General features: G+C 69.4%; 48 protein-coding genes and 1 pseudogene (1 of these 49 only partly in view). 19 read left to right on the forward strand and 30 right to left on the reverse strand.

The window, feature by feature from the left end:
* On the forward strand, nt 1-791 hold the 3' portion of the coding sequence (locus F8566_RS47400; protein ID WP_151570669.1) for a hypothetical protein. Its footprint begins 109 nt before the window's first position; 791 of the gene's 900 nt are visible here — the last part of the coding sequence; its start codon lies off the left edge, out of view; it ends in the stop codon at nt 789-791.
* Here F8566_RS47400 and F8566_RS47405 read toward each other — a convergent pair.
* From F8566_RS47405 to F8566_RS47420, 4 genes are all read right to left on the reverse strand, one after another.
* The gene (locus tag F8566_RS47405; RefSeq protein ID WP_151570671.1) at nt 772-1,341 is read right to left on the reverse strand and encodes a DUF305 domain-containing protein; all 570 of its coding nucleotides are present in this window, start codon (nt 1,339-1,341) and stop codon (nt 772-774) included. The two genes, F8566_RS47400 and F8566_RS47405, sit on opposite strands and share 20 nt — an antisense overlap.
* 75 nt (nt 1,342-1,416) lie before the next feature.
* Nucleotides 1,417-2,268: a lytic polysaccharide monooxygenase auxiliary activity family 9 protein gene (locus F8566_RS47410; RefSeq protein ID WP_151570673.1), complete on the reverse strand. Its 852-nt coding sequence runs from the start codon at nt 2,266-2,268 to the stop codon at nt 1,417-1,419.
* Nucleotides 2,269-2,336: 68 nt separating this feature from the next.
* Complete coding sequence (locus tag F8566_RS47415) at nt 2,337-3,926, reverse strand: chitinase (RefSeq protein ID WP_225994188.1); 1,590 nt, start codon at nt 3,924-3,926, stop codon at nt 2,337-2,339.
* 266 nt (nt 3,927-4,192) lie between these two features.
* The gene (locus F8566_RS47420; protein ID WP_151570675.1) at nt 4,193-5,059 is read right to left on the reverse strand and encodes an intradiol ring-cleavage dioxygenase; all 867 of its coding nucleotides are present in this window, start codon (nt 5,057-5,059) and stop codon (nt 4,193-4,195) included.
* 383 nt (nt 5,060-5,442) lie between these two features.
* On the opposite strand from F8566_RS47420, the gene qcrB reads away from it, so the two are divergent.
* Nucleotides 5,443-6,870 (forward strand): cytochrome bc1 complex cytochrome b subunit, encoded by a 1,428-nt coding sequence (qcrB, locus tag F8566_RS47425; RefSeq protein ID WP_151570677.1) that lies wholly within the window; start codon nt 5,443-5,445, stop codon nt 6,868-6,870.
* A 52-nt stretch (nt 6,871-6,922) separates the two neighbouring features.
* Here the strand turns inward: qcrB and F8566_RS47430 are convergent, their stop codons facing one another.
* Nucleotides 6,923-7,369 carry a PaaI family thioesterase gene (locus tag F8566_RS47430; RefSeq protein WP_192810261.1) on the reverse strand — a complete coding sequence of 149 codons (447 nt, stop codon included), beginning with the start codon at nt 7,367-7,369 and terminating at the stop codon, nt 6,923-6,925.
* A gap of 123 nt (nt 7,370-7,492) precedes the next feature.
* Here F8566_RS47430 and F8566_RS47435 point away from each other — a divergent pair, with 123 nt between their 5' ends.
* A complete protein-coding gene (locus F8566_RS47435) occupies nt 7,493-9,979 on the forward strand; it encodes an ATP-binding protein (protein ID WP_192810262.1) in 2,487 nt (828 codons plus the stop codon).
* Nucleotides 9,980-10,146: 167 nt separating this feature from the next.
* A complete protein-coding gene (locus F8566_RS47440; protein ID WP_225994189.1) occupies nt 10,147-11,346 on the forward strand; it encodes an RNA polymerase sigma factor in 1,200 nt (399 codons plus the stop codon).
* Nucleotides 11,347-11,367: 21 nt separating this feature from the next.
* Here the strand turns inward: F8566_RS47440 and F8566_RS47445 are convergent, their stop codons facing one another.
* Nucleotides 11,368-11,727, reverse strand: a complete 360-nt coding sequence (locus F8566_RS47445) for a YciI family protein (RefSeq protein ID WP_151570685.1) — start codon at nt 11,725-11,727, stop codon at nt 11,368-11,370.
* A 148-nt stretch (nt 11,728-11,875) separates the two neighbouring features.
* Nucleotides 11,876-12,567: pseudogene (locus F8566_RS47450) on the reverse strand (metal-dependent transcriptional regulator).
* A gap of 278 nt (nt 12,568-12,845) precedes the next feature.
* Here F8566_RS47450 and F8566_RS47460 point away from each other — a divergent pair.
* Nucleotides 12,846-13,640, forward strand: coding sequence for an NAD(P)-binding domain-containing protein (locus F8566_RS47460; RefSeq protein ID WP_151570687.1), 795 nt, complete (start codon nt 12,846-12,848; stop codon nt 13,638-13,640).
* 82 nt (nt 13,641-13,722) lie between these two features.
* Here the strand turns inward: F8566_RS47460 and F8566_RS47465 are convergent, their stop codons facing one another.
* Both F8566_RS47465 and F8566_RS47470 read right to left on the reverse strand, forming a co-directional pair.
* Complete coding sequence (locus F8566_RS47465) at nt 13,723-14,958, reverse strand: RNA polymerase sigma factor (protein ID WP_151570689.1); 1,236 nt, start codon at nt 14,956-14,958, stop codon at nt 13,723-13,725.
* On the reverse strand, nt 14,955-15,326 hold the full coding sequence (locus F8566_RS47470) for a YciI family protein (RefSeq protein WP_151570691.1): 372 nt from the start codon (nt 15,324-15,326) through the stop codon (nt 14,955-14,957). Before F8566_RS47470 ends, F8566_RS47465 begins: the two co-directional genes overlap by 4 nt.
* A gap of 183 nt (nt 15,327-15,509) precedes the next feature.
* Between F8566_RS47470 and F8566_RS47475 the strand changes: the two genes are divergently transcribed.
* The 4 genes from F8566_RS47475 to F8566_RS47490 all read left to right on the forward strand — a co-directional run bounded on the left by F8566_RS47475 (nt 15,510) and on the right by F8566_RS47490 (nt 20,528).
* A complete protein-coding gene (locus F8566_RS47475) occupies nt 15,510-17,003 on the forward strand; it encodes an MFS transporter (RefSeq protein ID WP_151570693.1) in 1,494 nt (497 codons plus the stop codon).
* A 390-nt stretch (nt 17,004-17,393) separates the two neighbouring features.
* On the forward strand, nt 17,394-18,128 hold the full coding sequence (locus F8566_RS47480) for a class I SAM-dependent methyltransferase (RefSeq protein ID WP_151570695.1): 735 nt from the start codon (nt 17,394-17,396) through the stop codon (nt 18,126-18,128).
* A gap of 841 nt (nt 18,129-18,969) precedes the next feature.
* Nucleotides 18,970-19,452 carry a GNAT family N-acetyltransferase gene (locus tag F8566_RS47485; RefSeq protein WP_151570697.1) on the forward strand — a complete coding sequence of 161 codons (483 nt, stop codon included), beginning with the start codon at nt 18,970-18,972 and terminating at the stop codon, nt 19,450-19,452.
* A gap of 113 nt (nt 19,453-19,565) precedes the next feature.
* Nucleotides 19,566-20,528: a hypothetical protein gene (locus F8566_RS47490; protein ID WP_151570699.1), complete on the forward strand. Its 963-nt coding sequence runs from the start codon at nt 19,566-19,568 to the stop codon at nt 20,526-20,528.
* A 65-nt stretch (nt 20,529-20,593) separates the two neighbouring features.
* Here F8566_RS47490 and F8566_RS47495 read toward each other — a convergent pair whose 3' ends face one another.
* Entirely contained in the window at nt 20,594-21,322 is a 729-nt protein-coding gene (locus F8566_RS47495; RefSeq protein WP_151570701.1) for a DUF4386 domain-containing protein, read from the reverse strand.
* A gap of 174 nt (nt 21,323-21,496) precedes the next feature.
* Between F8566_RS47495 and F8566_RS47500 the strand changes: the two genes are divergently transcribed.
* Genes F8566_RS47500 through F8566_RS47515 form a run of 4 tightly spaced genes read left to right on the forward strand, consistent with a single transcriptional unit; the run spans nt 21,497 to nt 26,509 of the window.
* Complete coding sequence (locus F8566_RS47500; RefSeq protein ID WP_151570704.1) at nt 21,497-22,186, forward strand: TetR/AcrR family transcriptional regulator; 690 nt, start codon at nt 21,497-21,499, stop codon at nt 22,184-22,186.
* Between the two features lie 2 nt (nt 22,187-22,188).
* The gene (locus F8566_RS47505) at nt 22,189-22,371 is read left to right on the forward strand and encodes a hypothetical protein (protein ID WP_151570706.1); all 183 of its coding nucleotides are present in this window, start codon (nt 22,189-22,191) and stop codon (nt 22,369-22,371) included.
* Between the two features lie 8 nt (nt 22,372-22,379).
* A complete protein-coding gene (locus tag F8566_RS47510) occupies nt 22,380-22,772 on the forward strand; it encodes a hypothetical protein (RefSeq protein WP_151570708.1) in 393 nt (130 codons plus the stop codon).
* A complete protein-coding gene (locus F8566_RS47515) occupies nt 22,772-26,509 on the forward strand; it encodes a caspase, EACC1-associated type (protein ID WP_151570710.1) in 3,738 nt (1,245 codons plus the stop codon). The genes F8566_RS47510 and F8566_RS47515 overlap by 1 nt, the downstream gene beginning before the upstream one ends.
* A gap of 117 nt (nt 26,510-26,626) precedes the next feature.
* On the opposite strand, the gene F8566_RS47520 is transcribed toward F8566_RS47515, so the two are convergent.
* The 8 genes from F8566_RS47520 to F8566_RS47555 form a co-directional block, all read right to left on the reverse strand.
* Nucleotides 26,627-27,901, reverse strand: a complete 1,275-nt coding sequence (locus F8566_RS47520) for an ABC transporter substrate-binding protein (RefSeq protein WP_151570712.1) — start codon at nt 27,899-27,901, stop codon at nt 26,627-26,629.
* Nucleotides 27,882-28,256: a DUF742 domain-containing protein gene (locus F8566_RS47525; protein ID WP_151570714.1), complete on the reverse strand. Its 375-nt coding sequence runs from the start codon at nt 28,254-28,256 to the stop codon at nt 27,882-27,884. Before F8566_RS47525 ends, F8566_RS47520 begins: the two co-directional genes overlap by 20 nt.
* A gap of 34 nt (nt 28,257-28,290) precedes the next feature.
* Nucleotides 28,291-30,504 (reverse strand): sensor histidine kinase, encoded by a 2,214-nt coding sequence (locus F8566_RS47530; RefSeq protein WP_151570717.1) that lies wholly within the window; start codon nt 30,502-30,504, stop codon nt 28,291-28,293.
* A 198-nt stretch (nt 30,505-30,702) separates the two neighbouring features.
* Nucleotides 30,703-31,920: an acyl-CoA dehydrogenase family protein gene (locus tag F8566_RS47535; protein WP_151570719.1), complete on the reverse strand. Its 1,218-nt coding sequence runs from the start codon at nt 31,918-31,920 to the stop codon at nt 30,703-30,705.
* Nucleotides 31,920-34,142 carry an iron-containing redox enzyme family protein gene (locus tag F8566_RS47540; protein WP_225994190.1) on the reverse strand — a complete coding sequence of 741 codons (2,223 nt, stop codon included), beginning with the start codon at nt 34,140-34,142 and terminating at the stop codon, nt 31,920-31,922. The genes F8566_RS47535 and F8566_RS47540 overlap by 1 nt, the downstream gene beginning before the upstream one ends.
* Before the next feature lie 47 nt (nt 34,143-34,189).
* A complete protein-coding gene (locus F8566_RS47545; RefSeq protein WP_151570721.1) occupies nt 34,190-35,137 on the reverse strand; it encodes a beta-ketoacyl-[acyl-carrier-protein] synthase family protein in 948 nt (315 codons plus the stop codon).
* A 19-nt stretch (nt 35,138-35,156) separates the two neighbouring features.
* Nucleotides 35,157-35,933: a thioesterase II family protein gene (locus tag F8566_RS47550; RefSeq protein WP_151570723.1), complete on the reverse strand. Its 777-nt coding sequence runs from the start codon at nt 35,931-35,933 to the stop codon at nt 35,157-35,159.
* 8 nt (nt 35,934-35,941) lie between these two features.
* Nucleotides 35,942-36,919 (reverse strand): DMT family transporter, encoded by a 978-nt coding sequence (locus F8566_RS47555; RefSeq protein WP_192810263.1) that lies wholly within the window; start codon nt 36,917-36,919, stop codon nt 35,942-35,944.
* Between the two features lie 159 nt (nt 36,920-37,078).
* On the opposite strand from F8566_RS47555, the gene F8566_RS47560 reads away from it, so the two are divergent.
* From F8566_RS47560 to fabG, 4 genes are read left to right on the forward strand one after another with little or no spacing between them, the layout of a single operon-like run.
* Nucleotides 37,079-37,354, forward strand: a complete 276-nt coding sequence (locus F8566_RS47560) for an acyl carrier protein (RefSeq protein WP_151570725.1) — start codon at nt 37,079-37,081, stop codon at nt 37,352-37,354.
* Nucleotides 37,324-38,550 (forward strand): beta-ketoacyl-[acyl-carrier-protein] synthase family protein, encoded by a 1,227-nt coding sequence (locus F8566_RS47565; RefSeq protein WP_151570727.1) that lies wholly within the window; start codon nt 37,324-37,326, stop codon nt 38,548-38,550. The genes F8566_RS47560 and F8566_RS47565 overlap by 31 nt, the downstream gene beginning before the upstream one ends.
* 5 nt (nt 38,551-38,555) lie before the next feature.
* Nucleotides 38,556-39,509, forward strand: coding sequence for a beta-ketoacyl synthase N-terminal-like domain-containing protein (locus F8566_RS47570; RefSeq protein ID WP_151570774.1), 954 nt, complete (start codon nt 38,556-38,558; stop codon nt 39,507-39,509).
* A complete protein-coding gene (fabG, locus tag F8566_RS47575; RefSeq protein WP_151570729.1) occupies nt 39,506-40,240 on the forward strand; it encodes a 3-oxoacyl-[acyl-carrier-protein] reductase in 735 nt (244 codons plus the stop codon). The genes F8566_RS47570 and fabG overlap by 4 nt, the downstream gene beginning before the upstream one ends.
* Here the strand turns inward: fabG and F8566_RS47580 are convergent.
* From F8566_RS47580 to F8566_RS47625, 10 genes are read right to left on the reverse strand one after another with little or no spacing between them, the layout of a single operon-like run.
* Nucleotides 40,192-41,049: a helix-turn-helix transcriptional regulator gene (locus tag F8566_RS47580; protein WP_151570731.1), complete on the reverse strand. Its 858-nt coding sequence runs from the start codon at nt 41,047-41,049 to the stop codon at nt 40,192-40,194. The two genes, fabG and F8566_RS47580, sit on opposite strands and share 49 nt — an antisense overlap.
* Before the next feature lie 16 nt (nt 41,050-41,065).
* Nucleotides 41,066-42,097 (reverse strand): C45 family autoproteolytic acyltransferase/hydolase, encoded by a 1,032-nt coding sequence (locus tag F8566_RS47585; RefSeq protein WP_225994191.1) that lies wholly within the window; start codon nt 42,095-42,097, stop codon nt 41,066-41,068.
* On the reverse strand, nt 42,094-42,705 hold the full coding sequence (locus F8566_RS47590; RefSeq protein ID WP_151570734.1) for a GNAT family N-acetyltransferase: 612 nt from the start codon (nt 42,703-42,705) through the stop codon (nt 42,094-42,096). Before F8566_RS47590 ends, F8566_RS47585 begins: the two co-directional genes overlap by 4 nt.
* Nucleotides 42,702-43,037, reverse strand: a complete 336-nt coding sequence (locus F8566_RS47595; RefSeq protein WP_151570736.1) for a phosphopantetheine-binding protein — start codon at nt 43,035-43,037, stop codon at nt 42,702-42,704. The genes F8566_RS47590 and F8566_RS47595 overlap by 4 nt, the downstream gene beginning before the upstream one ends.
* Nucleotides 43,030-44,526 (reverse strand): AMP-binding protein, encoded by a 1,497-nt coding sequence (locus F8566_RS47600; RefSeq protein WP_151570738.1) that lies wholly within the window; start codon nt 44,524-44,526, stop codon nt 43,030-43,032. Before F8566_RS47600 ends, F8566_RS47595 begins: the two co-directional genes overlap by 8 nt.
* Nucleotides 44,526-47,870 (reverse strand): non-ribosomal peptide synthetase, encoded by a 3,345-nt coding sequence (locus F8566_RS47605; RefSeq protein WP_151570740.1) that lies wholly within the window; start codon nt 47,868-47,870, stop codon nt 44,526-44,528. Before F8566_RS47605 ends, F8566_RS47600 begins: the two co-directional genes overlap by 1 nt.
* Nucleotides 47,867-49,774, reverse strand: a complete 1,908-nt coding sequence (locus tag F8566_RS47610; RefSeq protein ID WP_151570742.1) for a class I tRNA ligase family protein — start codon at nt 49,772-49,774, stop codon at nt 47,867-47,869. Before F8566_RS47610 ends, F8566_RS47605 begins: the two co-directional genes overlap by 4 nt.
* A gap of 38 nt (nt 49,775-49,812) precedes the next feature.
* The gene (locus F8566_RS47615) at nt 49,813-50,907 is read right to left on the reverse strand and encodes an NAD(P)/FAD-dependent oxidoreductase (protein ID WP_151570744.1); all 1,095 of its coding nucleotides are present in this window, start codon (nt 50,905-50,907) and stop codon (nt 49,813-49,815) included.
* On the reverse strand, nt 50,904-51,227 hold the full coding sequence (locus F8566_RS47620; protein ID WP_151570746.1) for a cupin domain-containing protein: 324 nt from the start codon (nt 51,225-51,227) through the stop codon (nt 50,904-50,906). Before F8566_RS47620 ends, F8566_RS47615 begins: the two co-directional genes overlap by 4 nt.
* Nucleotides 51,224-52,654, reverse strand: a complete 1,431-nt coding sequence (locus F8566_RS47625; RefSeq protein ID WP_151570748.1) for a lysine N(6)-hydroxylase/L-ornithine N(5)-oxygenase family protein — start codon at nt 52,652-52,654, stop codon at nt 51,224-51,226. The genes F8566_RS47620 and F8566_RS47625 overlap by 4 nt, the downstream gene beginning before the upstream one ends.
* Nucleotides 52,655-53,253: 599 nt before the next feature.
* Here F8566_RS47625 and bla point away from each other — a divergent pair.
* A complete protein-coding gene (gene bla, locus F8566_RS47630; protein WP_151570750.1) occupies nt 53,254-54,204 on the forward strand; it encodes a class A beta-lactamase in 951 nt (316 codons plus the stop codon).
* 131 nt (nt 54,205-54,335) lie between these two features.
* On the opposite strand, the gene F8566_RS47635 is transcribed toward bla, so the two are convergent.
* Together F8566_RS47635 and F8566_RS47640 are read right to left on the reverse strand one after the other, a co-directional pair.
* On the reverse strand, nt 54,336-55,139 hold the full coding sequence (locus F8566_RS47635; protein ID WP_151570752.1) for an SDR family NAD(P)-dependent oxidoreductase: 804 nt from the start codon (nt 55,137-55,139) through the stop codon (nt 54,336-54,338).
* 12 nt (nt 55,140-55,151) lie between these two features.
* Nucleotides 55,152-56,174 (reverse strand): RNA polymerase subunit sigma-70, encoded by a 1,023-nt coding sequence (locus F8566_RS47640; protein WP_151570754.1) that lies wholly within the window; start codon nt 56,172-56,174, stop codon nt 55,152-55,154.
* Nucleotides 56,175-56,488: 314 nt separating this feature from the next.
* On the opposite strand from F8566_RS47640, the gene F8566_RS47645 reads away from it, so the two are divergent.
* The coding region (locus F8566_RS47645; RefSeq protein ID WP_192810264.1) for a serine/threonine-protein kinase at nt 56,489-57,383 on the forward strand (895 nt) is incomplete at its 3' end.

The following is a 57,383-nucleotide window of genomic DNA, read 5'->3' on the forward strand; positions in this document are numbered from 1 at the left end:
AGTCCCGCGCCGTCCACTGGCCGGACACGTTCGACTTCAAGGTCCCCGCGATGGGCGACGGCTACGAGTTCTCCATCAGTGTGCCCTTCACCTGGTGCGTCACCGGCCGGGCGTACCCCGAGGTGCTCGTCGGCCGCGCCCTCGACAACCGGACCGCGCTGCTCGAACGGCTCGTCGCCCGCGTCCGCGGCGTGTCCCGGCTCTTCCCGCCGTTCGAGGCGGGCGACGCCGAGGCCCGCGTCCACCTGGCGATCGGCGAGGTGTTCAACGGCACCCGGCTGGCGTTCGTCTCGGCGGCCGGGGCCGATGGCGACGCCCGCCCGATCGAGCACCGGACCGTGCTCCGGCTCGACAAGCCGGTGCGCAAGGCCCAGCGCGAGGCCTGGAGCAGGCGGCAGGAGGAGACGAACCGGCACGAGCTCGCCAGGCTGCTGGCGTTGCAGTTCGGCGAACGCCGGGAACTGTGGCACGAGTTCCTGCAGAGCGGCCGGAACGACTGGCTCACGCCGTACGCCGTCGCCCTGGCCGACAATCCCGAGTCCGTCGACGAGATCGTCCGGAAGATGACCCAGGATCGCCGGACCCAGGCCAAGGAACTCGCCGACCATGTGGTCAGCACGGCCAGGGCGTACGACAAGATGGACGCCTTCGACCTGATGCTGCACAACGACCGGGTGCTGCGGCATCTGATGGAGCTCATGGGCGTGCCCGGTCTCCCTCCGCCCAACCCGTCGCCCTTCGAGACCGGCAACGAGGCCGGAATGGACGAGGCTAGCGGCGGAGGAGGGTGAGCATCTGGTCGATCTGGGCCGCGCGGGAGCGGGCCACGCGGTCAGCGAGGCCCTTGGCCTCCGGGTTGGTGCCCGCGGCGACCTCGCGACGGGCCATCTGGAGGGCGTCGTCCTGGTGGGCGATCAGCATGTTGAGGAAGTCTCGTTCGAACGCGGCACCGGTGGTCTTGCCGAGGTGTTCGATGGCGGCCTCGCTGGTCATCGGCATGCCGCCGTGCGCGCTGTGGGACCCCGCCGGGGCGGTGGGCGGCCGCCGCCACGAGCGCAGCCAGCCGGCCATCGACCTGATCTCGCTGATCTGGGTCGTTTCGATCGCGGCGGCGAGCGTGCGGACGTCCGGACGGACGTCGGGGCGGGCGGCGCGGTCACGGGCGAGCCGAGCGATGCGGACGCCTTGGCCGTGGTGCGGCACCATCATCTGCAGGAACATCACGTCAGCCGAGTTGAACGTGCCCGGCGGGGTGTGGTCGCCGCAGCTGTTGAGCAGAAGGGCGCCCGGGGGCAGGGCCAGGGCGACGCAGATCGCGATTCTCTTGAGGCCTCGTTTCATCTGAGTCCTTGGTGAGTCGCCCCGGCGCCGGGCCCGCAGGGGGGCGGTCGGCGGGCCCGGCACCGGAGCGGGTTTTCAGGCTGCCTGCCAGAGGGCGGGGGTGTTCGGCGGCTCCCAGCCGGAGATCGCCGTGTGCGGTTGCAGGCAGCGGTAGGTGGTGCCCTGGTAGGTGACCTGGTCGCCGGCCCTGTAGGCGGTGCTGGCGGTCCAGGTGCCGGTGCCGCTCGGCGGCGGTGTGGCGGGTGGCGGGGTGTTCGGCGGTGGCGTGCTGGGCGGTGGGGCGGGCTCGTTGCCGCCGCCGAAGTCGACGTCGGAGCAGGTGTAGAACGCCTCGTTGCTGCCCACCACGCGCTGCCAGATCGAGTAGATCAGGTGGCGGCCGGTCCGGCTCGGGATGTTGATCGTCCAGTTGGTGAACGTGGTGGGGTTCTGGTTGTTGAACGTCTGGATGTGCACCAGGTCCGACCAGCGGAGCGGCTGCGACGGGCTCCAGCCGGCGCGGGTGATGTAGAACTCGAAGTTGCTGTTCGCGTGCGGGGCGCTCGCGTGGTAGGTCAGCCTGAGCGGCCCCGCGGAGATGCGCTTGGCGGGCCAGTCGGTGCGGACGAGGTCGAGGCCACGGTATTTCTCCCGGCCCGCGCTGCACAGCTTGCCGTCGGGGATGAGCTGCCGATGGCGGCCGCCCGCTTCGAGGAGGGAGACCTCGTTCCAGTCGTAGAACGCCTGGGTGCCGCCGGCGGCGACGGCCGCCTTGCACGCGTTGGACTTGGGGTTCTCGGGGCCTTCCTGCTTGCAGACGTACACCCGGCTCGGCGGGTCGGACATGGTGCCGTGGGCGCTGGCCGGGGCTGCGGGGAGCACGACGGCGACGATGGCGGAGACGGGCAGGGTGGCGGTCACCAGAGCGACCTTGGATCTGGTTCGCATGAGGCCTCCTGTCTGGAGCGGGGAGCGATTTCAGGGGAGGGCATTGCGGATTTCAGGGTGTTCCTCGCCTAGGGAAGGGTGTCGAGGAACGGGCCGACGGTGCGGGCGAAGCCGCCGCCGTTGGCGACATCCCAGTTGACGGACCACGTCATCGCGCCGCGGATGTCCGGATACGTCCGTGGCGGCTTGAACGATCCGCAGTTGGTCCCGCGGGCGAGGCAGTTGAGGGCGTTCGTGACGACCGACGGCGCGACGACACCGCCTCCCGCGGCGCCAGCGCCGGCCGGGAGCCCCAGGGAGACCTGGTCGGGCCGCAGCCCGTTCTCCAACTGGATGCACGCCAGCGCCGTGAGGAAGTTGATCGTGCCCTGGCCGTACACCTGCTGGTCGCAGCCGAGCATCGAGCCCGAGTTGTAGTACTGCATGTGGACGACGGTGAGGATGTCCTTGATGTTCAGCGCGAGCTGGAAGTACGAGCCGCTCGTGGACTGCATGTCGATCGTCTGCGGCGCCATCGTGATGATCAGGCCCGCGCCCGCCCTGGCGCGCAGTTCGCGCAGGGCCTGGGCCATGTAGGTCGGGTTGAGGCCGTTCTCCAGGTCGATGTCGACACCGTCGAAGCCGTAGCCCTGCATCAGCCCGTACACGCTGTTCGCGAACGCCGTCGCGGCCGCCGGGCTGCTCACTTGGATCGCCCCGCGCTCGCCGCCGACCGAGAGGATGACCTTCTTGCCGCGGCTGTGGAGCGTCTGGACGTCGGCTTTGAACTGCGCGTCCGTGTAACCGCCGAGCGCGCTCGACAGACCGGGATCGACGCCGAAGACGACCTGGCCCGGCGTCGTGGTCGCCTCGCCGAACGCGATCGCGACAAGGTCGTACTCGGCGTTGGCGTCCGCGAGCCGCAGCTCGGTCGCCGCGTTGACGAAGTTGTGCCAGTAGCCGGTCAGGAAGTGCTTGGGCAGCGGACCGGTCGCGCAGCCGCTGGTGGTGCCGGTGGCCGGCGCGCTCGCGGCCGACTCGCCGGCGGTGTTGTAGGCCTTGACCGTGTAGGTGTGCGTCGAGCAGGACGCCAGTCCGGACACGGTCGCGGTCGTGCCCGTGACGGTCGAACGCAGGCTCGTGCCCTCATAGACGCGATAGCCGGTGACGGTGCCGCTCGCCGCCGACCATGAGAGCGTCAGCGAGGAGTTGGTCCGCGCCGTCACGGCGGGCGTCCCCGGCGCGCCGGGCGCACCTGGCGTGCCGGGGTCCTCACCGGTGCAGGACGCGCCACTGAGAGTGCAGTTCTGCGGCGTTCCGGAGCCGCCGGCGACGAAGCCGAACGAGACGGACGCGCCAGGCGCGATCGTGCCGTTGTACTCGCGGTTGCGGAACGCGGCGTGCTGCCCGGAGGTGGTGAGCAGCGCGTCCCAGTAGGTGCCGAGGCTGGTCCCGGCTGGGAGGTCGAACTCCACCCGCCAGGAGGAGCTCGCGCTTCCGGAGCCGTTGGTGATCGTGTACTTGCCCTCGTACCCGGAGCCCCATTCGGAGGTCTTCGTGAAGGTCGCGGTCGGCGCCGCGGCCGCGGCGCCCCCTGCGGTCACGGCTCCGTAGGAGCCGGGGACCGCCAGGGAGAACAGGAGGAGGGGGACGGCGAGGAGGGTGAGGAGGCGGTGCAAGATCGCTCCAAGGGCCAGGTGGACGGAACGCGGAACTCCCCCGAACCCCGAGACGACTGATCCAATAGGAAGGTTTCCTATGAATTTGATTGAAGGTAACCGCCCCGTCACACCGGGGCAAGGCCTCTCGAAAAGTCCGGAAAACGGCCCGCGCCAACCACCCCAGGTGGCGGACCAAACCACTTCGGGCGACCGGATAATCAGCACAAATTGCCAGCAGGACTCAGCCCTGCTGGCAATTGATGCCACTCCTTACAGGGGAATCGCTAGAGACGCACGGCCAGCTTGGCGTTGAGGCCACCGCTGACATTGCCGGTCATGGTCGCCATCTGGGAGTCATGGCCGTCACCGAAGACCATGTCGTCCTCCAGCGACGTGCGGGCCATCGTGCTCACGCTCTCCGAATATCCGGAGGTCGCGTACACCGCCTTGCAGGTGTCCTCGGGAAAGGCGAGCTGCGATGTCTTGACGCTCTTCGACCCGCGTGTGGCCTCGGCAAGGCTGCTGAAGACCTCGAAATGGATATGCGGCCAGCGGCCCGAGTATGCGGCGGGGAAGATGCTGACGAAGCGCACCACGCCGCTCGCGTCGGCCGCCTGAACGCCGCGCAGGTAGTTCTCCTTGGTAACGGCCTCGGAGTACATCGAGTAGTTGCCGTCGCGGTCGCAGTGCCACACATAAACCGCCGCCCCCTTGGAGGCGGTGCCATTGTCGGTGACGGTGAGCTCGATCGTCAGTGGCACGCCCTGAGCGACCGTCCGGCTCGCGCTGGATCCGAAACTCGACCGGATGTCGCGGCGCACGATGCCGCTCTCCGTGAGGGCGTTCGGCCCGTTCGTGCCGTCCCCGGGGAACGGCCCTGCGGTCTCGTCGGGAATCTCCCCGCCCCCGGTGGCGGCGGTGGTCGTGGTGCCGGCCGTGGCACTCGTTCTCGATCCGCTGCCACCACCGCTCCCGCCATCATCAGCGCAGCCCACGGCGCCGATCAGCACCGCGCCGCCGAGCATGCCGAGCGCCGCCCGCCGGTCCAGCTGCCGCAGCCGGTCTGGCTGCCGGAACCGGTCGAGTTGCCGCAGCCGCGCCAGGTCGAACGCGAGCCCGCGGTCGTGAAGATCATCATGCCGTTCGTTCATGTCGGCCCCCTCGTTCAGTGCGCCATCGGACGCCAGCGTGCCCCAGCGACATGAAAGGCCGATGAAAGAAGTCTTGTGCCAACTTTACTGAGATTCTCAGCGCCCAATGAATGGCCTGGACCGTGGAAACCGATCCGATGATGGGGTCTTGCAGCGCAGCGCGCGGGGGTGCTCCAGGGCTCACCGGCAAGGCTGTGACCTGTGAGTTCTATGATGTGTTCGTTCCAGCGGTGCAGGAGATCGACTTCTGGACCGGGTCAGCCGGAGGCCGCCCGGCCCGGATGCGTCGCGGATCACACCCCTGAGGGCCCCTTCGCGCGTCACATCCGATCACCCTCGCGACGTCTTGTGGGTGACGGACCTTCGACGAAGGAATGTGACCGATGCACAAGCAGAAGACCCCGGCCCAGCGGGCACTGAACGGTCTGAAGGAGCGCATGCGCACACCGGCGGCGCCCGCGTCGTCACGGCGTGCGCGGGCGAGGGACCACTGGTCGTTCCTCTTCGGGGAGATCGCGGTGTACGCGTTCGTGGTGCTCCTGGTGACCGGCGCGTTCCTGACCGTGTTCTTCGAGCCGAGCACGAAGGCGGTCACCTACGACGGCTCGTATGCGCCGTTGCGCGGCGTCCAGGTGAGCGAGGCGTACGAGTCGACGCTCGACCTCAGCTTCGAGGTACGCGGCGGGCTGCTCATGAGGCAGATCCACCACTGGGCGGCACTCGTCTTCATCGCCGCGATCACCCTCCAGCTGCTGCGGATGTTCTTCACGGGCGCTTACCGGCGCCCCCGAGGGCTGAACTGGCTGATCTGGGTGGGTCTGCTCGTGCTCGGCATGGCCGCGGGCGTGACCGGGACGATCCTGCCGGACGACATGTTGTCGGGTGGCAGCCTCGGGCTCATCCAAGGCGTGACGCAGTCGATCCCGGTCTTCGGTACCGACCTGATGGGCCTGCTCTTCGGCGGGGAGTTCCCGGGCGACGACATCATCCCGCGGTTCTACTGGCTGCACGTGCTGGCCATCCCGGCATTGGCGATCGGGCTGTTCGCGCTGCGCCGCCGCCTGGTCCGGCGGCACGGCCACACGCGCTTCCGGATGCCGGCGCGCCGCCTCACCACGTTCCAGACCGCTCACATGGCCGCCCCGAGGGCCACGTCAGTGGCGATGTTCCTCGCGACCTGCGGGGTCCTGACGCTCCTCGGCACGGTCGCGCAGATCAACCCGATCTGGCAATTCGGGCCGTACAAGCCGGGCGACATCACCGCCGGGGCGGTGCCCGGCTGGTACATGGGCTTCCTGGACGGCGCGATCCGGATCATGCCCGGCTGGGAGTTCGGCGTGGCAGGGCATCCGCTCACGCTCGCCGTCCTGGTGCCCGCGCTCATCGTCCCCGGCGCGTTCTTCACCGTCCTCGCGGCCTACCCGGCGCTGGAACGCAGGCTCAGCGGCGACCGCGACATCCACCACTTCCTGGACCGACCGCGTGACGCGGCGACCCGGACGGCCGTGGGCGCGGCGGGCATCACGTTCTACGGCCTGCTGTGGGCCGCCGCAGCCAACGACCAGATCGCGTACAACTTCCATCTGTCGCTATTCGCGGTGACGTGGTTCTTCCGGGTCGCGGTCTTCGTTGGCCCCGTCCTCGCGTTCGCGCTCACCCAGCAGATCTGCCTCTTTCTCACGTCCAGGGAACGGCGGGAGGCCGAGCACGGCCGCGAGACTGGCCGGATCGTGATGAACGTGGACGGCGGATTCAGCGAGATCCACGAACCCGTCCGCGAACTGACCGCCCTCGGCGCCGGGAGCGACTAGGACTCGGGGGCACCCGCCCAGCGGGTGCCCCGCCCCGCGGGTGCCCTTCCGATCAGTCCTTCGGGAGGATGACGCGGTAGACATGCCAGCCCTCGGCCACGACCTCGCCGTCCTCGCCGCGCACCTCCGCCTGGCAGAAGACCGTCGACTTGCCGCGCCTGGTGATCCAGCCCTCGGCGATCAGGTCGGTCTCGCGGGCCGCGCTCAGGTACCGCAGCTGCATGTCGATCGTCAGCATGATCGGTATCTGCTCGTACACCCCGCCGATCGCCGGGACCACCACGGTGTCGATGAGCGTGGCGATCGCACCCCCGTGCACCACCCCGGCGGGCTGGTTGAGGCGTGGCCGGTACGGCAGCCGCATCCGGGCGTAGTCCACGCGGACCTCTTCGACCTTCAGCCCTATCAGGGACCCGAAGTACGACTCGTCGTTGTTGAAGAAGTCGGCGAAGAGCTTGTCGCGCCCGTCGGTGAAGGGCTCGTGGAGATCCGCACGCAAGACGCGTTCCTTTCGGGGGGATACCTCGGAGCAGCCGAGTTGCATGGAGCAACTGATCCGCCATCCGGACTCTACCAGCAGGTAACCCCTGCCCCGCCACCCGTCATGAACCAGACTGGCCCCATGGTCGCAACCCCCCTGACGGGCAGGTCGCGCGAGCTCCGGGCCGTCGACCGGCTCCTCGCCGGCGCTTCGGGCGGCACGGGTGGAGCGCTGGTCCTGCGAGGCGAGCCCGGCATCGGCAAGACCGCGCTCCTCTCGTACGCCGAACGGGCCGCCACCGGCATGCGCGTACTCCAGGTCATCGGCGTCGAGACCGAGGTCGAGCTCCCGTTCGCCGCCCTCCACCAGCTCCTGCTGCCCGTGCTCGACCGGCTGGGCGCACTCCCGGCTCTCCAGGCGGCCGCGCTTCGCGGCGCGTTCGGCATGGAGGAGGCGACGACCCGCGACCGTTTCCTGATCGGGCTGGCCACGTCCAGCCTGCTCACCACGCTCGCGGCCGAGACACCGGTCCTGTGCCTGATCGACAACCTCGAATGGCTGGACCAGCCCTCCGTGGACGCGCTCCTCTTCGCCGCGAGGAGGTCACGTGACGCCCCGGTCGCGATCCTCATTTCGACGCGCGAGGTCCCGCGGCCCTTCGCCGACGCGGGAATCCCCGAGCTCACCCTGTCCCGCCTGAGGCCCGCGGACGCGGCGGCGCTGCTCAAAGAACACGCTCCGTCCCTCCCCTCAGAGATCCGCGACCGCATCCTGAAGGACGCCCTGGGGAACCCCCTCGCCCTGGCGGAGCTGGCCAAGACCACCCGAACCCTGCCGCCCCATCCAGCCGAGACCTTGCCCCTGACCGACCGGCTGATCGAGACCTTCCACCACCACGCCAGGGCGCTGCCCGAGGCCACGCAGGCTCTCCTCCTGGTCCTGGCCGCCGACGACACCGGCGACATCGAACTGGCCGTACGAGCCGTCCGCCAGCTGGGAGTCCACGCCGAACTCCAGGATCTGAAGCACGCCGAAGCCGCCGGCCTCCTCACCCTCGACAACAACAAGGCGGAGTTCTGCCACCCGCTGATCAGATCGGCCGTCTACCAGAGCGCGGCCCACGGCCGCCGCCTGGAGACCCACCACGCCATAGCCGAGGCCCTGGCAGGCGACACGACCGAACGCCGCACCTGGCACCTGGCCGCCTCCGCGACGGGTCCCCGCGAGGACATCGCCCTGGCCATGGAACGCGTAGCCGAGAAAGCCCGAAGCCGCGCGGGCTACGCCGCTGCCGTCTCCGCCTACATCCGCGCCGCCGAGCTGAGCTCCAGCGGTCCACCACGCGCCCGCCGATTCTCTCTGGCCGCCGAGGCGGCCATCGAAGCGGGCCAGCTCCGCAACGCCGGCGGCCTGGCCGACAAGGCCTCCGCCCTCACCACGGACGAGAAGGCCCTGGCCCGCCTGGCACGCATACGTTCAGCCGTCGAGTTCGAGCTGGGCTCCCCCGCCACAGCCGGCCGCATCCTCACCGAGGGCGCGAAGCTGATCGAGACGTCCGACCCGGGCACCGCCGCCCTCATGCTCGCCGCCGCGATCCGCAACGCCTCGTTCGCCTCCGACCCCGCCCTCGCCCGCGACGCCGCCGCCGACCTGAACCGGCTGCCCCTCCCCCGCAACCCGATGTTCGGCGCGCTCACCTCCCTGGCCGACATCCTCGGCGGCGACCACACGGCCGCGGCCGGCCTCAACGACAAGCTCCAGGCGCTCCCCACCGGCCGCCCCCAGGAACGCCTCCTGGCCGCGTCCCTCGCCCTGATCGCGGCCGACGACGCACGCGCCCACGATCTCGCCGCCTCCGTCGTCACCCAGGCCCGCGAACGGGGCATGATCGGCCTCCTCCCCGGAGCTCTGGCGATCCAGGCGCAGGCCGGCCTCCTCCGCGACCGCCACCCGCAGGCCCTGGCCGCCGCCACCGAAGGCCACCGGATCAGCCGGGACCTCGACCAGCCCCACCGCACCGCGCACCTGGGCGCCCTGATCGCCTGGCTGTCCGCCGTCCAAGGCGACGAGGAGCGCTGCACCGCCCTGGCCGCCCGCGCCATCGCCTACGGCGACCACCACGGAGTGGCCACGACCCCCGCCCTGGCCACCTGGGCCCTGGGCGTCCTAGATCTCACCCTCGGCCGCTACGACTCCGCCGTAGAGCACCTGGAAAACCTCCAATCAGGCACCCCCTCCCACCCCATCATCGCCATGTACGCCGCCGTAGACCTGATGGAAGCCTCCGCCAGAGCCGGAGCTCCAGCCACCAAAACACTCCCCGACCTACTCTCCTGGACGGACGTGATAGCCCGCCCCTGGTCATCCGCCATAGCCGCCCGCTGCCGAGCCCTGACAACCCCCGGCCTCGAAGCAGCCGCGCATTACGAAACAGCCCTCAAACACCACGCCTCGAACGACCAACCGTTCCAGCAAGCCCGCACCCAACTCCTCTACGCCGAGTGGCTGGCCCGCCACGACCGCGCGCCCGAAGCCACCCCCCACCTACAAGCCGCTCACGCCACGTTCACCCACCTAGGCGCCCACCCCTGGATCGCCCGCACAAAGGCGCAGTACCCCAAAGCCTGACTTCGGCGGCGGTCAGTTCCGGACGTACTGTCCGTCGACGGCCGCAGCGTCGGCTGCTGGCTTGGCCACCGGAGAAGTCGATGAGGGCTGGCCTCCCGTCTTGGCGCTCGCGCGGCGGGAAGGGCGCATCGGTCCCGCAGGTATAGCACCCTGGTGTGGTGGTTGACGTGGCAGAACTGTTGGACCGGATTTGGCGGACGGACGCGGCCAGCATGCTCGGTGCGCTCAGCCGGCGGCTCGGCGACTTCGACCGGGCCGAAGAGGCGCTGTCGGACGCGCTGGCCGAGGCGCTCAAGCGCTGGCCCGACGAGGGTGTGCCGGAGAGCCCCACCGGTTGGCTGGTCACCACGGGCTGGCGCAAGGCGCTGGACCGGCTGCGCCGCGACGCCGTCGGTCGCGAGAAGGTGGCACAGGTGGCCGCGGAACCGCCGCCGGAACCGGGCGTGGACGATCGGCTGGCCATGCTTTTCGCGTGCTGCCACCCAGACCTCGCCGAGCCGGCCCGGGTCGCGCTGACACTGTACGCCGCCAGCGGCCTGAGCACGGCTGAGATCGCCGCCGCGTTCCTGGTGCCGCTGCCGACGATGGCGCAGCGGCTTTCCCGGGCCAAGCGCCAGCTGCGGGAGCGCGGCATCCGGTTCGAGGTGCCACAGCCGCATGAGTACGCCGACCGGCTACCGGCCGTGCTGGCGGTGATCTACCTGGTGTTCAACGAGGGGTATCTGTCCAGTGGCCGGTCCGCCCAGCGTCGCGAGCTGGCCCGCGAGGGGGTCGAGCTGGCCTGCCAGCTCGCCGCGCTGCTGCCCCGTGAGCCGGAGGCCGCCGGCCTGGCCACGTTGCTGGAGCTGCATCACGCCCGCGCCGCCGCGCGGTTCGACTCGTGGGGCCGCATCGTGCTGCTCGACCAGCAGGACCGGCGGTTGTGGGACAAGGCAGCGATCGAACGTGCGGCGCTGCGGCTGCGGGCGGCGGTGCGCCAGGGCCGGACCGGGCCGTACCAGCTGCAGGCCGGCATCGCCGCGCTCCATGCCCTGGCCCCCTCCTACGAGGCCACCAACTGGGCCGACGTGCGGGCGATGTATGACCGGCTGTACGCGTTGGACCCGTCGCCGGTGGTGCTGCTGAACCGGGCAGTGGCCACGCGGTTCGCGGTGGGCCCGGCCCCGGCGCTGGACGAGGTCGACGCGCTCGGGGACCGGCTTGCCGGTTACCACCTATGGCACGCCGCCCGGGCCGACCTGCTGGCCACGCTCGACCGGCCGGCCGAGGCGCTGACGGCGGCGGAGCAGGCTCTGGAACTGGCGACGAACCCGGCCGAACGGGAGCTGATGTCGCGTCGGGTGGGTGAGCTAAGGCGCCGGCTGTGAGACCGGCGCCCAGCGTCACCGCTATTCGCGGCTCATCACCGGACGGACCTCCAGCCCGCTCATCCCGGCGGTGAGTGGCCAGGTGGCCGCGATCCGCGCGGCCTCCTCGATGTCGTCGCACTCCAGCATGACGACCGCGCCGATGACCTCCTTGAGTTCCAGGTACGGCCCGTCGGTGATCATCGGCTGGCCGTTCGCGTCGGCGCGCACGCTCCTGGCCGTGTCCCGGGGCTGCAGCTCAGCGCCGCCGTCAGCGATCTTGCCGGTCGGCTGCCACCGCTCGTACCACGCGTAGACCAGCTTCATCGCGTCCTGCTCGTCGGCCGGGGACAGCGCGGCCCACTCGCGGTCGTCGCCGAAGATCAGCATCGCGTACTTCATCGTTGCTCCTTGTGGTGGGAAGTGCTGCGTCGTCCATGTGACGAACAGCCGGCACCGGTCCTCGACAACTTCCGCCGAATTCTTTTGCCGAAGAGTTTCAGCCTCGTGCCTGCACGAATCATGGCAACGGGCCGGCGTCTGGCTGGGTTCAGCGCTTGACGACGAAGATGTGCGCGGCGGTCTGGGTGGGGAGTTCGGCGGCCTCTCCGCCGCTGCCGACCATCACGCCGTCGGGCGACGACGTCACACTCACGACCGCGCCGGGTTGCACTCCGGCGTGCCGCAGGGTGCACATCAGCTGGGAGTCGGTCTGGATCGACTCCCCGAAGCACCGTACGACCGCGCTCGCGCCGTTCGGCCCGGGCTTCAGTTCGCTGAGGCTGACCATGCTCTCGTGGAGGAAGCGATCCGCGGTGTGCTTGTCGCCGAGTTCCTCCAGGCCCGGGATCGGGTTGCCGTAGGGCGAGTTTGTCGGGTGCCGCAGCAGTTCCAGGACGTGGCGTTCGACGGCCTCGCTCATCACGTGCTGCCAGCGGGAGGCTTCGGCGTGGACCTGTTCCCACTCCAGCCCGATCACGTCGACGAGCAGGCATTCGGCGAGCCGGTGTTTGCGCATCACGCGTGTGCGATCCACCGGCCCTCCCGCGTCAGCTCCAGGTGCCGGTCACCGGCGACGTGCAGCAGACCATCGCGTTCCATGCGGGCGACTGTCTGACTGACGGTGGGGCCGCTGTGGTTCAAGCGCTCGGCGATGCGGGCGCGCATGGGGACCACGCCTTCCTCCTCGAGCTCCAGGATGGTGCGGAGATACATCTGCGTGGTGTCGATGAGTGCGGACATGCTGCACGTCAGGCGGGGGTTTGGGCGGTGGCGGTCAGGACCGCGCGGCCGAGGATGTGGCCGGCCATGGTGAAGCCGAGGTCGTTGGCGGTCATCGCGTTGTTCCTTTCATGCCGTGCTGTGGGTGATGCTTGCCGCCTTCGACGACGCGGACTTGGCCGGCGCCGCCGACCTCATCGGCCGCAACTGGGAAGGCTCCCGCGCAATGGTCCTGAACTGGCTGAACACCCAATGACCACCGCACAGCCACCGCTGTCGAGCCACGACCACCACCCACCATGGAGGAAGACACAGTGAAGCGCATCGGCATCATCGGAGTAGGCGAGATCGGCCGGGCCATCGTGGTGGGCCTGTGCGACGCGGGCGAGAGGTCCCCCGAGGTGTTCCTGTCCCCTCGGGGAGCCCGCACGGCCGCGGAGCTGTCCTCACGCTACGAGGATGTCCAGGTGTGCGCCGACAACCAGGAGGTGGTGGACCGCTCCGAGGTGGTGATCATCGCCGTACGCCGCCAAGACCGGCAGGAAGCACTCGCCGGCCTGAGGGTGGCCGACGACAAGATCGTGGTCAGCGTGATGGCCGGCGTCGGCATCGACGCCCTGCGCCAGACACTGGCCACCAACGCCCCGCTGGTACGGGCCATCCCCCTGCCCGCCGTACGCGAACGCGCCTCCGTCACCGTGACATACCCGCCGCACCCGGTGGTGGACTCCCTCTTCACGTACCTGGGCGGGGCGCTCCCGGTCGAGGACGAGGCTGCGTTCAACGTCTTCTCCGCACTGACCGGGACGCTGACCACCCACTATTCCTATCTCGCCACGCTCACCTCGTGGGCCACCGGCCACGGCATCGCCTCCGACGACGCAGACCACTACGTCCGCAGCCTCTTCCAAGGCGTCGGCCGCGCCCTGAGCGACCAGACCCGAACCCTGCACCAACTCGCCGCCGACCACGAAACCCCGAACGGAAGCAACGAACGCATCCGCACCACATGGTTCACCACTGCCAGCTCTCAAGCCCTCAACAAGGCCCTCGATGACCTCCTCGCCGATCTCATGGGCCCCGGCAGCGATTAGGAAATTTCCGCCGGATACGGCCCGCGAGCCGCGGAGACACTGTGGCCGCAGTCGGCGCGTGGATGTACTGGATAACCGTCCCTTATCTAGTCGCGTGGACCCGAGTGGAGGGCCTTCTCAGCCGGCTGGCCCGGGACTCCAGGTAGCGTTGCTCGGCGATGCTGGCGGTGGCCTTGACGGCGCGCCGGTAGTGCTCGTACGCCCCGGCCGTGTCGCCGGCCTTCTCCAGCAGATGCGCCCGTACGGACAGCAGCCGGTGATGGCCGGCCATCCGCTCGTCACCGTCCAACGTGGACAGCAGGGCCAGCCCGGCCGGCGGGCCCTCGGTCTCGGCGAGCGCGATCGCCCGGTTGAGGGTGACCATCGGGTTGGGCGCGATCCGTTCCAGGATCAGATAGAGGGCGTGCACCTGCGCCCAGTCGGTGTCCTCGGCCGTGGCCGCGTCGGCGTGCGTGGCGGCGATGGCGGCCTGGAGCAGGTACGGCCCCAGCGCCGGGCCGGCCAGCGCCGCCTTGACCAGTTCGATGCCCTCGTCGATCATTGCGCGGTCCCACGTGGTCCGGTCTTGCTCGCCCAGCGGCACCAGGTCGCCGGCCGCCGTCGTGCGCGCCTCCCGGCGGGCGTGGGTCAGCAGCATCAGCGCGAGCAGCCCGGTCACCTCGCCGTTCTCGGCCAGTTGCGCGTGCACCATCCGGGTCAGCCGGATCGCCTCGTGCGCCAGGTCGGCGCGGTGCAGCTCGCTGCCGGAGGAGGCGGTGTAACCCTCGTTGAAGATCAGGTAGAGCACGTGCAGGACGACCCGTAGCCGCTCCTCGCGCTCCGCGCCGGCCGGCAGGCCGAACGAGCTGCCGGCGGCCCTGATGCGCTGCTTGGCCCGGCTGATCCTGGCCGCCATCGTGGCCTCCGGCACCAGGAACGCGCGGGCGATCTCGGCAGTGGTCAGACCGCCGACCGCCCGCAGCGTCAGCGCGGTCTGGGAGGCTGCGGTCAGCGTCGGATGGCAGCACAGGAACAGCAGGACCAGCGTGTCGTCGGTATCCGGCACCTCGGGCGCCACCTCGGTGGCCGTCGCCGACTCCCGCTCGCGGCGCGCGTGGTCGCTGCGCATCTGGTCGATGAGCCGCCGGGACGCGACGGCCACCAGCCAGCCGCGCGGGCTGTCCGGCACACCCTCGGCCGGCCACTGCACGGCGGCGGCGAGGACTGCCTCCTGTACGGCGTCCTCACACTCCTCGAACTGGCCGTACCGGCGTACCAGCGCGCCGAGGACCCGCGGCGTGAGCTCACGCAGCAGGTCCTCGATGGGTGGAGCCGTCATGCCTCCAATTGTCCGTCAGCGAACATCACCTGCCGCACCTCGACCCCCAGACCCTCGATCGCGGCGTCCGGGATCTGCGCCGCCAGCTCGACCGCCCGCTCCTTGTTCTCGCAGTCGATCAGGTAGAAGCCGCCCAGGTACTCCTTGGCCTCCAGGAAGGGGCCGTCGGTCACCACGGGCTGGCCGTTGCGTACCGACACCACGGCCGCCTGCGACGGGTCGACCAGCCCCTGAGTGGTGATCAGCTCGCCGGACCCCTTCAACGCCTCGATGAACGCGCCGTGGCCCTCGCCGATCGCCGCCTTCTCCTCGTCGGTCAGCGCGTCCAGCACAGCCGGGTTGATGTGCATGCTGATCAGGAACTTCATCTCGCGCCCCTCGTCGTTCGCGGGCCCCAGGCCGGGCCCTTCGACAGGTTGGTCGGACCCGCCCCCGCCGTCTTGACATCCCCGCCAGAACTTTCGCAGAGATTTTTCCCCGTACCGATGTCAAGAAGCCCTCGGCTGCTCCGACCAACCGGCGAAACGTCGAGAGAACAGAGAGCTTCGGATATGCGAATCAATCGGGCGTGGCTGGGAGCGGCCCTCCTCATGCTGCCGACATTGCTCGTCGCGATGGACACGACGGCGCTGCTCCTGGCGCTCCCGCGGCTGAGCGCCGACCTGGGCGCCACCGGCGTCCAGCAGTTGTGGATCAGCGACGGCTACGGATTCCTGGTGGCCGGCATGGTCATCACGATGGGCACGCTCGCCGACCGGATCGGCCGCCGGCGGCTGCTGATCGTCGGCGCGGCGGCGTTCGCGGTGCTGTCGGTCGTGGCCGCCTTCGCGACCAACCCGCTGATGCTGATCGTCGCGCGTGCGCTGCTGGGCGTCGCCGGCGCGACCCTGGCGCCGTCCACCCTCGCCTTGCTCACCAACATGTTCCGTGACGAACGACAGCGCGGGAAGGCCATCGCGATCTGGGCGACCTGCCAGTTCACCGGCGGCGCGCTCGGCCCCGTACTCGCCGGACTCCTGCTCCAGCACTTCTGGTGGGGATCGGTGTTCCTGGCCGCCGTACCGGCGATGGCGTTGCTGGTGCTCGCCGGGCCCGTCCTGCTGCCGGAGTTCCGCAGCGACCAGGCCGGCCGGCTGGACCCGGCCAGCGTCGGGCTGTCGCTCGCGGCGGTGCTCCTGATGGTGTACGGCATCAAGCAGCTGACCGTCGAGAGCGCGCGGACGGTGCCGGCGGTGGCCCTCATCGCCGGCGCGGCCATCGGGGTCCTGTTCGTGCGCCGGCAACTGCGGCTGGCGACGCCGCTGCTGGACCTGCGACTGTTCCGCAACCGCCCGTTCACGGCCATACTCGTCGCGCTGGTCTTCGCCGGCATCGCCATGGCCGGTACGGGCCTGCTGGTGACCCAGTACCTGCAGAGCGTGCTGGGCTTCTCGCCGGTCGCCTCGGCGATGCTGTTCGCACCCATGGGTCTGGGTGTGGCGGTCGGCACCATGGCCGCGCCGGCGCTGGCCCGGCGGATGAAGCAGACGACCGCGATCGCCGGCGGCCTGGCGGGGTCGGCGCTGGGCAGCCTGCTGCTGGTCGGCGTCGGCGGTACGGGCACCCTGCCGCTGGTGATGATCGGCATCGCCGTGCTGGCGCTGGGCACCGGCCCGCTGTTCGCGCTGGGCACCGGCCTGGTCGTCGGGTCGGTACCACCCGAACGCGCCGGCTCGGCGGCGTCGATGTCGGAGACCGGCAACTACTTCGGCGGTTCGCTCGGCTTCGCGCTGCTCGGTGTGGTGGCCGCGGTGGTCTACCGCAGCGAGTCGGACGGCACGTCCGACTCGCTGGCCGGCGCGGTCGCCGCCAGCCGGCACCTACCCGCCGGTCAAGGCGCGGAACTGCTGCACACCGCGCGGGAGGCGTTCACCGCCAGCCTGCACGTCACCGGCGTCGTCGCCGCAGCCATCTTCGCCGGTCTGGCCGTACTGATCCTCACCATGCGCCCGGCAACCCGGACCACCCCGGCAACACTCCCCGACTACGAGGCGACTCGCTCATAGCACGGTCAAAACCCCAGCTTGATCAGCCACCGATCCGAACAAGATCCTCGACCTCAGCGCGGCATCCTCACGTCGGCATACCAGTGCTGGCCTGGCGCACCTGGCGCCGCGGGTGAGTTAGATGCCGGAGGCCATGTAGGCGGCGAGGATGTAGTCGGGTTGGAGAGGTAGGCCGCCCAGATCCCACTGCTCCGTCTTCTCATGGGCGCAAATCTGACGGCGAGGCGCTGCGCCGTTTCAGGTAGATCACCAGCTGCCGTGCCACGCGCAGCGCGACGTCCTGCCCGTGGTCGTCGGCGACCAGCGCGAGCGCCGGCGGCGAGCTGGTCGGCGGTGGACGAGTGCGTCGTAGCCACCCTCCGAGCGGCCGGTTCGTGGCAGAGTAGCGGGATGCCTGGCGCGCGGTACGGGATGGATGCGCCCTACGGCTTCGGCTTCGTGGGCTTGGTCGTGCTGGGGTTCTGGGTGACCGGGCTGGTGATGGCGGTCACCGCCGATCTGGCCGCCGCGCTGCCCGCGCTGGTCTCCGGCACCCTGCTGGCGGGATGCCTGGCCCTGAGCCTGCACGCCACGCTGCGCGGCAAGTTCCTGGTCTGGCGGGACGTGCTGGACGAGCTGGACCTGCGTGGCGACGAACGGCTGCTCGACCTCGGCTGCGGACGCGGCGCCGTCCTGTTGGCCGCCGCCCGGCACCTCCCGCAGGGCCGGGCGGTCGGCGTGGACCTGTGGCGCGGACGGGACCAGTCCGGCAACACCCCGGCGGCGACCCTGCGCAACGCCCGCGCCGAAGGCGTCGCCGACCGCGTCCACGTGCAAGCGGGTGACCTGCGCAGACTCCCGTACGCGGAGGCAAGCTTCGACCTGGTCGTGTCCAGCCTGACGGTGCACACCATCTTCGGCGCGGACGCCCGCGCCCAAGCGATCGCCGAGGCGTACCGGGTGCTGCGGCCGGGCGGCCGCCTGCTGATCGCCGACCTGGCGCGGACCCCCCGCGAGTACGCTGCCGTGCTGGCCCGGCTGAACGCCCAGGACATCCGCGTGCGCGGCCTCGGCTGGCGCGCGTGGTGGGGCAGTCCGTGGGTCCCGACCCGCCTGCTCACCGCCCGCAAACCAGCCACCCCCTGAATCGCCAGGACCACCATCACCGTCATCGCGGTGCCGGCCGCGCTGGCGGCCACCGCCCCCGTTGGTCGCCGACACCATCAGGGGCACCCATTTCACCCCTGGGATTTACGATCCTGGTCTGCGGACATGTCGTCATCAGTTCCCTGGTCAGGACCGGGCTCCGGGCGATTCCGGTCTCCGGATCCTCGACCAGGTGACCGCGCAGCCTCGCAACGACCTGTTCGGCCGAGGCCGCGGCATCGAGATGCGCCTTCAGGGGCGGCGGCGCAGGCCTCCCACAGACGCACCCGGCCGTAACCACGACGGCCACCAGCGGCACGGCCAGAAACCGGCGCGTGATCCATACCTGGCTTTACGCACGCGGCGCCCCCCTGTTAAGGAAATCTCTAACGGCAGCACCGAAATCACGCTCTTCCGCGCCGACCGGCTCGGCCAAGTGGGTCGATCGAGAACTGGTGGACCTTCGCGGCAGGCATCTCGGGTTCCTGTCCCAGCCCGCCGGTTTCGCGCGGCGGTCGACCGAGGCGCTGGCTTCGCCCTCGATTCAGAGGAGGACGAACGCGAGCACGTGGTCGAACTGAGGCGCGGTCGAAGCAAGACCGCTCCCGGCGAGGACGGTACCGCCGGCCGCGTAGGGGCCGGTGAGCGTGTTCTTGCCGGGAGCGGACGCAAGTCCCGACCTCAGAGATGACCAGGTCGAACGCGGCGACGGCCTCGTGAACCGCCCACCGGGAACAACAGGTCCTTTCGGTCGGCGAAGAGGAGCAGGTCGGGTAAACGTACGCCAGGTGATGAGCGGAGGCTTCGTCTCAGGCGGCGACGGATGGGGCATCATGCGGACATGCAACCGATCGTTCGGGCGTTCGAGGAACGCGATCAGGATGCGGTGACAGCTCTTTCGCTTCGAGCGTGGGCGCCGGTGTTCGCCTCGCTTCAGGAAGTGCTGGGCGAGTCCGGTGTCTACTCCCAGATGCATTCTGACTGGCGGGTGGATCAAAAAGAGGCGGTGCGGGCCGCGTGCGGCGCGGAGGGGATGCGCGTCTGGGTCGCCGAGACGGACACGGTCGTCGGTTTCGTCGCAGCCCGTCTTGATCACCGGGAGAGCATGGGCGAGATCTACATGATCGCGGTCGATCCCGACCATCAGCGCAAAGGCATCGGCTCCCTGCTGACGTCGTGCGCGCTTGAGTGGTTCAGGGACAGCGGCATGACGCTGGCGATGGTGGAGACGGGGGGTGACCCGGGGCACGCGCCGGCGCGCCGGACCTATGAGCAGGCCGGATTCGTCCATCTCCCGATCGCCAGGTATTTCAAGAAGCTCTAGCGGAATCCCACCGGACGTACCCTCATCGGCAACGTGTCCGGTTAAGGCCTGGGCGTGGCCGCCTCCATGAGCTGCGCGCCACGATGGTCCTCCGCGTTGCAAGGAGGGCCGGGATGGGCAAGGACGACAGAAGAATCGTCTTCTCCGCGGCCATCGTGCTGTTGGTGATGGCCGTCCTGCCTGCCGGACTACTGCTTGGTCCGCTCCACCTGGGAGAAGGGGAAGCTGCGCGACTCGCGGCTGTGCTCACGTTCATAGGCGTTCTGGTGACCTCGTCCGTATCGCTGATCGGGTTCATGGTGAACCGACAGACCGAGCGCCGGTTGCAGACAGAGCAAGTCGAACAGAGCCGCCAGCTCAGGCTGGACTCGGCGATGCGAGCAGGTCAGCTGATCGCTCCCGCTGACGGGGGCTCATCCGATCCGGCCGCGCTGGCCTCCGGGCTCCTGGCGCTCACCAAGCTCGACAACGCCGATCTCGCCGTGACCTTGCTTGTCGACCTGTGGTCCCCCGAGAACCCGCGCGTTTCCCATGAGACAGCCGTGCTCGTCATCGACGCGGCACTGCGTTCGCGATCGTCCAACGCGCTGCTCATCGCCGCTGAACTGCTGTGCCGCCACTCGACTCGCCTCAACGCCTGCCAGTCCCTGCACTGGCCGAGTGCGGTGGAGGGCTGCTGGGTGCCCGATCTCAGCCCACGAGCCAAGCTGCTGCTGGTCGAGGCCCTGCTGAACATGACTCTGGCCGGGTCGACCAACGAGAGCGCCCTACGCGCGATCGCCGTCCGCCTCTACGGCATCTGGCGCAACGATCCCGAAGATCGCGTACGTGGTTGCATCGGCAAGCTGATCGACTCACTGATCGGCAGGCTTAACGACCTCGGCTACAAGGACTTCATGCAGGGCACCCAACAGGTCATGCTGAGCGAATTGCAGGAGGCTGCCCGGAGCAGGAGCGACAACCCGGACGGCTACCTCGACCGGTTGTCGACCAGATTCGCCGACGAGCTACGCGACTGGGCACAGCAGTGCGAAGGACTACCCACAGAACCCGGATGCCTGGCCACAGCCGACTGACCAAAGACTGCGTGTCGCGATGGGCTATGCACTGAGCATGTACAGATGGTTGCGATCTCCACCGGTCAGGCACGGGCTGGCTCGATTGCGGTGCTCACCCGTGCCCCCTTCAGCAGTAGCCAGAAGCCGAGGCCTACCTCGAAGAAGAAGACCGGCACGAAACGGCCGATCGCGACCACTGCCGCGTCCTCTGCGCCGGGGAAGACGATGAGCGCCAGCGTGAACGTGGTCAGCACCACGTTCGCGAACACGCCCAGGACGGCCAGCGCTCGGGGAACATAGTTCGACTTGAGCAGCAGATAGCTGAAGACAGCGGATCCGAGGCCGATATAGATGAGCCCGAGATTGAACCCGGCGGTGTGCGTGCCGTTGTAGGCGCTCGCCAGCGCCTGCGACTGTTCGGTGCTGAGCGCTCGCAGTTCGCCGGGACCTTCCAGGATCATCAGCGCGGTGAGGAAGTTGAGCGCGTTGAAGCCCATCATGGTCGCCTGGGCCAGCCGCAGGAATGCCCCGAGTGTGGCGAGCCCCTGGCTGATCGGTCTCAGCAGCACGTAGAGCGCCACGGCCAGCACCATGTCGCCCGCGAAGATGAGGATGTCGAAGGCGATGCCGATCCGGAACAGCCGTTCGTTCGCCAGGATGGCGCTCGCCGTCTCGGCGGCGCTGCCGTCCACGATGACCCTGGAGGGGATGTAGATCTGGGAGAAGAACCCGGCGGCCATGAGCAGGAGGAACGTGAATCCTACGACTCTTGCCGCCTTGCGCTGTGATTCGTCGAGAGTGGCGATGCCCATCGCTTCCCTTCCGATGCTGAACCGCGAGAACGCGCGACGCGTCGCGGCGTGTGCGAACGCTTGCGACCCAAAATGAGGCGTACGCCGTACACCTCGGTATCGCCACAATTAGGTATACGCCGTACGCCTGTCAATGGGAATAGAATTGCCACCGACGAGAGGAGATGGCCGCCAATGGCCACACCGGCCGACGCCACCAGGCCTCACCGAGCGCCGCTGAACACGCAGGCGGTCCTGCGCGCCGCCGTCGCCTTGGCCGACGAGAGCGGCGTCGACGCGCTCAGCATGCGCAAGCTGGCTCAGGCGCTGGGGGTTGCGCCGATGGCGCTCTACAAGCACGTGGACGGCAAGGACGAGCTGCTGGACGGCATGATCGAGGTCGTCATCGGCGAGATCGACCCGCCCGAGCCCGGGGTCGAATGGAAGACCGCCATCCGCCGGCGGGTGCTGTCGGCCCGCCAGATGCTGCTGCGTCATCCATGGGCGTCCCAGGTCATCGAGGCGCGCACCAAAGTGCGCCCGACCCCGGCGGTCCTGGCGTACATGGACACGATGATCGAGATCTTCCGCTCCGGGGGCCTGTCGGTCGACCTCACCCACCACGCGCTGCACACCATGGGCAGCCGCCTGCTGGGGTTCTCCCAGGAGCTCTTCAATGAGAGCGGCGGCGACGACCAGGAACCCGACCCGGAGACGTCCCGGGCCATGGCCGAGCAGTATCCCAACATCACCGCGCTGGTCACGGCGATCACCCACGACGAGGGATCCGTCGTGGGCGCGGGTTGCGACGACCAGTTCGAGTTCGAGTTCGCCTTGGACCTGCTGCTGAACGGCCTCGAACGCCTCCACGACGCAGCGTCCTGACCATGAACGACCCCGACGCCCTGCACGTCATGCGCAGGCCCGACACCGACGCCGGAGTGATGGACGGCGAACTCTATATGGCCAGCAGCGGACACTTCCTTTTGCCAGAGTCAGGGCTTGTAAATCCATTGTTGCGAGAAACTCGTTCGGGCATCGCGGCCGCAGATGCCTTTCACCCGAGCTAGGAGGCGGAATGGATCGTGCGCTGCTGGAGTGGCGACTGGAGGCACTCACGGACGGCGACACGTTGCGCCAAGAACGGCTGACGCGGCATCTGCACGACACATTGGAGCAGGCAGCGGGCATCGCGGTCCGTTTCGCCGAAGCCGACGCGCAGCCCGACCCTGGGAGCAAAGGCGCTCTCAGCGGAGACGTGGCGTTGTGGGCGGCCGTCGCCGCCGGCGGTCAGCAGGCCGCGCGCATCATGGTGACCCTGATCCGCGAATGGAGCGCGCAGGAACGCAACCGCCGCGTCAAGATCACCTACCGTGGCGCCTCCATCACGATCTCCGGGAAGCCGGACGAGGCACAGGAACGGCTGATCAAGGAGTTCCTCGACCGCACCGACGGGGAGCGCGGAGACTAGTGTCTCGAACGATCCGCCGGAAAGCGCTGCTCATCGGCATCGAGAACTACGAGGACGCCCGTTTCGCCCCACTGCCCTCAGTCCGGGCCGACGTCTGGCACATGCAGCAGATCCTGGAACACCGCAACATCGGCGCTTTCATGTCGGTGCGGTCCGTCTGCGATCTCACCGCGGACGACATGCGTTACGAGATCAGCGAATTCCTGGACGACTGCGGCGAGGACGAACTGGCCTTGCTCTACGCGTCAGGTCACGGCACACGACTCGTTCAGGCCGGTGGTGAGTTCCACTTCGTCGCCAAGGACACCGACTCCGAACGCGTCGCGGATACCGGCGTCAGTGCCGGCTTCGTCAACGAGCTCCTCGAGCAGTGCGCCGCTCCGCAGAAGGTCGTTCTGATCGATACCTGCCGCAGCGGCGGGTTCGCCGTGGGCCTGCGCACAGCGGACCGGACACGTTCGGGCTCGGCGAAGTCAGGCGAGGAGTCCCCGCTGACCAGTCGCGGGGTGTACGTGCTGTCCTCTTCGCGAGCCGGGGAGAACTCCTACGCCGGTCTGGACACTCCGGAGGGCGCGGAGCCGTCGGCCTTCACCGCGGAGCTCGTCGAAGCCCTGCGCACGGGCAAGGTCGGCCGGGACGGCACGGGTGAGGTCTCCGTCGCCGACCTCTTCGACTACGTGAACCGGCGGATGCGCGCGAACGGAGCCAGGCAGATCCCCGTGAAGTCGGCCCTCGGCGTCGATGACCGCATCGTCATCGCGACCTGTCCCCAGGGCGCCGCGCCTCAGCTCGCACCGCTCAGCAGAAGACCGGCCGTCCAGCGACAAGGCCCCGGCCCCTCCGAACCGCTGAAGGCCCCGAGCGGCCGGGTGACGTGGCCCGATCTGCTCGGGTACTACCGCGGCTGTGTGATGTCGGACGTGGCCGAGCCGCCGTTGATGTCCGTGACCGACCATGATTCGTACGTGTGCCTGACCGGTGCCGAGCGGCTCCTCTCGGGAGATCTCGACGACGATCACTGTGTGCCGGCCCCTCCGCAGGCCACCGACCTGGTCCAAGCGGCGGTGGCGGAGGAGGCCGAGCTCTGGGCGGGCTACCCCGTGGTGGTGACGCATCCTCCTTCGGGCACGGGCCGTCCGGGTACTCCCAGGTTCGCCCCGCTGCTCGTCCGCGCGGTGGAGCCCGTTCACGTCGGCGATGAGATACGCCTGCGGCCATACGGACCCGTTCTGCCTCACCCGCAGCTCGCCAAGGAGCGGCTGGGCGATGAGGACGCCGCGGAGCTCGCCGCGACCTATCAACCCACCTGGCACGCCGGGCAACTCGATCGCATGGCCGTCGACGTGCGGCACCTGCTCATGGACGAGTACGAGCTGCCCTTCGTCCAAGAGCCCCGGCCAGACCAGCTCGCCGAACGCATCGACGTCGACACGCCAGGAGACGGGGCCCGCAACGCCGCCGTGCTCATCTCCGTCCCGCGCAAGATCAGCGCCACCGCCAAGCTCCTCAAAGACCTTGAGGACATCGACCGCAAGCAGGACAGGATCAAGATCACCGCGCTGGCGGCGTTGTCCCCCGATCCAGGAGAACGTCCGGAGCCTCCGCCCGAACGGCAACCACACGACGTACGGCTGGTGACTCCGCTGCCCTGCAACGAGGCCCAGGCGGCGGTCATGGTCTCTGCCATGACCAGGCGGCTCACCGTGGCCACGGGCCCACCGGGAACGGGAAAGAGCCAGCTGGTCGCCAACCTGGTTGCGACCGCCCAGGCCTCCGGCGAAACGGTGCTGGTGGCCTCGACCAACAACCAGGCCGTGGACGAGGTCTGCGGGCGAGCGCACGGACTGGTGGAAGGCAGCCTCGTTCGCACAGGCTCGGCCCAGAATCGCGAGAGTGAGGCGGCCACCCTCGATCTGCTCGCCAAGTTGGGGCCGCCTCAGCACAACGTGGAGACGGCCCGCGCCCAGCTCACGATGGCTGCGGACGTCCTCAAAGGGACCCGCCTGAACCTCGGCGCCATCGCGAGCACCGAGGCGCGGCTACGCCATGCCGGGGCGGCACGCGAAGAGCATGCCGGGGCTCTCGGTCTCCCGGTCTCGGACCTCCACGAACGGCTGGGCTCGCAAGGCCCGTTGGACGTGCTGGCGCGCAAGGCCGAACGTGCCGCATCAGCCCGGTTCCTCGGTGAATGGCGTCGCAGGCGATTCCTCGGTCGCCTCGGCATTGCGGTACCCGGGTCCGGCACGGCTGAAGGGTGCCTCACCGTTGCCCGGTTCCTGCATGCCGAGACCGTCTGGCAGTCGGATCAGGCCCTCGCCGCGGGACACCCGGATGACGGTTCCCTGCTCGCTGAGCTGGACGCGGCCGAGCAGGGCGTCCGAACGGCGTCCACAGCGCTGCTGGACAGCTCCGTGCGCACGTCCGTACGCCGAGGACGCACGCTGATCAACGAGCTGCTCCGGGCCCGTCGGTCGGGCTCGTCCGACTGGCGCGCGGTCAAGCAGGTCCTCACGGCCGTCCGTGGCTGGGCCGTCACGAGCCTGTCCGCACGTCGTTTCCCACCCGAGCCGGCATTGTTCGACCTCGTCATCATCGACGAGGCCAGCCAGTGCGCCATTCCGCACGTCATCCCGCTGCTGTTCCGCGCCCGCCGCGCGCTCATCATCGGCGACGTGATGCAGCTGCCTCACATCGCCACGGTCAGCGCCGAACGCGAAGCGATGATCCGGCGGCAGGCCGGACTGCGCTCGGACTGGCTGGAGAAGACCCGTCTCGGATTCCGCCGGTACTCGGCGTTCCACGCCGCCGAACGCTCCGCGGCGGGCAGCTTCCTGCTGGACGAGCACTTCCGCTGTCATCCAGACATCGCCATGTTCACGAACCAGCAGTTCTACCAGGGGCGGCTGAACGTCCTCACCGATATCCGCAACCGCCCTTCCCTCCCCGGCAAGCAGGCGATCATCTGGTCTGACGTGCCGGGCAGGGCGACCCGGCCCGCGTCCGGCTCGTCGTGGGTCAACAACGACGAACTCCGCAAGGTGCTGGATTCGGTCCGTTACCTGCTCGCCGGCCTGCCACCGGACGCCACCATCGGCGTGGTCACCCCGTTCAAGGCGCAGGCTGACGCCGTCCGCGACCGCGTGGGTCACGACAACGAACGCGTGCGCGTGGGAACGGTGCACACCTTCCAAGGCGGCGAGCGCGACGTCATGATCTTTTCGCTCGTCGCCGGCGACGGAATGCGGGCCGGATCGATCCGCTGGGTCGAGCAGCAGCTCAACCTGTGGAACGTCGCCATCACCCGCGCCCGCTCCCACCTCATCATGGTCGGCGACGCCACCCTGTGGCACGGCCGAGGAGGCATCGCCGCAGATCTGCTGCAGGCGGCGAATGCGGCCGACAAGCTTGGGGGCATGCCTGAGACGACCGACGGACGACAAGAGCTCTCCGATCGGCTCTTCAAGGCCCTCTCCAGCAGGAATCCAGATTCGACCGTGGAGCTCGGCGGCACCGTCAACGGCCATCGGCTCGACGCCCTGGTGCGAAGACCACAGCACAACACAGCGATCCTGCTGGATCCCGGCCCCCCCCAGGACGGCGCTGCCGACCGGCATCTGCGGCTGATGTTGCGGCGCCGAGACCTGCTGAACGGCACCGATGCGGCTCAGACAGCCGAACGCCTTCCCGCATGGCGGCTGTACGAGGGGCTCAGCCGAGGTCGTCCAGCCCACCTTTGACTGGCAGGCGCCACGGACATCGGGGTCGTCGTTCCCTCCCGCCCCGGCCGAGGAGTTCGGCACGGCACTCGGCAGGCCCTGGGCCGCTCATGGGCTCCGGTCGCGGGAGGGGCCGGGTCACTTGGACAGTTGGCAGGTGCCGGTGAAGCGGTGGGAGCGGGCGGTGGGGCCGGAGAAGAAGTCGCTGATGACCTTGATGCCGGTGAACTCGGCGTCGTCGGGGCGGTTGATGACGGACTGGCGGAAGGCGGAGGTGTTGGCGTCGCCGGAGAAGTTTCCGGCGGCGCTCGGGAGCATGCCCTCGTAGTCGACGATCGTGGTCTGCTTGACCGCTTCGAGCAGGCCGTCGCGGGTCAGGTCCTTGTTCTCCGCGGCTTTCTGCAGGACCGCCTTGAGGGGGTAGGACGAGACCCAGCCCGAGGTGAAGTTGTCGTTGGGGTCCACCGAGCCGAGGGCGGCGCGCATGGCGGTGTGGCCCGGGGAGTCGGTGGCGAACGGCTTCCACGGCGCGGTCTGGAGGTAGCGCGACTTCATGGCCGGCGCGGCGGCGTTCTTGAGGAGGGACTTGTCCCAGGTCGGGTTCGTGCCGAAGAACCGGCCGTCGAAGCCGCGTGAGACCGAGTCGCCGACGATGGCCGCGGCGTCGGCGGGGCCGGTGGTGACGATGACCAGATCGGGTTTCTGCGTCATGATCGCATCGACGGCGTCGCCCGGCTGGTTCTGGACGACCTCGATGTCGCTGAAGGTCAGGCCGTGGGCGCGCGCGCCGATCTGGGCTCCTGCCGCCGCGTCGGCGCCGTAGTCCCCCGGGTAGTGCACGGACAGTACTTTCTTGATGCTGGTCCGCTGGGCGATGTAGTCGATGGCGTTCATCGACTCGAAGCAGTAGCTGGCGCCTGATTCGAGGATGACGTCCTCGGCCTCCCACTTGGAGCTCCAGGAGGCGGGCACCGCGATCATCTTGTTCGAACGGAGGTCCGGGAGGATCGCGTCGGTCATGGGCGAGCCCAGCGTCTGGGCCAGGGCGAGCACCTTGCCCTTGATCTCGTTGTGGGCGCGGCGGTGCACCTCGATGTCGTACCTGTTGTCCCGGACGTAGGTGACGACGTCGATGTCGTAGCCCTTGATCCCGCCCTGCTGGTTGACGCGGTGCCAGAACTTCTGCTCGGCGGTGGTCATGGGCGCGCCGAGTGCCTTGAACGGGCCGCTGGTGAGGTCGGAGATGATGCCGAGGTAGATGCAGCCGTTCTTCTTGTTGACCGCGTTCGGGCAGGGCTCCTTGGTGACTCCCGGGCCGACGTGCGCGTCCGACGACCCGGCGCAGCCGGTGAGCGCCGCCGTGACGAGCGCGGCGCCGGCCAGGGCCTTGATCCTAGAGCGCACGGAGTCCATCGATCACTTCCTTGAGTAGACGTTGGTCGGGGAACGCGGCGGTGGACGGGCGGCGGATGGCGACCAGGCGGCGGTCGGACAGGTCGCTCAGCAGGACGCGCACGAGCCCGAGCGGCAGCGCGAGGGCGGCGGCCACGTCCGCGACCGACTGCGGGACGACGCAGAGCTCCAGGATCGCCTCGTCCTCGGGCGTCAGCGTCCGGGGATCCGGCATGGCCACCTCGGCGGTGACGACCACCGCGATGAGGTCCAGCCCCTTGTGCGCGTGCCGTGTCCGTCCCCTGGCCACGGCGAACGGCCGGACGACCGGTCCCGCCGCGTCATCGACCCACAGTTCGTCATCCGGGCCGGCCATGTGTCACCTCGCCGCTCGGCCATCACGCCGCCGCTCATCCATCGTTCGTCGTCCCGTCCTCGGCCGGGGGCCGGCCGGGCTCGGCCCGGCCGCGCTGCCAGCCTTGCTGCATGGCCGTCATGAGCGCCCGGGATCGTTCCGGGGACGGTGGTGTGTCACCGGCCTGTGTCTCGGCCTTGGCGTCCCGGCGGAGCTGGGGGGCGAGGTTCGCCTGCCGCCGGCGGCTCGGGAGCGAGGCCGCGGAGCCCTCGGGCGGGGCGGTGCCGAGCGTCGCCGGATGGGCGACGACGGTGGCGGTCGTGGTCGCGGGAGGCGGCGCGGGGACCGCTTCGGGCGCCTGCGGGCCGCCGGGCAGCGCTCCGGCGGTGGTCTCGGCCAGCAGGTTGCTGGGGATCAGGACGATGGCGAGCACGCCCCCGTACGGCGAGCCGCGCAGCGTGACCTTGATGTCGTGCCGTTCGGCGAGCCGGGTCACCACGGAGAAGCCCAGGCGGGCGCTGTCCTGGAAGTCGAGCACCGAGGGTTTGCGCAGCCGTTCGTTGATCTCGACCAGGGTCTCGGGCGGGATGCCGAGGCCGCGGTCCTCGATCTCGAAGACGAACCCGTGGGCGGCGGGCTGGCCGGTCACCCGCACCATCGTCTCCGACGGCGAGAACGACAGCGCGTTCTCGATCAGTTCGGCGAGCAGGTGGATGACGTCGGCGACGGCCCGGCCGTGGATGGCCAGGCGCGGCATCGCGACCACCTCGACGCGCGTGTAGTCCTCGACCTCGGCGGTCGCGGCGCGGGCCACGTCGATGAGGCGGACGGGCCGGCGCCAGGTCCGCCCGGCGGGCCGCCCCGACAGGATGACCAGGCCCTCGGCGTGGCGGCGCATGCGGGTCGCGATGTGGTCCAGCTCGTACAGCCGTTCCAGCTGGTCGGGGTCCTCCACGTGCCGCTGCATGGTCTCGAGCATGCCGAGCAGCCGCTGCAGGAGCGCCTGGTTGCGGCGGGCCAGGTTGATCAGGATCTCGCCGAGCCGCTGGTGCGCCATCGCCTCGCTGGCGCCCGCCCGCACGACCGCGCGGCGGGCCTCGGTGAACGCCGCGTCGATCTGGTTGATCTCGCTGATCGTGAAGTCGGCGGCGGGCGCGTCGTCGGTGACCTCCTGGCCGGTGCGCGCGAGCTCGCTGATGCGCGGGAGCCGTTCGCTGGTGAACGCGTGCATCGAGGCGGCGACGTTGCGGCTCTCGCGGATCAGCCGGCGGCCGACGCGGAACGCGACGACGAGCGAGATGGCGATCGCGAGCAGCCCCAGGCCGCCCGCCAGCGCGAGCCGGATGAGCACACCGGCCGCCTGGTGGCTGGCCTCGTGCGTGTTGCGGGCGCGCAGGTCCGAGGTGAGGCCGGCGAGCTGCGCGCTGACGGACTCGGTGGTCGTACGCCACTCGCCGGCGTCCACGGGCGGGCGCTTGCCGGTGCGCCCCAGCGTCATCAGGCGGTCCTCGAGCTGCCGGAAGCGCGCGTGCTCCTTGCCCGTGACGATCTGCCGGTAGCGGAGCTGTGCCTCGGGGGGCAGCGACCGCGCGGCCTCCTCGAACATGAAGCGGTGCGCGCCGACCGTCCGCATGAACTGCAGGTACTCGACGTCGGCCAGCTTGCCCGCGGCGAGCGCCCCGGTCACCAGCGCGTCCTCGCGCGCGAGATTCTCACGGGCACGATCCATGGCGACCAGCACACGCGCGTCGCGGACGAGCTCACGATCGTCCGGATACACCTCGTCGAAGATCACCGAGGCCTGGTCGATCATCTCGTTGAAGCGCCCGAGGGTCTGCGTACGGTCGATGTCGTCCTTGTCGACGAACGTGCGCAGGTCGTCGAGCTGCCCGAGCAGCCGCACGACCGTGGCCATCTGCCGCCAGGCGTCGGCCGTGGTGGCGCCGCGGACGTCCCCGTCGCGCGCCGAGGCGCGGAAGACGGCCGCGACGCGGTTGGTCTTGGCGCGTTGCGCGTCCAGCCCGGCCCGGCCGATCGTGGCGTCGTCGCCGAGGTGCGCCACCGACATCCGCCGTTCGTCCTGCAGCGCGGCGATCAGCTCGGTCGTGGGCGTGACCACCTTGCTGTCGAACGTCTCGGCCCGCACCAGCCGCAGGCTGTCCCGGAGCGTGACCGTCGCGGCGTAGGCCCAGAGCACGACCAGCGCCGTGATCGGCGCGATCAGCAGAATGATGATCTTTGTTTGGATCGAATGCGCTCGTCTGGTCATCCGGCCCTCGTGTCCCCGGCGAAAGATCAAAAAGGCGATGTGAGCGGTATGACCTGGATCACATCAGTAGCGGGACATTACTCCCGACCTTTGCGACACGCAGGGAGAATCGAGGTAGGTCGGGCAATTGTTACTTCCCCGACATACTTTGGATCGCCTCCGCGAAGCCCGCCTGACCCGGCCGGTGGACCACCTCGCTCATGACGAGGCCGATGGCGCCCTCCGATCGGCGCGAGTGAGATCCAGTGACTGGGCGATGACCGTTCGCTGGATCTCCGACGTCCCTTCGTAGATGCGCAACGAGCGGATCTGCCGGTAGAGCCGTCCTGTCGGCGAGTCCGCGACCAGTCCCGCCGCGCCGTGGATCTGCACGGCGGCGTCCACGATATCTTGAGCGGCCTCGGTGGCGTAGAGCTTCGCGATGCTCGAATGCCTGGCGAACCGGCGGCGTCCCTCGTCCAGCTCCCAGGCGGCGCGGGCGACGAGCAGCGCGGCGGCGTTGAGCTGGACCTCCATGTCGGCCAGCGTGGCCCGCACGGTCGGCAGGTCGATCAGGCGGCCGTCGTAGATCGGGCGCTGCGCGGCCCGCCCCAGCGCGGCGTCCATGGCTCGGCGGGCGAAGCCCAGCGCGGCGGCCCCCACGGTCATCCGGAAGCGGTCGAGCACCTCCACCGCGACCACGAAGCCGTGGCCGGGACGGCCGAGCACGCTGTCCGCGGGGAGCCTGCACTCCTCGAAGGTCAGGTGCGCGAACGCGCGCGGGGCGATCGTCTGGATGCGGTCATGGACCTGGAGGCCGGGCGTCGTCGCGGGCACGAGGAAGGCCGTCAGGCCGAGGGCGCCCGGGCCTTCGCCGGTACGGGCGATCACGGTGTAGAGGTCGGCGATCCCGCCGTTGGCGACCCAGGCCTTGCTGCCGTTGAGGACGTATCCGTCGCCCGCACGTTCGGCGCGCAGCTGGAGCGCCGCGACGTCCGAGCCGGCCTGCTCCTCGGACAGCGCGAACGCGGCCACCTGCGAGCCGCCGGCCAGACCCGGCAAGTAGCGCACACGCTGCTCGGCCGATGCGTGGCGGAGGATCGGCATCGCGGCGAGGGCCTGGATGGAGAACGCGTAGTCAGCGAGGTCGTCAGCGTAGGCGAGCCCTTCGCGGCGAAGGCAGAGCGATCGAAAGTCCGGGGTCACACTCTTGTCAGGGCTCTCGTTCAGGCCCTCGTTCAGGAAGGCGAACCAGCCGTCCTCGCCGAGCGCCCTGATGATGCTCAGCTCCGTCTTCTCCGGTTCGTCTTCAGCCTCGGCGTCCGTCCAGAGACCGGAGTGCGCCGCGGTCCAGGCGGCGATCTCCCCGGCCAGCGTCCGGTGCCGTTCCTCGTAGAACGGAAGGGACAGGATCTCTTCGTCGAAGGGGAACGTCATCAGATCACCAGTTCCGCTTCGGCGTTCTCGCGCAGCGAGGCGATGAGCTGATGCTCGGTGAAGAAGGCGAACGAGGCGTACCCGCGCCAGATCCGCCGCCATTCCTCCTCTGCGGCGGCGGCCCCGTGATCGCGTTCCACCTCGTCCAGATAGGTCGTGATCACGTCCACGGCCTGGCGCGTGTGGCCGGTCGAGACGTTGTCGATGGACAGATGGGCTTCCTCGTAGGCGATGTCGAAGCCGTGCGCGCCGAGCTTCTCGATCTCGTGCATGCGCAGCTCGCCGAGCCCGTACATCTCGATCGCGAGGTTGTAGCCGAGGATCTCGCAGTAGAACGAGTCCGGGAACAGCCCCAGGCAGAGCTGGTCGATCGCGAAGAAGTAGTGGCTGTCGGGGAGTTCCTCCTGCTCCTTGAACGCGGCGTCCCGGACGTGCGGCAGGTCGATCGACATGCTCTCCAGGACCTGGTGGATCAGCGTGATGTGGTTTTTGCGGACCTCGCCGCGGCCCATCTCGTCGGCATAGATCGCGAACATGAGCTCGTCGCTGCGCCGCAGGTCGTGGCCGGTGTTGCCGCAGCGATGCGCCCACGCGGCCTCGATCAGATTGCCGAGCGCCATCGTCTTCTGGTGGAAGACGACCTGCTCGCGATCGGGGATCTCGGGGAGCGGCTCGTACGGGTTGACGAGCTTGTCCCAGTAGATCGCCTCGACCCTTTCGCGGAGGGCGTCAGGCGTGTAGTCGAACTGGCTCGCGTCGGTGTAGCGGCCCCCGGCGCCGTGGATGAGGAGGACGTCCCCGTCGGCGAACCCCGCGAGAGCGCGCTCCTTGGCCTTGGCCAGGGTGTTCGGGAAGTGCTCGATGTTGACGAGGCGGTAGAGGAACTCGCGGTCGTCGATCTCCGGGAGCTCGGCGTGGACGACATCGGGCGGCGCGCTGGCCTCGGTGGCCGTGCGCCACCGGTCGGCTTGAACGTCGCCGACCCGGTTGACCGGCATCTCGACGGGCGGCAGGTCACCTTCGGCTACCGGCCACCGGCCGCCTCCGGCGGCATGGACCTCCGCGATCCAGGAGGTGAGCACGGCGGACTCGTGCTCATCGAAGATCGCGAACATCGGGCCGCCGAACTTGATCGCGTCCAGGAAACGGCACCCTCCTCCCGGCCGAGGCTTGAGGTAGGGCGTGCGCCGGAAGCGGGTGAGGAAGTCCGCGGCGTCGAAGTCGGAGGCGGCGAAGGTCTCGGTGAGCGGGCGCCCCGCGACGCGGATGTCCCGGTGGAGCCGTCCCGCGAACGGGGCGTGCCGCGCGATGATCTCGGCGACCTGCGCGTCCAGCGACAACCCGGCACGCCAGCGGGCGAGCTCGCCGAGCATGGCCACGTGCTCGCGCTCCAGATCGAGGACGCGGCGCACGGCCGCGAGCAGCCGGGCCCGTTCGGCCGGGCCCTGCGGGGACTCGCGGGTCAGATCGAGGTACTCGGCGAGGACGTCGCGGAGCCTGGCCTCCGGCAGCGGGGCGGCCATGCCGTTGAGGTCGTCGTCGGTGCCGAGGGCGTGGAAGGCGTAGTGGACGCCGACGACCTCGGGCATGAAGCTCGCCGGGAGCCGTCCCAGCGCGACGTAGAAGTTCGCGTGGAGGGTCGTCAACGGGCGTGTCTGCGCCTTGTCGAGGAAATCGGCCGCCGTGAGGGCAGGCAGGTGGACCCCGGCGTTCTCCAGGGCCCGGCGGCGGCGCCGGTGGACGGAACGGCCAGGTTTTCCTTCGCCTCGCAGCTCGAAATGCTGCTGGAAGAGTCGGTTGACGATGACGGACGGCTGCGTCGCGGGCTGGGAGAGCGTGTCGAGCCAGCAGCCGCCGACGAGGCCGATGGGAGCACGCTGGCGCAGCACCGCCTCGCGGAGGCCGGGGGCGAGTTCGGTGAAGGCGTTGAGAACCGGCTGCAGTTCGTCGCGTACGGCTCGCACCTCCGCTGCGATGCCGTCCGCGTCCACGTTCTGACTGCCGGAGATCCCTTCGGGCAGCGGCAGGAAAGCATGCAGGATGCGGCGGGCCGCCAGCAACATCGCCTCCGACTCCTGGTCGCGCAGCAGCCGGTGAAAGGTCGCCTCGGGCCCGGCGTCCAGGAAGGCGCCGGCCTCGGCCGCGGCTCCAGGGCTGAACTCGAACGTCGTCAAGGGCGACGAGGTGAGCAGGTCCGGCAACCGGAAGGTGGGGAGCGACATCGTGAGTCCTCCGATCAAAGGGTGATGTTGCTCAAAGGTGATGTTGCTCAAGGGGTGACGGCGCGGAGCAGGACACCGATGCGCGAGCCGGGAACGCTCGCCGCCAGGAGGTAGTGGCCGCCGGGTGTCAGCGGCTCAGCCGCAGCCCGGTCCACCAGGTTGATGATCGGGTCCGCCGCGAAGCAGTGCCCGATCCGCTCGATGTTGCCGGTGTAGAGCTGCGCGGGCACGAAGCCCGCCTGCATCTCCTTCAACGTGACGATGGGCCGGAAGATGTTGGAGTGGCACAGCCCCGCCACGTCCTCCGCCGTCAGGCCGCGCGGCTTGAGCACCCGCTCGTTCACCTCGCGGGAGAGGTCGGAGTCGATCTCGTTCGACCAGTCGAGCCGGTGGATGTCGTGCACCGCCGCGCACCCCGCCATCTCGAAGACCATCTCGCCATCCGCGCCCGCGCACGCGCCGCTCTCCCGGGCGTCCATCACCAGGCAGCTCGCGGCGCCGTCGCTGAAGAGCGCGAACTTCTCGACCCGGTCGTTCTCCTCGGCGCGGTCGGCGGTGATGACCAGCACCCGCCGGTGCCGGCCGCCGGCGACCATGGCCTCCGCGACCTGGAGGGCGGCGAGGAGGTTCACGCACCGGCCCAGCGTCACGCCGGTGAAGTCGGCGTTGTCCAGCCCGATGCCGGTCATGATCGTCTGTACGAAGTGCCCGTGGTCCCGGGTGTCGGCCGGGAGCCGGGTCGAGCAGAGCACGAGCGCGTCCACGGCGGCCGGGTCGAGCCCGGCGGCGCGCAGGGTCGCCGTCCCGGTCTCGACGGCCATCGCCGCGACGCCCTTCTCGGTCCGGCGGATGTTGCCCCAGCCCCAGAAGCCCGGCTTCGGCAGGATGCGGAACTCCGCGATCCGTTCCGCCAGGTTGGGGATGGTGGCGTGATCCTCGTCGTACTCCCCCAGGACGTAGCGAGGTGCCCGGAGCTGAACGGCCACGCCCGTCATCGCTGGAACCCCGTCATGGCTAGATCACTTCGATGTGTTCGGCGACGGTGAGCGGGCGCAGCACGTCCAGCACCTTGACCGGATCCCGGTCAAGGTAGAAGTGGTCGCCTTCGGGCCAGTGCAGGCGCGCGCCCTCCTGGCTCTCGTGCCGCCAGTCCTCGACGCCCGCGCGGTCGACGTGCGGGTCGTCCCGGCCGCAGATCACCGAGATGGGCACGGTCAGCGGCGGCGCGGCCGCGTAGCGGTAGCCCGCGAAGATCCGCACGTCGTCACGGAGGTCGGCGAGCAGCAGATCCTGTACCTCCCGGTCCGCCGTGCTGAACTCCGCCGGCAACCCCAGGAACTCCGCCGCCGCCTCGGCGAACGCCTGGCCGTGATTGCCGTCGGACCAGGTGATGTACGCGGAGGGGTTGTGACGCGGCGCGGTGCACCCGGACACGACCAGATGCCGCAGGCTTCCGGAGCCGCCATCACCGTCCGCGCTCAGGCGGCGCGCCACCTCGAACGCCATGATCGCGCCCATGCTGTGGCCGAAGAGGAGATACGGCCGGTCACCCGTCTCTGTGATCACTGCCGCGACCGTGTCGGCGATGGCGGCGAGCGAGGCCGGCGGGGGCTCCTCGGCCCGGTGCCAGCGTCCCGGCAGGCAGATCGCCGTGATCTGCGCGTCGGCGCCGAGGAGCGGCTGCCATTCCAGGAAGGCCCGCGGATCACCGCCCGCGGGCGGGAAGCAGTAGACCCGCACCGGAGGCGGTCCCGCCGCCTCCGGTTCCAGCAACCAGCGATCGTCCGCCATCTCCGGCGTCACCTCTGACCCGTCGCCGGAGCGGGCGCGGCATCGGCGTCAGTGGGTGTGCCTGCGGCCGGGGCCGAGGGCACGGCGGCGCGGGAGCGGGGCTTGCTCCGGGAGACCGCCACGCCGGCCAGGCAGAGCAGACCGCCGAGGAAGGCCAGCAGCGTGGGCACCTCGCCGAGGAAGATCCAGGAGATCCCGATCGCGAGTGCGGGCACCGCGTAGGTGGTGGAGCTCAGGCTGCCCGCGCTGAGCTTCGACAGCGCGTACGCCCAGGTGGTGAACGCGAGCGCCGTCGGGAACGCACCCAGATAGATCATGTTCAGCGTCGCCTGCGCCGGGGCGTCCGCCACCTCGTTCACCAGCTGGTAGGAGAACGGCAGCGTAGCGACGGTCGCGACCGCGCAGCCGAAGGTCGTGGCCTGCAAGGGCGTGGCGTGCTTGAGCGCGTACTTCTGGCTCACCACTCCCCCGGCGAACCCGAGCGCCGCGACCAGGCAGAGCAGCACGCCGACCACCGAGGACTCGTCGCCGGAGTCGGCGGTCGCGAACCCGACCACCGCCGCCCCCGCGAACGACACCGCCATCCCGGCCAGCAACCGGGAGGGGAAGCCCTCCTTGAGGAGGTAGCCGCTCAGCAGCGCGATCAGGATGGGGCCGATGCCGATCAGCAGGGCGGCCGTTCCCGCGTCGACCTCCTCCTCACCCCAGTTCAGGGCGACCATGTAGAGGCCGAACCACAGCAGCCCGGAGATCACGATGCCCGGCCAGGCGCCCCTGGGCGGCAGTCCTTCGCGGCGCAGTCCCATGATGGCGGCCAGCACGGCCACGCCGACGAGCAACCGGCCCAGCGCGAGCGCGCCCGGCGAGAAGTGCGGGGCCGCACTGCGGATGGACACGAAGGCCGAAGCCCAGAGCACCATCGTGACGGCGGCGGCCGCGATCGCCGCGCGCGCCGCCCATGCCTCTGACGGGGAGTTCTGAGTCATAGGGCTCTCACCAGTCCTCTGGTCCTCTGTCGTCACGAGTCGCTGCACGTTAACCCCGGGTCGCGGGTCTTCTCCGGGGGTGTGGCAGGAACCTGTAACGCCTGTCAGGTAGTGGCAAGACGCGTTGGACGGCCGCGTCCCCGCGCTTACGTTGCGGCCATGACCACTGCCGCTGAGGACCGCATGGCGAAGATGCGGGACATCGTGTGCGAGATTCTCGAACTTGACCCGGACGAGGTCACCGACGACAGCCTCTTCAAGGAGGACCACGGCGCGGACTCGATGGGGACCATCGAGATCCTGGCGCTGCTGGAGAAGGAGTACGGCGTCGTGATCGACGAGGCCGAACTGATCCGCATGGTCAACCTGAGCGGCGTGTACGCCGTGGTGGCCGAGGTGGCGGGATGGGAGCGGGCGACCGAGCGGGCGTCATGACCCGCCGGGTGGCCGTGACCGGGCTGGGCGTCGTGTCGCCGATCGGCATCGGCGTGGCGGCGTTCACCGGCGGGCTGCGGTCCGGGCGGAGCGGCGCCGCGCCCGCCCGGAGCTTCGACACCACCGGATTCGAGCACGACATCGCGTGCGAGGTGCCCGACTTCGAAGAGCCGGCGGGCGTGGGGCGTACGAGCGCTCTCGCGGTCGCGGCGGCACGGATGGCCGTGGAGCACGCGGGCGCCCCAGACCTGCGGGAGCGGCGCGGACTCGTCGCGATCGGCAGCACCATGGGTGAGTCACGCGATATCGACACGCTCGTCGCCCAGGAACTGGCCGACGGGCCGGCCGGGCTGGACCCGGCGGTCGTCCGGCGGATCAACGCGGGCAGGCTGTCGGTCTCGATCGCCCACGAGCTCGGCCTGACCGACGTCGAGGCGGTCACGATCCCGACGGCCTGCGCGGCCGGCAACTATGCGATCGGCTACGGCTACGACGTCGTACGGGCGGGCGAGGCCGGCTTCGCGCTGTGCGGAGGCGCTGACGCGTTGTGCCGCAAGACGTTCGCGGGTTTCTACCGGCTCGGTGCGATGGCGCCGGAGCGCTGCCAGCCGTTCGACCGTGGCCGCCGCGGCATGCTGACCGGCGAGGGCGCCGGCGTGATGCTCCTGGAAGACCTGGACTCGGCGCGGGAACGAGGCGCGCCGATCCTCGCGGAGGTGCTCGGATACGGGCTCAACTGCGACGCCGCCCATCCGGTCGCGCCCGACGCAGGCAGCGTCGCGCGCTGCATGCGGCTCGCGCTGAAGAACGCCGCGGTCAAGCCCGAGGAGGTCGGCTTCATCTCGGCGCACGGCACCGCGACCAAGGCGAACGACATCGCCGAGGCCCGCGCCGTCAAGGAGGTGTTCGGGGAGGAGAGCCCGCCGCGCACGGTGTCGATGAAGTCGATGCTCGGCCACACCCTGGGCGCCGCGAGCGCCCTGGCCGCGATCGGATGCGTGGTCGCGCTCACCGAGGGCTTCATCCCGCCGACGATCAACCATGTCGAGACCGATCCCGAGTGCGGCCTGGACTGCGTGCCCAACCACGCCGTTCCCGCCGATCTGCGGGTCGTGCAGAACAACGCGCTGGCGTTTGGCGGCAACAACGCGATCCTCCTCCTGGGACGGTACGAAGCGGAGGCGGTGGCGACGTGACCACGATGATCTCGGCCTGGTCGGCGATCTCCCCGTTCGGACTCGACGCGGTCGCCTTCGCGGAGGGCGTCCAGGGTGGCCGGCGGCCCGCGGACTGCGCCGTGCCAGGCTTTGACACCCGCGAGGTGCTCGGGCGGAAGGGCACCCGCACCATGGACCGCGTGACGGCGCTCGCCGTCGCCACCGCGAAGCCGCTGGTCGAGGGACTTGGCGACGAGACGGCTCTTGTCCTCGGCACGAACGTCAGCAGCGTGAAGAGCAGCATGGACTTCGCCCGTGACACGCTCACGGAGGAGAAGCCCTTCTACGTCGACGCGGGGCGGTTCCCGAACGCGGTCCTCAACTGCGCGGCCGCCCAGTGCGCGATCTGGCACACGCTGAAGGGCCCGAACGCGACGGTCTCGGGAGGGCGCGCGACCGGGCTGCTGGCCCTCAACTACGCGCGGCGGCTCCATCGCTCCGGCCGGGCCACCGGCGCCGTGCTCTGCGGGGCGACCGAGGAGTTGACGGAGGAACGGTCCTGGCTGGAGCTGAAGGACGCGTCGTCGCCTCTGAGTGAGGGTTGCGCGATGTTCCTGCTCGAACGGGACGGGCCGGGGCAGGCCGAGGTCTTGGCCGTCGAATTCGGAGTGTGCAGCGACCTCACCCAGGCCGGTGGCGTGCTGCGTCGTTGCGTCGACCGTGCGTTCGCGTCGTCGGACGCGGAGCCCGAAAGCCTCTGGCTCATCGTCGGGTCGGGCGGCGAAGGCGAAGACCTCGACGGCATCCCCGCCAAGCGGCTGTGCGTCACCGACCTGGTCGGTGACACCTTCGCCGCGTCGTCGGCGTTCGGGATCGCCACGGTGCTCGCCCTCGCGGAGGCGGAAAGGCGCGATGGCACGGCGCTGGTGACCGCCGTGGACCGGGACGGGGTCGTCGGGTGCGCGTTGCTGCGCCTCACTGGAGAGGGAACGCGATGAGCGGTGTGGCGCTGGTGAGCGGAGGATCCCGGGGCATCGGGGCCGCGATCGTGCGGCGGCTCGCCGAGGACGGCCACGACGTGGCGTTCTGCTATCGCTCGGGGGCCGAGGCCGCCAGAGAGGTCGAGAAGAAGGCCGCGGAGTCCGGTTCGCGGGTGTTCTCGCAGCAGGCGGACGTCACCGACCCGGGTGCTGTGACCGAGTTGTTCAAGGCCGTACGCGACGAACTGGGGCCCATCGACACCGTGATCACCTCGGCGGGGATCGTCCGCGACCGGCCCCTGGCGATGATGGGCGCGGACGACTGGGGGCAGGTGCTGGACGTCAATCTCAACGGCACGTACAGCGTCTGCCGCGCCGCCGTCTTCGAGATGATGAAACGCAAGTCCGGCTCGATGATCACGCTGTCGTCGGCGGCCGGCGTGCAGGGGAACGCCACGCAGACCAACTACTCGGCGTCCAAGGCGGGGATCATCGGCTTCACCCGCGCGCTCGCCAAGGAGGTCGGCCGTTACGGCATCCGGGCGAACGTCGTCGCACCGGGATTCATCGAGACGGACATGACGTCCGAGCTGCCGGAGTCCGTGCGTGAACAGGCCCTGGCCCGGGTGCCGCTCGGCCGGATGGGACGCCCCGAGGAGGTGGCGGATCTGGTCGGGTTCCTGGCCTCGGACCGCGCTTCCTACATCACCGGGGCCGTCTTCCAGATCGACGGCGGCATACTCGGCTGACCGCCGCTGTCAGCGCCGCGGGAGCTCCCGGCTCCCCGCGCGCTCCCGGCGCCGCGGGGCAGCAGGCCGAGCTCGGCGGCGCGGGCCCCCGCTTGAAAGCGCGACGCCGCCCCGACGTCCCGCATGATGTCCGCGACGTGGCGGCGGTAGGTACGGACTGAGAGGCCGAGCTGCCGGGCCGCGGCGTCGTCCTTGTAACCCGCGCTGAGGAGGGCGAGTATGCGCAGTTGGAGCCCGTCCAAGCCGTCATCCTCGCCCAATCGGCGGTCGTCGGCCGGACTGGCCGACTCCCAGGCACCGGAGAACAGTCCACGCAAGGCACGCAACATCGCCGGGGCACGGACGAGGAGGGCGTGCGGGCCGGTGCGGACGGCTGCGAGCTGCTCGTCCACGAGGACCAGCTCCTGGAGTGCCGTCTCGGCCACCCTGACCTGCACGCCGTACGCCAGCGCCTTGTCGATCAGGCGGGAGCCCCAGGGAGCGCGCACGGCGTCCTTCGCGCAGAGCATGCGGACCCGCACGCCCGCCTTGAGCAGGTTGCCCAGCTCCGGCAGGACCTCGGCCGCCCAACCTCCGGCCGCCATCACCAGGACGAGCTCGTCCCGGGCCGAGGCCGCCAGCGTGCGGAGCGTGTCACCGGCCGGGTCGCTCTCCTCTGTCAGATCGACCAGCGCGGCCGCCGCGAGCCTGCGGCGATGTTCGGACATGGCCGCCTCGACGAGGGTGCGGGCCTGGAGCAGATCCCGTTCCACCTCGTCGAGCGGCGACCTTGCGAGCAGGGGTCGCTCGACCGCCGGTTCGGCACTCATCGCTCGGCCTCCCTCCCTAGCGCAGTGTGAAGACATGGGTCGGGGAACGGGACGGGTCGCCGGGACGGATGTACATCCGTCCCTGGTCGGGACGCATGACCACTGCGGCGACGGTGCGTTCCAGGCGGATGTCGCCGTCGTCCGGAACGCAGATGGGTGGCGAGGACAGAAGGTCGAGGTGCTCCTCGGCATCAGCGGCGGGTGGCACGTCGGCCAGTTTCGTCAAGCAGGTGTCGAGCCGTCGTTGCGAGGAGTTGCGGGCGAAGACGTTCAGCTCGTCGTGCGGGACGAAGTCCGGATGCAGGTAGTGGTTGGTGTGGACGGTCTGGGCGCCTTCCACGACGCGTGTTTCGTCGCCGAGGATCTCGACGTACGCGGCCTTGCCAGGCGAGCAGAGAGTGAGGCTGCGGGAGCTCGTCAGCCGGAGACCGGACAGGAGCTTGAGTGCCTCGTCGACGTCCGCGGCGTTGTCCAGCAGGTGACGGATCGCCAGGTAGGGCGGAAGGCCGGGGCGCCACCGGCCGCCGAGGACGAGGTTGAGGCCGATCGCCAGGCCGCCTGCGTTCATCCCGAGATAGCCGAGCAGCCCGGCGAAACTGAGGAGCAGCGAGCGGCGACCGGAACCGGTGGGCGTCACATCGAGGACTGCGATCTGGTCGTCCAGGTTGCCGTTCAGGTCGACCGTCTGGGCGACGACCTCGCCCGCGCGGGCGTACGTCGTGCAGTCGCCGCGGGTCGGCACTCTGCGGTAGCCCATGACCTCGCGCCGGATCTGCAACAGCGTCGCCTCGTCCGGGGAGATTCCGGCGCCGTCGGCGAGCCCATTGATTTCAGCGGCCAGGTCGGGGGTCTGGTGGGTGATGGCTTCGCGGTGCGCGTTGATCGTAGGGCGTAGCGCTCCGAGCGAGACCGGCTCGTCCAGGAGGTGGTTGAGCCTGCCGAGCGAGTCATCCAGGAAGGCGCGCAGCTGGTGTGAGCGCGCGGCACCGTGCCGGCGACCGAGCTCGGTGGGGTCGCCGGAGAGGTGGATGAGGTCGATCTGCGTCACAGGCGCACCTTCGGGTGGGCGGCCAGTTGCTCCTTCACATTCGGCCATTCCGCGCGCAGCACGCTGTAGAAGACGGCGTCGCGGCGGCGTCCGCCGGGCATGGGGTTGAAGCTGCGGAGCGTTCCCTCTTCGGTGGCGCCGATGTTGCGCAGGCCACGGCGCGCCTGCTCGTTCAGCACGTCGGTCTTGAACTCGACCCGTTCGGCGCCGAGCGTCTCGAACGCGTGCTCCATGAGGAGGTACTTGGCCCAGCGGTTGATGCCCTGGCCCCGGAAGTCCCGGCCGAGCCACGACCAGCCGATCTCGATGCGGCGGTCGGCTTCGGCGAGGTTGCCGAAGCTCATGCTGCCCGCGACACGGCCTGAACGTTTCTCGGTGACCACGAAGACGACGCGGCGCCCGGCGGCGTGATCGGCCAAAGTCGCATCGAAGAACGCTTCGAAGTCCGCGTCGGTCTCCACCCTGCTGACGAAGTACCGCCAGATGTGCGGGTCCATCGCGATCTTGTGGATCTCGGCACGGTCGGTGGGCTCGATCGGCCGCAGCAGGACGTGTTCGTTCTCCAGGGTGGCGGGGGCCAGGTCGGCCCAGCTCTCGGCCTTGCTCATCGGGCGGGCTCACTTTCGGCGGCGTCGGCGGTTTCGGCGGTTTCGGCGGTTTCGGCGGTTTCGGCGTCCGGGGAGAGGAGCGCGGTGACATCGCGCAGCGTACGCATGCGTGCCACGTCGCGTTCGGTGAAGCGGGACAGCGCGACCCCGGTGTCCTCGCAGACGGCGGTGAGGAAGAGGACCTTGTTGAGGGAGGTCAGCCCGTAGTCGCCGGCGAGGTCGCGGTCCAGGTCGAGCGCCTCTGGTGTGATCTGCGGATCGAGCAGCGGCGCGAGGTTACGGCGCGCCGCCTCCTCGATCTTGAGGTGCTCGACCTCAGCATGGTCAGGCATGGATTCCCCTGTCGCTGTCGTGGATCTCGGCGCGGTGGAGATCGAGGATCCGGCTGCGTTTGGGCTTGAACTGCGAGGTGAGCGTGTCGCCCTCGATGCTGAACGGCGGTGACGCGACGACGACCTTGTGGATCCGCTCGTCACGTTCGAGGGTGGCGTTGGTCTGCGCGAGATGGACCGCGATGGCCTCGTGGTCGGGTGGTTCGTGGGATGGGGAGACGACCGCGACGAGCTTGGTCTGGCCGGGGCAGAAGACGACGCATTCGGCGATGGCCGGGCTGGCCTTCATGGCCTCCTCGATGGGGCGCACGACGACCTTCTTGCCGTTGTCGAGAACGATCGTGTCGTCGGCGCGGCCGTGGATGTAGAGGAAACCGTCGTCGTCGATGTGTCCGACGTCGCCCGTGCGGACGGTGCCGTCGGGGGCGAACATGCGCTCTGATTCGCCGGGTTGGGCGTAGGCGTAGCGGGTGTTGACGGGGAAGTCGCTGCGAACGCTGACGGCGTTGGTGTCCGGGTCGATCAGGACGTGCTTGCCGGGGAGAACGCGGCCGACACTGCCTTCGCGGTGGGCGCCGGGGTGGTTCTTGCTGACGATGCACGTCTCGTTCAGGCCGTAGCCCTCGTAGATCGGCAGGCCGGCGGTGGTGAAGAAGCGGAGCATGGCCGCCGACGCGGGCGCGGAACCGGTCCAGAGGTAGCGGATGCGGTCGCCGAAGAGCTTCCGCGCTTCTTGTTCGAGGGGGCGGTTGGATGCTGCGGCCCGGGCCTCGATGTGCTTCTTTGCGGACTCGTAGAAGCCGGGGACTCCCATGACCACGGTCGGCTGTGTTTGCCGCATGGCCAGGAAGGCGGCTTCGTAGGTGCTGACTGTGACGTCGTGGCCGTACCGGAGCGCCGAGTAGATCCAGTAGCGCTGCTGGAGGAGGGAGAGGGGAAGGAAGACGAAGAGGTCGTCGTCCGGCCCGTGCTGGAACATCTCCTGGACGGCTCGGAGGGACGAGTCGATGCTGCCGACGCTGGCGGCGAGGCCTTTGGGACGGCCGGTGCTGCCGGACGTGAACTTGAGCGTCGTTGTGTCGGTGGGTTCGTAGCAGGGCGGTGGCGGCAGAGCGGCTGGGGTCTCGGTTCCGGTTTCGGCGAGGTGGCGGATCTCCTTGGCTGAACGATCCGTGATGAGGTGCTTCAGGTCGTAGCGGGTGAGGAGCTCGTCGCTCGCCTCGAACTTGCCGGGCTCGAAGCCGGCGGTCACGACCCCCAGGCGCAGGGCCGCGAGGTCGAGAAGCACCCATTCGAGGCTGTTGGCCGCGAGGATGCCGATCCTGTCGCCGCGTTCCACGCCCTGGGAGTGGAGGTGGGCGGCCAGACGTCCTGCCTGCGCGTGGAGCTCGGAGAGGTCGATGCTCTCCGAGCCGTCGAGGCCGACGACGCGAAGCCGGTGCCCGGGGGCGGGCGGCCTCGCCACGATCGTGTTGATGACCGACTCCATCACGCCCCCTCCCGTTCGATGTAGGACGCCATCGCACGGACCGTGGCGACCTCGGGGAGGCGGTGCAGCGGGATGGTGATCCCGTAGCGCTTGCGCACGCCGGTCGCGATGGTGGCGGCGGCGATCGAGTCCCCGCCGAGGTCACCGAACGGAAGGTCGGGAGGCACGTCGGCGCGTTCCAGGACCGTCGCCCAGAGCGCGGTGATCTGCTTCTCCAGGTCTGAGGACGGAGCGTCGCCGCCCGCCGCCGTCACCGGCGCGGCGGCGGAGGCCGTCGTGATCAGGCGGCCCCGGTCGACCTTGCCGTTGCGTGTCAGCGGGAGATCCTCATGCCACACGTACGCGGACGGGATCATGTAGTCGGGCAGGTGCAGGCGCAGAGCCTTGGTGAGGTCCGAGTCCGATGGCCGTTCGGCTGTTCCGGCTGTTCCGCCTGCTCCGGCGGTCAGGTGGGCCACGAGGCGGTCGCCGCGCGAGGCCTCCTGGCGTACGACGACGGCCTGGTGAACGCCCTCGATCGCCGCCAGCCGGGTCTCCACCTCGCCCGCCTCGATGCGGTGCCCGTTCACCTTGATCTGGTGGTCGGCGCGCCCGACGATCTCGATCTCGCCGCTGGGCAGATGGCGGCCGAGGTCTCCGGTGCGGTAGAGCCGTTCGTTCAGGCGGTCGTCCCAGGTGAACCGTTCGGCCGTGCGGGCCTCGTCTCGCCAGTAGCCGCGCGCCAGGCCGACCCCGGCCGCGTAGATCTCACCGGTGACCCAGTCGGGCATGTTCTGGCCGCGTTGCGGATCGAGAACGTAGGCACGGTTGCCGGTGTTGGGCCTGCCGTACGGGATGCTCGCGCTGCCGTCGTCTTCGGGGCCTATGGGATGCAGGATGTTCCAGATCGTGGTCTCGGTCGGGCCGCCGAGCGAGACCAGGGTGAGGTCGCCCTTCAGTGCCCGGAGCGCGGCCGGGAGGGCCGGCGGGATACGGTCGCCGCTCATCATGATCAGGCGTAGGGACGCGAGCCGGGGGCCGGAGTCGTCGCTGGTGACCGCCTGGTCGTGGAGGAGCGAGACGATCGCCGGGACCGAGTTCCAGACCGTGACGCCCGCCTTGCCGCACAGCTCCAGCCAGTGGGACGCGTCGATGGCGCGGTCGTGATCGGGCAGCACGATCGCCGCGCCGGCGCTGAGGGCCCCGAACACGTCGTAGACGGACAGGTCGAAGTTGAACGCGCTGATACCGAAGAAGCGATCGTCCGGGCCGATCTGGAATCTGGTGTTGCAGTCGGTCACCACGTTGACGACGCTCCGGTGGCTGACCATGACGCCCTTGGGGTCACCGGTCGTCCCGGAGGTGTAGAGCACATAGGCCAAGTCATCCGGGGATCTGTCGGGTTGTCGTTCGACGTCGGCCTCGGCAGGTGGGGGTGGCTGTGAGGCGTCGAGCGTGAGCGTCTCAGCCGTCGTGGTCGTGGTCGCGTTGGTGAGAACGAGGCGCACGCGGCCGTCTTGGAGCATGTACGTCCGGCGCTGCTCTGGAAGGGCGGCGTCAACGGGGAGGTAGGCCGCCCCGGCCATCACGGTGGCCAGGATTCCGATGATCTGCTCGGGACCTCGCGTCATGACCAGGCCGACGAGCTCGTCCCGTTCGACGCCTCTTTGCCGGAGCCAGGCGGCGCCATGGCGGGCATGCGCGAGGAGTTCACCGTAGGTGAGGGTCTGCCGGGAGGTGATGATCGCGGGAGCGTCGGGGGTTCGTTCGGCCTGGGCCAGGAAGGCGTCGGGGAGCATCTCGTCGGAGGGCTCGACGGCCGTCGCGTTGGCCTCGGCGCGGCGGGCGCGCTGGGCGGGCGGCAGCAGGTCGAACGTGGTCGCCGCCCATGCGTCGGCGTCAAGGAGCCTGCGCAGAAGGGTCTCGTAACCCTGCACGAGGTCGGCAAGGAGGTTCTCGGGGAAGAGGTCGTCTACGCCGTCGATCTGAACGACGAGACCGCCGTGCTGCTCGAACGCGAAGACGTTCACCCAGACCTGCGGCGTCTGGCTGACGGTGTGGACGCGCGGGCCGAAGAGCTCGAACGCCGAGCCGTCGAGATCCTTGTAGGGGTAGCCGATGGCGCTGTTGAACGTGAACGGCATCCGTGCCTGGACAGGGCCGTAGCGCCTGCCGATCTCCCGCATCACCTCGATGCCGGAGAAGTGCCGGTGGTCGAGGTCCCGGCGCAGCCTGGCCTGGATGGCCTGGGCCCTGTCGGCGAAGGCAAGCTCGTGGTCCAGGGCGATCTCAACGAGCAGCGTGTCCGAGAAGGCCCCGATCGTGTCGAGGATGTGGGGGTGGATCGGCGGCCGGTCCGCGACCGTGGTGGTGACGGTGAAATGAGACCCGGCACCCCACGCGGCGAGCGTTTCGGCGTACGCGGCGAGGAGGAGACCGGACGGAGTGAGGCCACGCTGGACGGCGTGTGCTTTCAGGCGCTTCCAGGACGCTTCGTCCAGCCGTACGGTGCGCGGAACGAAGGTGGGTGTGCCGAGCTCGGCCGGGCTCGTCCGGAGCGGAAGATCTGGGTGCGCAGGCAGATCGTCAAGGCGTTCGTACCAGTACGCGCGTGACCGCTCGGCGGGCGGCCGGGTGCGCGCGGTCTCAACGGCCTTGATGTACGCCTCGAATGGGGCGGCCTCGTGCTCGGTGGGCTCGCCGTTGTAGGTGTCCCACCACTCGCGCATGAACAACATCGCGCTGATGCCGTCCATCACCAGGCCGTCGTTGCTGATGTGGAGCACCATCCGGTCGTCGGCGAGGATCGTCACGTCGGCCGCGATGAGGGGCGCGCGGTCGAGCGGCAGCTTGCGGTGTGAGAGCTCGTCGCGAAGTTGGAGGAGGCGGCGCTGCTGCTCCTTCTCCGCCAGATTGCGCAGGTCATGACGAGCAATCTGGACGTGGACGCGGCTTGACGCTTTCTTCTCCTCGATCTGCCCGTCCGCCGTGAACGTGGTGCGCAACATGCCGTGGCGCCGAACGACCGCCGCGAGAGCCGTCTCCAAACGATCGAGGTCCCAATGGCCTTCGAGCTCCTGGTAGACGTGGTTGGCGACGTTTCCCATCTCGAAGATGTCGTCGCGGCCGAGGAGATAGACGCGCTGGAGCTGGGTGAGCGGGAAGCGCCGCTCCTCTGCCTCGGCCACAGCGGCCAGGTGCGAGATGAGCGCGGCCTTGTTGGCCTTGATGCGTCCGATCAGCTCCGGGTCCATGCGTTCACGCGGGCCTTGGAGGCGCAGGTCGGAACCGGTCGCGGTGATGCGCAGCCCACGCGACTCGATCTCCTCCAGAAGACCGGGCGCCGGCGCCTGGATGGGGCTCATATCCGCATCGCCTCCGCTCTGTCGTCCAGCAGGGCGGCCAGCGCGGTCACGTCAGCGGCGCTCATGAGCTCCTCGCCGCTGATGTCGACTCCGAGCTCTTCGAGGATCTGGTACTGCAAGGCGACCGTTTGCAGCGATTCGAGCCCGAGTTCGTTCAGCGGCCGATCGTCCAGTGCCGCCTGCTCGGGGAGTTGGAGTGTCGTCCGGAGTAGGTCTCGAAGCCACGGAAGCAGAGGTGCGTCAGCCCCCGCCGCTTGGGCGCCGACCTTGGGTGCTTCGGCGCCGAAGAAGGTCTGACGGGCGAGGTCTAGTCGGGTTTCCGGAGGCAGGAGGGGTATCTGTTGCGGCCACTCTGTGGGCGCCGCGATGCCGAGTGACGCGGCGAGTCGTTCTGAGAAGCGCGGCATGACGGGTGCCGCACAGTGCGCGAGCAGGTTGGCGGCGGCCAGTTCGAGCGCGATCGCCGTTCGGGTCTGGTCGGCCCATCGGGTGCTTCCTGCGATCGAGCCCTCTTCGCGCGCGAACCGCCGGGCGTCCTCGACAAGGCGGTGCAACTCGCCGGCCGCCCGGTTGAGTGAGAAGCCGTCCGGGCTGAGGCCGCCGGTCACTCCCGTGAGCCGTTCGCCGAGCCGGGCTCGGAAGGCATGGTGCTCAGGGGTCCATGTGCCTGGTGCCGGAGCGAGACCCCCGTACAGCTTGTCGACCCGCGCTCCGAGATCGTTCAGCCAGTGTTGCCAGGTGCCGACCAGGTCGTCACGCAGGGCGGTCTCGTACGCCTCACGCGAGAAGTTGGTGCGGCGGCCTTCGGGACGGGAGCGGGAGAGGAAGAACCGCACCGCGTCCACGGTGTCCGGGCCGAGGATGTCCTTGCCCCAGATCGCGTGGCGCCTGCTGGTCGAGAACTTCTCCCCTTCCAGGAGGTAGAACTCGTTGACGTGGTAGTCGATGTCGGGCGACCACTCGGGATGGGCCAGCCGGTACAGCACCGGATAGAGAATCGCGTGGTAGAAGCTGTTGTCGTAGCCGAAGAAGTGGACGATCTTCCAGTCGGGGGAAGGTGCGTCCGCGTGCCATCCGTTCCGTCCGAGCCGTGCGCCGAGGGACTGGATGCCGTACAGGAAGCCGTACGACATCTCCGGCCATACCCAGATGACCTGCCCGTTCACGCCCGTCTCCACAGGTGGCACGCCCCAGGCGGACGGATGGGTGATGGGCACATCCATCCGCTCTCTCCGGAACAGCCGTTCGGCCAACTCCTTGAGCCGCACGGGAACGCGACCTCTCGCGTGATGCTCGGCGACCGCGTCCGCGAACTCGTGCAGCGGTAGCGAGTAACGAAGCTGAGAGCCTTGCCGGGGCGGCGTATCGGACCGCCCAGAGCGCGGGTCCACGAGATCGGCGCAGAAGTTGGGCTCCCCGCACTCCTCACAGATGTTGCCGCCGGCAGGCGCGCGGCACGTCGGGCAACCCCCAGAGACATCAACCTCGTAGAGATATTCGCCGGTCACAGCGTCGAACAGCGCCTCGTTCGCGGCCGGGTCGACCTTCCCCGACGCGGCCAGCCTGGAAAAGAACGCCTGGAGCCCTTCGCGATAAGCGTCGGCGGTATTGGTCACCGTGTACTGGTCAGGCCGGATGTCCATGAGCGCGAGCGTCTCGGCGATCTCCGCGCTGTAGTGCGCCGCGGTCTCGGCCGGACTACGCCCGTCGCGCCGGGCCCGGTCGACCACATAGCTCTGGTAGTCGTCGCTCCCGGTCAGATGCCAGGCCTCCGCGCCGTTCATCCGCTGGAACCGGACGAACGCGTCGGCGCCGAGGTACGGGCCCGACAGGTGCCCGAGATGCAGATCGCCATTGGGTGTCGGTGGAGTGGAGAAGACGAAGATCGGCTTGCTGGTGCTCATGCATGCCTCCGTCCCGGCGGCGGATTTCAGTGAGGTCGTCAGTGGGGCACGGGTTCCCGTACGGCAGTCATGCCTGGGCGGTCGAACGCGTCGAGCGCCTCTGCGGCGAGTCCTGGTGCCAGCCGTACGCCCGAGCCGGAGCCGCCACGGATGGCGGCGAGCCCCGGATGTTCCGGCGAGGTCGTGACCACCGGCAACCGGTGGTCGGTGTAAAGGTCACAGAAGGCACGGCCCCCTGTGACCGCGGCGGCGGCCATGGGACTGCGCCGGCCCAACGCGGCCCGCCCCTGTCGTAGGTCATCCGCGTTGGGCCGGCCGTCGCAGGCCTCAGGATCGGTGTCCCATTGGTCCCGGTAGAAGCTCACCAGTGCCACACCGGCGGTCAGCGGCACCAGGAAGAGGTCATCGTCAACGAAGTAGACGAGCGGGTCGTCCAGGCTCACCGGCAGCCGGGCATGCAGCGCCGCGATCCTCTTCCGCCGGGCGCCCGGGGCCTCCGGCAGTCCGTCCACCGGCGGTGTCCAGGCCCCGCAGGCCGTCACGACGCGGCGCGCGTTCCACTCGGCATGGTCGGTCCGCAGCCGATAGCCGTCACCGGCCGCCTCGATGCCTTCGACACGCTGCCCGAGCTGGACCTCGGTGCGCCCCGCCGCCTCGATGATCAGGGCCTCCGAGATCGGACGCGCCGCGACGACAAGACCTTCGCCGTCATGGGTGACCACGACTTCGTCCGCTTCGAGCCGCAGATCGGGCATCATCCCGGCGACGCGTTGGCGCTCCCCCGGCGTGGCCGGCCGCAGCGCCGTCCCGACGACACGTTCGCCGAACGCCCTCAGCCCGCTCTCCCGCAGCACGTAGATCATTTGTACGGGCCGAAGGAAGGGGCCCGCGGCACGCTCCCGCAACGCCGCGTACCGTTCGCGACCGGCCAGGACGAGCTCGCGGTGCCGAGCGGTGGCGGCGAGCGGAAAGCTCACACCGGCCGACCATGCCGTGGCCCCCGCACCGATCGCGGACCGCTCCAGCAACAGCACCCGCCAGTCCGGATGCCGCCGCAGAGCCTCGTGCACCACGAACGCCCCGATGACCCCGCCGCCCACCACAGCAAGGTCGGCGCCCGCCGGGCCGGTCATTTGGCCGCCCACCAGACGCTGAACAGGCGCAGCTGTTCGCCGCCCGTGTTGGTGATCTGATGAGGGACCCGGCTGGCGAGGTAGATCATCTCGCCCGGCCCGACGTCCACCCGGGACTCGCCCGACACCACGGTCCCCGATCCCGAGCGGACCATCCAGAGCTCGGCGACATCGTGGACGTCGAGCTCCGACGTCCGTCCGGGCGGCACCTCGAAGCGCGAGGCCTTGAACGGCCACTCGCCCACGGCGGCCTCCTCGATCACCATGCCGCTCTCGTAGAGCTCGGGTGTCCGGTAGCCGATCCTCTCCGGCTCGTTCACAGCGCCTGCACCTCCGGTTCGTGAGCCGCGGGCTCGGCGGCCGGACCGTGCCAAGCGATGGTGGCCTGCTCGTCCTCGATCCGGTACACCGTGCGCCCGTGGATGGAGTTGATGATCCGCGCACTCCGCCAGGAGGCGAGGCTCAGATTGGGGTCCGCGATGCCGTGGCTGGCCTCGGCCGCGTTCTGCACGTACAGCCGCAGGTCTTCGGGCCCGTCCCAGTCCAGCGAGTAGTCCCGCCGCACACGCAGCCGTCCGTCGCCATCGAGCAGGCGCCCTCGCAACGGCTCCAGATACTCCGGGAATTCGGCCCGGTAGCCCGTACAGCAGATGACCACGTCCGCCGCGAGCGTTTCGATCGCTCCAGTGTCGTCGTCCCGCAGCACCACCACGAGCCGCCCGTCGTCCTCGCGCACCAGGTCGACCATCCGCCGGCAGGCCAGCAGCCTGTGCCGGAACCGTGCCGCCATCAGCACGTCGAGCTCGTACAGCCGCCGGTAGATGTCCCGCAGCAGCGACTCGGTGACGCCGTCGCTCGCCATTCGCTGCCGGGCCAGCAGCACGCGCCTGCGGTCTTCCGGCAACCCATGGAAGTGGTCCACGTACGCCGGATGGAACCACTCATTGGTGAATGGCGAGTCGTCCAGTGGCAGAAAACCCACCCGACTCGATATCCAAGTCAACGAAGAGGGTAGGGCATCAACCGAAAGCAAATGATTGACGACCTCCGCCCCGCTCTGCCCGCCGCCGACCACCACGACATCTCGTCCGCCGACAACCGGCGCCGCCTGAATGAGCTCACTGCTGTGCAGCACCGACGACCCCCGCAACTTTGCCGCGAACGGAGGCATGACGGGCGTGCGCCCAGACCCCAGCACGACATTGCGAGTGGCGACCGGCTCGGCGCCGGCACACCGCACCTCGAACATGCCGTCACGCAGATCCACCCGCTCCACGCGATGGCCCCACCGAACGCTCTTCAGCTGATCGGCGGCCCATTGGTAATAGCGCTCGAACTCCTGCCGCGAGCACCGGTCGGCATTGGCGATGAGGAACCGGTAGAGCCGGCCCTCCTGCGCCAGGTAGCCGAGGAACGACAGCGGGTTGCTGGGATCCACCAGCGTCACGAGGTCTTTCAGGAACGAGACCTGCAGCTGAGCACCCGGGACCATGATCCCGCAGTGCCACCGGAACGTCTCCTCGGCTTCGAAGAATCGCGCTTGGAGCTCGAGTGGCTCCGCCAGGGCCGCCAGGCTCAGATTCGACGGTCCCAGCCCGGCGCCGACGACGTCGAACTCCTCCACTGGCCACCCTCCATTCCGCAATTCGTGGTCGCCCGGATACCGAGCGCGTTGAACGCAACTACGAAACAAGGTGGAAACAAACTGCCGAAATGCACTGACCGGTGCATGTCTTTCAACCTCCATGGGAGGGGCACAGGCGCCACTGTTACACGGCTTGCGAGCCCTGAAAAGCCCCCGCCACCACAAAGGCGAGAAACCTCACCAATATCCCCGTCTGCTAATCAAACAATCAACAACTGCTTGTTCAGCACTACTTATGCCCACCCGCCCCGAAAGGCGAATATCCATCACCACGCCAACAAAATGATCAATGCGATGACCTGGGGGTCACCCTGTCTTACCAGATGTCAAGAGGAGGATATTGCCAACGCGATATTATCGAGTGTCAACCATCTCTACCGTCATTTGTGGTGAATCCTGGATATGGCAGCCAGGCGTCCCGGGTGCTACTCGACACCCCCGTCACGCAACCGGACCAAGCCCTCACCCGAGCGATGCCCATCCCGGCCAGAGCCGGCGGTGGCGAGCAGGCTCCCCACCTGCACCGGCCTTGCACTCCCGACGACACGACGCCAAGAAGCCATGAGGCCACACAAACACCCAGCCCACAGCCCATATATATGCGAATAAATATAGATCCTCAACTGATATCAATATTGGACACCAAGCGCGACGTCTGGTCTGCTCTTCCTCCAACAAAAGATCAAGACGAGGGGCACACCATGCAGCAGACCCGTTCCCGGCGGCTCTCAGCCAAGCTGGGAATCTCCATAGCGGTGATCTCCACGGTGTTCACCGGCGCCTGCAGCGCCCAGGGCACCCCCGCCACGCGCAGCGCCGGCAGCACCCAGACCACCGCCCAGGTCAACGTCACCAAGGAGTTGCGCAAGCTCGAAACCGACTACAAGGGACGCATCGGCGCGTTCGCGATCGACACCGGCACAGGCAAGACCGTCTCCTACCGGGCCAACGAACGCTTCCCGGCCGACTCGACCTTCAAGGCACCCCTGTGCGGCGCCATCCTCCAGAAGGCACGCACGTCCGACCCGGGCCTCCTCAACCGGATCCTGAAATGGACCAAGGAGGACGTGGTGCCCAACTCCCCGATCACCACCTGGGGCCGGAGCCCGGTGGGCGGCCTGACCGTGTCGCAGCTGTGCCAGGCGACCGTCACCACCAGCGACAACACAGCCGCCAACCTGCTCCTCAAGCAGATCGGCGGCCCCGCCGGAATGACGCGCTACTACCGTTCGCTGGGCGACAAGGTCGGACGGATGGACCGGTACGAGCCCGAACACAGCTACTGGAAGGTGGGCGACGTCCAGGGCACCATCACGCCCGCGACCATGGCGAGCAACCTCCAGAAGATGACCCTGGGCTCCGCCCTGGCCCCTCAGGACCGGCAGCAACTGCTCGCCTGGATGCGCGGCAACTACACGGGCAACATGCACATCCGAGCCGGGCTCCCCAACAACTGGCTCATCGGCGACAAGACGGGCCACGGCTCGTACTACGGGACCGGCGGAGACATCGCCGTCGTCCAGCCCCCGTCCGGCGCACCCCTGATCCTCGCGATCTACAGCCACCGCAACGCCGAGGACGGCGTCTCCGACCCCAAGATCTTCGGCGCGACCGCCTCTGTCCTCACTCGCGCCCTGGGCAAGACGTCCTAACCCCACCCCAGGCCCCCAGCCGGGCACCCCAGGCGAACGCGCCTGCGGTGCCCGGCCGCCGCCGTCGCACATCTCCCCATGGGCTGCCAAGCCACCCAGCAAAGATCATTCTCGGGGCCGTTGGTTGTGATCTAGTCGGGAGACGATCCGCCTGTGACGTTGATGATCGTGCCTGTCATGTAGCGTGCCCGGTCGGAGGCTGCGAAGGTCGCGACGTTCGCCACCTCGGCCACGGTCAGCGGGCGCTTCAAGTGCCCGCCCGAACCCACCGATTCAAGGAGGTCTTCGAACGGCACGTTCAGCTTCTCGGCGGCCCGGCGCCACATCTGCCGGGTGTGGGAACCCAGTACTTCGGCCGTCTCCGGGATGCCGTTGAGCCGCAGTCCGACGAAGCGCACGCCGTGTGGACCGAGTTCGGCGGCCAGTTGCCGGCTCATGGCCTCCACCGCGGCCCCGGCGATGCCGAATGGCCCCGACAACGCGACGGGCGTCCGGCTCATCGGTGGTGACAGGGACAGGACCGTCCCGGCGCCCGCCGCCATCATGTGCCGCGCCGTGGCCCTGGCGGTCACGAAGTTGGTGCGCGTGTAGGCGGTGATCGGTTCGGCGTAGTCGTCGGCCGACAGCTCTACCAGCGGGATTCCCTGGTTGCCGATGTCGATCCCGACTGCGTTGACGCAGATGTCGATGCTCCCGGCACGGCCCTTGACCTCCGCGGCATGCCGTTCGACCGCGTCCTCGTCGAGCGCATCCACCTGCGCTGCCTCGGCCTTTCCTCCGGCCGCGGCGATGTCGTGTGCCACTTCGTCGAGCCTGGCCCGGCTGAGCCCGGCCAGGAAGACCTTCGCCCCCTCGCGGGCGAAGGCGCGCGCGATCGCGCCGCCGATGGCGCCACCGGCTCCGTGGATCACGGCGTTCTTGGTTTCGAGCAGCATGATCGTCCTTTCTCAGAGCGTGGCGGGCAGGTCGAAGGCCGGGAACAGGCGGGTGCCGAACGTCGCCACCTCAGCCACGGCTCCGCCTTCGATGCGCAGCACCGACAGAGCGAACGCGCTGTATGCAGAGGCACCGGGAGCGCAGATGTAGGTGGCCACCGCCGGCTGCCGGTTTGCCCGCGTGGGCACCAACCGCAACGCCGGGGCGTCAGCACCGTGCAGGATCGGGGCCCACGCCTTGACGATCGTTTCCCGTCCCCGGTACCAGACGGGATCCGTGCCGCCGTGGCCACCGGCTCCGCCCTGGTGACCGGCCCTGGCGTCCTCACGGAGCACGCCGGCGACCGCCTCGTCGTCGGCTCGTTCCAGGGCGTCCATGTAGCGCTTCAGTACGGCCCGTTCCGCGGTGGTCGACGATGCGGCCCACTCCAGCCGGCGCTCCGGCAGCCGGATGCGCATGGTCAGGCGGGCCCTCTGCAGCCCGCTGTTCACCGACGCGACGCTCGTCTGGAGCAGCGCCGCGGTCTCCCCGGCAGGCCAGGCGAGTATGTCCCGCAGGATCAGCACCGCACGCTGCCGCGGCGTCAGGTATTGGATCGCGGCCAGAAACGCCAGTTCGATCGTCTCCTTGGCGACGACCGCGGCGTCCGGTTCGGCGTCCCTCGGCGCGATGCCTTCCAACAGCCGATCCGGGTATGGCTGCAGCCAGGGCACCGCGACCGGGGAAGGGAAGTCGGTGCCCGGATCCTCCGTCTGCGGTGGCCGGGACGGCAGAGCCGGGCGCGGATGGCGCGCCAGGAAGTCCAGGCAGGCGTTGGTCGCGATCCGGTACAACCAGGCGCGGAAGGTGGAAGCGCCCTGGAAGCCGTGCCGGCCCCGCCACGCGCGCAGAAAGGTCTCCTGCACGAGATCCTGCGCCTCGTCGAACGAGCCGACCATCCGATAGCAGTGCACCTGCAGTTCCCGCCGATGGTCCTCGACGAGCTCAGTGAAGACCGCCTCGTCATCCACTGCCGCGTCTTCTCTCCGGTTCACAAAGCACTCCCTCGCGATCGAGCGGTCAAATGTGGCCTGCCCTACTCCATGAGACGAGGCAAGCCGTCAGAACTCATCGCACGGAACGTGGCGAATATTCACTTAAGGTGAACGATGGGTATGCCCGGCGCCACTGGGCCCTGCACCACTGCCGTCTCCGGAGAGTGCGGCCGTCGGCGGCCATCGTTGGCCGTCTGGATGAGATGCGTAGCCCTGTTGCGATATCTGGGGCAATACTCGGCGTATCCACAGCGGCGCGCGCAGCCGTGGCCGCCGCGGTGGCTCTGGGACGGGGTGGCAGAGTGCGAACGCCGATGAGCGATCCCCAGCGGGTGGGCCCGTACCGGATCATCGGCCGGCTGGGGTCGGGCGGTATGGGCTGGGTGTACCTCGGCCGGTCTCCCGGCGGGCTGGACGTGGCGGTGAAGGTCGTACGGCCGGAGTACGCGGAGGATCCGGCTTTCCTCAAGCGATTCAAGCGCGAGGTGAACGCGGCGCGGTCCGTGAGCGGGGCCTTCACCGCGGCGGTCGTGGACGCCGACACCGAGAGCGATCCGCCGTGGCTGGCAACGGAGTACGTGCCCGGCCCGTCGCTGACCGAGGTCGTCCAGACGTCCGGGCCGTTCCAGGAGGCGATGGTGCGGCGCCTGGGCGCGGGTCTCGTGGAGGCCCTGCAGGCCATCCATGCCGCCGGGCTGGTGCATCGGGACCTCAAGCCGTCCAACATCCTGCTCGCCGACAACGGGCCGCGGGTCATCGACTTCGGCATCTCCCTCGCCGATGAGGACACGCGGATGACGCGGGAGGGCCTCATCATCGGCACACCCTCCTACATGTCGCCCGAGCAGATGAGGGGCAAGGAGGTGAGCTGGGCCACGGACGTCTTCTCGCTGGGCGGCGTGCTGGCGTTCGCGGCGACCGGCATGGCGCCGTTCGGCGAAGGGACGAGCGCGATGTACAGGATCGTTCACCAGCCGCCGCCCCTCGACCAGATGCCCCCGGGGCTGCGCGACCTGATCGGGCGGTGTCTCGCCAAGGCCGCGGAGGAGAGGCCGAGCCTGGAGGATCTTCTGGACGAGTTGCTCGTCGCCCCGGCCGGAGTGGCCGGGCCGCAGCAGGCCGGGCCGGAGCAAGCCGCGCCGCAGCAGGCCGCGCCGCAGCAGGCCGCGCCGCAGCAGGCCGCGCCGCAGCAGGCCGCGCCGCAGCAGG

The organism is Actinomadura rudentiformis (assembly GCF_008923185.1).
In the GTDB taxonomy this organism is placed as follows: domain Bacteria; phylum Actinomycetota; class Actinomycetes; order Streptosporangiales; family Streptosporangiaceae; genus Spirillospora; species Spirillospora rudentiformis.

Coding starts and splice junctions, on each gene's coding strand:
- F8566_RS47470 (WP_151570691.1), bottom strand. CDS start 15,326: ATGAAGTTCCTGATCAGCATGCACATCAACCCGGCTGTGCTGGACGCG.
- F8566_RS47530 (WP_151570717.1), bottom strand. CDS start 30,504: ATGACCAGACGAGCGCATTCGATCCAAACAAAGATCATCATTCTGCTG.
- F8566_RS47405 (WP_151570671.1), bottom strand. CDS start 1,341: ATGAAACGAGGCCTCAAGAGAATCGCGATCTGCGTCGCCCTGGCCCTG.
- F8566_RS47485 (WP_151570697.1), top strand. CDS start 18,970: ATGCAACCGATCGTTCGGGCGTTCGAGGAACGCGATCAGGATGCGGTG.
- F8566_RS47570 (WP_151570774.1), top strand. CDS start 38,556: ATGATCTCGGCCTGGTCGGCGATCTCCCCGTTCGGACTCGACGCGGTC.
- F8566_RS47510 (WP_151570708.1), top strand. CDS start 22,380: ATGGATCGTGCGCTGCTGGAGTGGCGACTGGAGGCACTCACGGACGGC.
- F8566_RS47595 (WP_151570736.1), bottom strand. CDS start 43,037: ATGCCTGACCATGCTGAGGTCGAGCACCTCAAGATCGAGGAGGCGGCG.
- F8566_RS47445 (WP_151570685.1), bottom strand. CDS start 11,727: ATGAAGTACGCGATGCTGATCTTCGGCGACGACCGCGAGTGGGCCGCG.
- F8566_RS47535 (WP_151570719.1), bottom strand. CDS start 31,920: ATGACGTTCCCCTTCGACGAAGAGATCCTGTCCCTTCCGTTCTACGAG.
- F8566_RS47540 (WP_225994190.1), bottom strand. CDS start 34,142: ATGTCGCTCCCCACCTTCCGGTTGCCGGACCTGCTCACCTCGTCGCCC.
- F8566_RS47580 (WP_151570731.1), bottom strand. CDS start 41,049: ATGAGTGCCGAACCGGCGGTCGAGCGACCCCTGCTCGCAAGGTCGCCG.
- F8566_RS47590 (WP_151570734.1), bottom strand. CDS start 42,705: ATGAGCAAGGCCGAGAGCTGGGCCGACCTGGCCCCCGCCACCCTGGAG.
- F8566_RS47555 (WP_192810263.1), bottom strand. CDS start 36,919: ATGACTCAGAACTCCCCGTCAGAGGCATGGGCGGCGCGCGCGGCGATC.
- F8566_RS47490 (WP_151570699.1), top strand. CDS start 19,566: ATGGGCAAGGACGACAGAAGAATCGTCTTCTCCGCGGCCATCGTGCTG.
- F8566_RS47500 (WP_151570704.1), top strand. CDS start 21,497: ATGGCCACACCGGCCGACGCCACCAGGCCTCACCGAGCGCCGCTGAAC.
- F8566_RS47410 (WP_151570673.1), bottom strand. CDS start 2,268: ATGCGAACCAGATCCAAGGTCGCTCTGGTGACCGCCACCCTGCCCGTC.
- F8566_RS47625 (WP_151570748.1), bottom strand. CDS start 52,654: ATGGAGGTTGAAAGACATGCACCGGTCAGTGCATTTCGGCAGTTTGTT.
- F8566_RS47480 (WP_151570695.1), top strand. CDS start 17,394: ATGCCTGGCGCGCGGTACGGGATGGATGCGCCCTACGGCTTCGGCTTC.
- F8566_RS47520 (WP_151570712.1), bottom strand. CDS start 27,901: ATGGACTCCGTGCGCTCTAGGATCAAGGCCCTGGCCGGCGCCGCGCTC.
- F8566_RS47615 (WP_151570744.1), bottom strand. CDS start 50,907: ATGACCGGCCCGGCGGGCGCCGACCTTGCTGTGGTGGGCGGCGGGGTC.
- F8566_RS47600 (WP_151570738.1), bottom strand. CDS start 44,526: ATGGAGTCGGTCATCAACACGATCGTGGCGAGGCCGCCCGCCCCCGGG.
- F8566_RS47610 (WP_151570742.1), bottom strand. CDS start 49,774: ATGAGCACCAGCAAGCCGATCTTCGTCTTCTCCACTCCACCGACACCC.
- F8566_RS47545 (WP_151570721.1), bottom strand. CDS start 35,137: ATGACGGGCGTGGCCGTTCAGCTCCGGGCACCTCGCTACGTCCTGGGG.
- F8566_RS47420 (WP_151570675.1), bottom strand. CDS start 5,059: ATGAACGAACGGCATGATGATCTTCACGACCGCGGGCTCGCGTTCGAC.
- F8566_RS47495 (WP_151570701.1), bottom strand. CDS start 21,322: ATGGGCATCGCCACTCTCGACGAATCACAGCGCAAGGCGGCAAGAGTC.
- F8566_RS47550 (WP_151570723.1), bottom strand. CDS start 35,933: ATGGCGGACGATCGCTGGTTGCTGGAACCGGAGGCGGCGGGACCGCCT.
- F8566_RS47565 (WP_151570727.1), top strand. CDS start 37,324: ATGGGAGCGGGCGACCGAGCGGGCGTCATGACCCGCCGGGTGGCCGTG.
- F8566_RS47525 (WP_151570714.1), bottom strand. CDS start 28,256: ATGGCCGGCCCGGATGACGAACTGTGGGTCGATGACGCGGCGGGACCG.
- F8566_RS47635 (WP_151570752.1), bottom strand. CDS start 55,139: ATGCTGCTCGAAACCAAGAACGCCGTGATCCACGGAGCCGGTGGCGCC.
- F8566_RS47475 (WP_151570693.1), top strand. CDS start 15,510: ATGCGAATCAATCGGGCGTGGCTGGGAGCGGCCCTCCTCATGCTGCCG.
- qcrB (WP_151570677.1), top strand. CDS start 5,443: ATGCACAAGCAGAAGACCCCGGCCCAGCGGGCACTGAACGGTCTGAAG.
- F8566_RS47435 (WP_192810262.1), top strand. CDS start 7,493: ATGGTCGCAACCCCCCTGACGGGCAGGTCGCGCGAGCTCCGGGCCGTC.
- F8566_RS47560 (WP_151570725.1), top strand. CDS start 37,079: ATGACCACTGCCGCTGAGGACCGCATGGCGAAGATGCGGGACATCGTG.
- bla (WP_151570750.1), top strand. CDS start 53,254: ATGCAGCAGACCCGTTCCCGGCGGCTCTCAGCCAAGCTGGGAATCTCC.
- F8566_RS47460 (WP_151570687.1), top strand. CDS start 12,846: ATGGAGGAAGACACAGTGAAGCGCATCGGCATCATCGGAGTAGGCGAG.
- F8566_RS47465 (WP_151570689.1), bottom strand. CDS start 14,958: ATGACGGCTCCACCCATCGAGGACCTGCTGCGTGAGCTCACGCCGCGG.
- F8566_RS47505 (WP_151570706.1), top strand. CDS start 22,189: ATGAACGACCCCGACGCCCTGCACGTCATGCGCAGGCCCGACACCGAC.
- F8566_RS47605 (WP_151570740.1), bottom strand. CDS start 47,870: ATGAGCCCCATCCAGGCGCCGGCGCCCGGTCTTCTGGAGGAGATCGAG.
- fabG (WP_151570729.1), top strand. CDS start 39,506: ATGAGCGGTGTGGCGCTGGTGAGCGGAGGATCCCGGGGCATCGGGGCC.